At 67.0% G+C, this 57,671-nt stretch carries 51 protein-coding genes and 1 pseudogene (2 of these 52 cut by a window edge); 42 read left to right on the forward strand and 10 right to left on the reverse strand.

The window, feature by feature from the left end; genetic code table 11:
* Positions 1-79, reverse strand: the beginning of a protein-coding gene (gene treZ, locus AAFP35_RS21655) for a malto-oligosyltrehalose trehalohydrolase (RefSeq protein ID WP_419223790.1). Its footprint begins 1,736 nt before the window's first position; the window shows 79 of its 1,815 coding nt (coding positions 1-79); it begins with the start codon at positions 77-79; the stop codon falls past the left edge of the window.
* A gap of 298 nt (positions 80-377) precedes the next feature.
* Here treZ and AAFP35_RS21660 point away from each other — a divergent pair, with 298 nt between their 5' ends.
* The 9 genes from AAFP35_RS21660 to AAFP35_RS21700 are packed head-to-tail and all read left to right on the forward strand — an operon-like array spanning position 378 to position 9,751.
* Positions 378-1,232 carry an MlaE family ABC transporter permease gene (locus tag AAFP35_RS21660; protein ID WP_419223721.1) on the forward strand — a complete coding sequence of 285 codons (855 nt, stop codon included), beginning with the start codon at positions 378-380 and terminating at the stop codon, positions 1,230-1,232.
* Position 1,233: 1 nt separating this feature from the next.
* Complete coding sequence (locus tag AAFP35_RS21665; protein WP_419223722.1) at positions 1,234-2,100, forward strand: MlaE family ABC transporter permease; 867 nt, start codon at positions 1,234-1,236, stop codon at positions 2,098-2,100.
* A gap of 12 nt (positions 2,101-2,112) precedes the next feature.
* Positions 2,113-3,435: an MlaD family protein gene (locus AAFP35_RS21670; protein WP_419223723.1), complete on the forward strand. Its 1,323-nt coding sequence runs from the start codon at positions 2,113-2,115 to the stop codon at positions 3,433-3,435.
* Positions 3,432-4,466: an MCE family protein gene (locus AAFP35_RS21675; protein ID WP_419223724.1), complete on the forward strand. Its 1,035-nt coding sequence runs from the start codon at positions 3,432-3,434 to the stop codon at positions 4,464-4,466. The genes AAFP35_RS21670 and AAFP35_RS21675 overlap by 4 nt, the downstream gene beginning before the upstream one ends.
* Positions 4,463-5,452: an MCE family protein gene (locus AAFP35_RS21680; RefSeq protein ID WP_419223725.1), complete on the forward strand. Its 990-nt coding sequence runs from the start codon at positions 4,463-4,465 to the stop codon at positions 5,450-5,452. Before AAFP35_RS21675 ends, AAFP35_RS21680 begins: the two co-directional genes overlap by 4 nt.
* Positions 5,446-6,573, forward strand: a complete 1,128-nt coding sequence (locus AAFP35_RS21685) for an MCE family protein (RefSeq protein ID WP_419223726.1) — start codon at positions 5,446-5,448, stop codon at positions 6,571-6,573. Before AAFP35_RS21680 ends, AAFP35_RS21685 begins: the two co-directional genes overlap by 7 nt.
* Complete coding sequence (locus AAFP35_RS21690; protein ID WP_419223728.1) at positions 6,570-7,721, forward strand: MlaD family protein; 1,152 nt, start codon at positions 6,570-6,572, stop codon at positions 7,719-7,721. The genes AAFP35_RS21685 and AAFP35_RS21690 overlap by 4 nt, the downstream gene beginning before the upstream one ends.
* On the forward strand, positions 7,718-8,902 hold the full coding sequence (locus AAFP35_RS21695; RefSeq protein ID WP_419223729.1) for an MlaD family protein: 1,185 nt from the start codon (positions 7,718-7,720) through the stop codon (positions 8,900-8,902). The genes AAFP35_RS21690 and AAFP35_RS21695 overlap by 4 nt, the downstream gene beginning before the upstream one ends.
* 6 nt (positions 8,903-8,908) lie before the next feature.
* The gene (locus AAFP35_RS21700) at positions 8,909-9,751 is read left to right on the forward strand and encodes a hypothetical protein (RefSeq protein WP_419223730.1); all 843 of its coding nucleotides are present in this window, start codon (positions 8,909-8,911) and stop codon (positions 9,749-9,751) included.
* A 16-nt stretch (positions 9,752-9,767) separates the two neighbouring features.
* Here the strand turns inward: AAFP35_RS21700 and treY are convergent, their stop codons facing one another.
* From treY to AAFP35_RS21720, 4 genes are all read right to left on the reverse strand, one after another.
* Positions 9,768-12,089, reverse strand: a complete 2,322-nt coding sequence (gene treY / locus AAFP35_RS21705; RefSeq protein WP_419223731.1) for a malto-oligosyltrehalose synthase — start codon at positions 12,087-12,089, stop codon at positions 9,768-9,770.
* Positions 12,086-14,509: a glycogen debranching protein GlgX gene (gene glgX, locus AAFP35_RS21710; protein ID WP_419223732.1), complete on the reverse strand. Its 2,424-nt coding sequence runs from the start codon at positions 14,507-14,509 to the stop codon at positions 12,086-12,088. The genes treY and glgX overlap by 4 nt, the downstream gene beginning before the upstream one ends.
* A 63-nt stretch (positions 14,510-14,572) precedes the next feature.
* Positions 14,573-16,768 carry an acyltransferase family protein gene (locus AAFP35_RS21715; protein ID WP_419223733.1) on the reverse strand — a complete coding sequence of 732 codons (2,196 nt, stop codon included), beginning with the start codon at positions 16,766-16,768 and terminating at the stop codon, positions 14,573-14,575.
* Between the two features lie 185 nt (positions 16,769-16,953).
* Positions 16,954-17,526, reverse strand: a complete 573-nt coding sequence (locus tag AAFP35_RS21720; RefSeq protein ID WP_419223734.1) for a TetR/AcrR family transcriptional regulator — start codon at positions 17,524-17,526, stop codon at positions 16,954-16,956.
* A 103-nt stretch (positions 17,527-17,629) separates the two neighbouring features.
* On the opposite strand from AAFP35_RS21720, the gene AAFP35_RS21725 reads away from it, so the two are divergent.
* Genes AAFP35_RS21725 through AAFP35_RS21750 form a run of 6 tightly spaced genes read left to right on the forward strand, consistent with a single transcriptional unit; the run spans position 17,630 to position 22,885 of the window.
* Entirely contained in the window at positions 17,630-18,931 is a 1,302-nt protein-coding gene (locus AAFP35_RS21725) for an adenosylmethionine--8-amino-7-oxononanoate transaminase (protein ID WP_419223735.1), read from the forward strand.
* The gene (locus tag AAFP35_RS21730) at positions 18,928-20,127 is read left to right on the forward strand and encodes an 8-amino-7-oxononanoate synthase (protein WP_419223736.1); all 1,200 of its coding nucleotides are present in this window, start codon (positions 18,928-18,930) and stop codon (positions 20,125-20,127) included. The genes AAFP35_RS21725 and AAFP35_RS21730 overlap by 4 nt, the downstream gene beginning before the upstream one ends.
* The gene (gene bioD, locus AAFP35_RS21735; RefSeq protein ID WP_419223737.1) at positions 20,124-20,990 is read left to right on the forward strand and encodes a dethiobiotin synthase; all 867 of its coding nucleotides are present in this window, start codon (positions 20,124-20,126) and stop codon (positions 20,988-20,990) included. Before AAFP35_RS21730 ends, bioD begins: the two co-directional genes overlap by 4 nt.
* A complete protein-coding gene (bioB, locus tag AAFP35_RS21740; RefSeq protein ID WP_419223738.1) occupies positions 20,987-22,000 on the forward strand; it encodes a biotin synthase BioB in 1,014 nt (337 codons plus the stop codon). Before bioD ends, bioB begins: the two co-directional genes overlap by 4 nt.
* A gap of 22 nt (positions 22,001-22,022) precedes the next feature.
* Complete coding sequence (locus AAFP35_RS21745; RefSeq protein ID WP_419223739.1) at positions 22,023-22,277, forward strand: hypothetical protein; 255 nt, start codon at positions 22,023-22,025, stop codon at positions 22,275-22,277.
* On the forward strand, positions 22,274-22,885 hold the full coding sequence (locus AAFP35_RS21750) for a DUF2567 domain-containing protein (RefSeq protein WP_419223740.1): 612 nt from the start codon (positions 22,274-22,276) through the stop codon (positions 22,883-22,885). Before AAFP35_RS21745 ends, AAFP35_RS21750 begins: the two co-directional genes overlap by 4 nt.
* Positions 22,886-22,910: 25 nt before the next feature.
* On the opposite strand, the gene AAFP35_RS21755 is transcribed toward AAFP35_RS21750, so the two are convergent.
* Positions 22,911-23,624, reverse strand: coding sequence for an NUDIX hydrolase (locus tag AAFP35_RS21755; protein WP_419223741.1), 714 nt, complete (start codon positions 23,622-23,624; stop codon positions 22,911-22,913).
* Positions 23,625-23,684: 60 nt separating this feature from the next.
* Positions 23,685-24,254, reverse strand: a complete 570-nt coding sequence (locus AAFP35_RS21760) for a response regulator transcription factor (RefSeq protein ID WP_419223742.1) — start codon at positions 24,252-24,254, stop codon at positions 23,685-23,687.
* A 232-nt stretch (positions 24,255-24,486) separates the two neighbouring features.
* Here AAFP35_RS21760 and nadA point away from each other — a divergent pair, with 232 nt between their 5' ends.
* The 25 genes and pseudogenes from nadA to AAFP35_RS21885 all read left to right on the forward strand — a co-directional run bounded on the left by nadA (position 24,487) and on the right by AAFP35_RS21885 (position 53,858).
* Positions 24,487-25,539 carry a quinolinate synthase NadA gene (nadA, locus tag AAFP35_RS21765; protein WP_419223743.1) on the forward strand — a complete coding sequence of 351 codons (1,053 nt, stop codon included), beginning with the start codon at positions 24,487-24,489 and terminating at the stop codon, positions 25,537-25,539.
* The gene (gene nadC, locus AAFP35_RS21770) at positions 25,532-26,455 is read left to right on the forward strand and encodes a carboxylating nicotinate-nucleotide diphosphorylase (RefSeq protein WP_419223744.1); all 924 of its coding nucleotides are present in this window, start codon (positions 25,532-25,534) and stop codon (positions 26,453-26,455) included. Before nadA ends, nadC begins: the two co-directional genes overlap by 8 nt.
* Before the next feature lie 167 nt (positions 26,456-26,622).
* A complete protein-coding gene (gene hisD, locus AAFP35_RS21775) occupies positions 26,623-27,966 on the forward strand; it encodes a histidinol dehydrogenase (protein ID WP_419223745.1) in 1,344 nt (447 codons plus the stop codon).
* Positions 27,963-29,120, forward strand: coding sequence for a histidinol-phosphate transaminase (locus AAFP35_RS21780; RefSeq protein WP_419223746.1), 1,158 nt, complete (start codon positions 27,963-27,965; stop codon positions 29,118-29,120). Before hisD ends, AAFP35_RS21780 begins: the two co-directional genes overlap by 4 nt.
* Entirely contained in the window at positions 29,121-29,747 is a 627-nt protein-coding gene (gene hisB, locus AAFP35_RS21785) for an imidazoleglycerol-phosphate dehydratase HisB (RefSeq protein ID WP_419223747.1), read from the forward strand.
* The gene (gene hisH / locus AAFP35_RS21790) at positions 29,744-30,385 is read left to right on the forward strand and encodes an imidazole glycerol phosphate synthase subunit HisH (protein ID WP_419223748.1); all 642 of its coding nucleotides are present in this window, start codon (positions 29,744-29,746) and stop codon (positions 30,383-30,385) included. The genes hisB and hisH overlap by 4 nt, the downstream gene beginning before the upstream one ends.
* On the forward strand, positions 30,382-30,699 hold the full coding sequence (locus AAFP35_RS21795) for a hypothetical protein (protein WP_419223749.1): 318 nt from the start codon (positions 30,382-30,384) through the stop codon (positions 30,697-30,699). Before hisH ends, AAFP35_RS21795 begins: the two co-directional genes overlap by 4 nt.
* Positions 30,692-31,435, forward strand: coding sequence for a bifunctional 1-(5-phosphoribosyl)-5-((5-phosphoribosylamino)methylideneamino)imidazole-4-carboxamide isomerase/phosphoribosylanthranilate isomerase PriA (gene priA, locus AAFP35_RS21800; RefSeq protein WP_419223750.1), 744 nt, complete (start codon positions 30,692-30,694; stop codon positions 31,433-31,435). The genes AAFP35_RS21795 and priA overlap by 8 nt, the downstream gene beginning before the upstream one ends.
* Positions 31,432-32,283, forward strand: coding sequence for an inositol monophosphatase family protein (locus AAFP35_RS21805; RefSeq protein WP_419223751.1), 852 nt, complete (start codon positions 31,432-31,434; stop codon positions 32,281-32,283). The genes priA and AAFP35_RS21805 overlap by 4 nt, the downstream gene beginning before the upstream one ends.
* The gene (hisF, locus tag AAFP35_RS21810) at positions 32,280-33,053 is read left to right on the forward strand and encodes an imidazole glycerol phosphate synthase subunit HisF (RefSeq protein WP_419223752.1); all 774 of its coding nucleotides are present in this window, start codon (positions 32,280-32,282) and stop codon (positions 33,051-33,053) included. The genes AAFP35_RS21805 and hisF overlap by 4 nt, the downstream gene beginning before the upstream one ends.
* Positions 33,053-33,409 carry a phosphoribosyl-AMP cyclohydrolase gene (gene hisI / locus AAFP35_RS21815; RefSeq protein ID WP_419223753.1) on the forward strand — a complete coding sequence of 119 codons (357 nt, stop codon included), beginning with the start codon at positions 33,053-33,055 and terminating at the stop codon, positions 33,407-33,409. Before hisF ends, hisI begins: the two co-directional genes overlap by 1 nt.
* 37 nt (positions 33,410-33,446) lie before the next feature.
* Complete coding sequence (locus AAFP35_RS21820) at positions 33,447-33,626, forward strand: tautomerase family protein (RefSeq protein WP_419223754.1); 180 nt, start codon at positions 33,447-33,449, stop codon at positions 33,624-33,626.
* Positions 33,623-35,167 (forward strand): anthranilate synthase component I, encoded by a 1,545-nt coding sequence (locus AAFP35_RS21825; RefSeq protein WP_419223755.1) that lies wholly within the window; start codon positions 33,623-33,625, stop codon positions 35,165-35,167. Before AAFP35_RS21820 ends, AAFP35_RS21825 begins: the two co-directional genes overlap by 4 nt.
* Positions 35,164-35,994, forward strand: a complete 831-nt coding sequence (locus AAFP35_RS21830; RefSeq protein WP_419223756.1) for a TIGR02234 family membrane protein — start codon at positions 35,164-35,166, stop codon at positions 35,992-35,994. Before AAFP35_RS21825 ends, AAFP35_RS21830 begins: the two co-directional genes overlap by 4 nt.
* Positions 35,995-36,126: 132 nt before the next feature.
* Positions 36,127-36,945 carry an indole-3-glycerol phosphate synthase TrpC gene (gene trpC, locus AAFP35_RS21835; RefSeq protein WP_419223757.1) on the forward strand — a complete coding sequence of 273 codons (819 nt, stop codon included), beginning with the start codon at positions 36,127-36,129 and terminating at the stop codon, positions 36,943-36,945.
* Between the two features lie 61 nt (positions 36,946-37,006).
* Positions 37,007-38,320 carry a tryptophan synthase subunit beta gene (gene trpB, locus AAFP35_RS21840; RefSeq protein ID WP_419223758.1) on the forward strand — a complete coding sequence of 438 codons (1,314 nt, stop codon included), beginning with the start codon at positions 37,007-37,009 and terminating at the stop codon, positions 38,318-38,320.
* On the forward strand, positions 38,317-39,147 hold the full coding sequence (gene trpA, locus AAFP35_RS21845; protein ID WP_419223759.1) for a tryptophan synthase subunit alpha: 831 nt from the start codon (positions 38,317-38,319) through the stop codon (positions 39,145-39,147). The genes trpB and trpA overlap by 4 nt, the downstream gene beginning before the upstream one ends.
* 65 nt (positions 39,148-39,212) lie before the next feature.
* A pseudogene (gene lgt, locus AAFP35_RS21850) lies at positions 39,213-40,131 on the forward strand (prolipoprotein diacylglyceryl transferase); the annotation flags it as partial.
* Between the two features lie 509 nt (positions 40,132-40,640).
* The gene (gene gltB / locus AAFP35_RS21855) at positions 40,641-45,212 is read left to right on the forward strand and encodes a glutamate synthase large subunit (protein WP_419223760.1); all 4,572 of its coding nucleotides are present in this window, start codon (positions 40,641-40,643) and stop codon (positions 45,210-45,212) included.
* A complete protein-coding gene (locus tag AAFP35_RS21860; RefSeq protein ID WP_419223761.1) occupies positions 45,205-46,710 on the forward strand; it encodes a glutamate synthase subunit beta in 1,506 nt (501 codons plus the stop codon). The genes gltB and AAFP35_RS21860 overlap by 8 nt, the downstream gene beginning before the upstream one ends.
* A gap of 126 nt (positions 46,711-46,836) precedes the next feature.
* Positions 46,837-48,270, forward strand: a complete 1,434-nt coding sequence (pyk, locus tag AAFP35_RS21865) for a pyruvate kinase (RefSeq protein ID WP_419223762.1) — start codon at positions 46,837-46,839, stop codon at positions 48,268-48,270.
* Positions 48,271-48,367: 97 nt separating this feature from the next.
* Positions 48,368-49,243, forward strand: coding sequence for an acyl-CoA thioesterase (locus tag AAFP35_RS21870; RefSeq protein ID WP_419223763.1), 876 nt, complete (start codon positions 48,368-48,370; stop codon positions 49,241-49,243).
* A gap of 28 nt (positions 49,244-49,271) precedes the next feature.
* Positions 49,272-49,856 carry a hypothetical protein gene (locus AAFP35_RS21875; RefSeq protein ID WP_419223764.1) on the forward strand — a complete coding sequence of 195 codons (585 nt, stop codon included), beginning with the start codon at positions 49,272-49,274 and terminating at the stop codon, positions 49,854-49,856.
* 119 nt (positions 49,857-49,975) lie between these two features.
* The gene (locus tag AAFP35_RS21880; protein WP_419223765.1) at positions 49,976-51,883 is read left to right on the forward strand and encodes an ABC transporter ATP-binding protein/permease; all 1,908 of its coding nucleotides are present in this window, start codon (positions 49,976-49,978) and stop codon (positions 51,881-51,883) included.
* Positions 51,884-52,025: 142 nt separating this feature from the next.
* Positions 52,026-53,858 carry an AMP-dependent synthetase/ligase gene (locus AAFP35_RS21885; protein ID WP_419223766.1) on the forward strand — a complete coding sequence of 611 codons (1,833 nt, stop codon included), beginning with the start codon at positions 52,026-52,028 and terminating at the stop codon, positions 53,856-53,858.
* Here the strand turns inward: AAFP35_RS21885 and AAFP35_RS21890 are convergent.
* Entirely contained in the window at positions 53,845-54,546 is a 702-nt protein-coding gene (locus tag AAFP35_RS21890) for a DUF998 domain-containing protein (protein WP_419223767.1), read from the reverse strand. The genes AAFP35_RS21885 and AAFP35_RS21890 overlap by 14 nt on opposite strands.
* 178 nt (positions 54,547-54,724) lie before the next feature.
* On the opposite strand from AAFP35_RS21890, the gene AAFP35_RS21895 reads away from it, so the two are divergent.
* Together AAFP35_RS21895 and AAFP35_RS21900 are read left to right on the forward strand one after the other, a co-directional pair.
* On the forward strand, positions 54,725-55,153 hold the full coding sequence (locus AAFP35_RS21895; protein ID WP_419223768.1) for a DUF6325 family protein: 429 nt from the start codon (positions 54,725-54,727) through the stop codon (positions 55,151-55,153).
* A 14-nt stretch (positions 55,154-55,167) separates the two neighbouring features.
* Positions 55,168-55,485 (forward strand): SHOCT domain-containing protein, encoded by a 318-nt coding sequence (locus AAFP35_RS21900; protein WP_419223769.1) that lies wholly within the window; start codon positions 55,168-55,170, stop codon positions 55,483-55,485.
* 28 nt (positions 55,486-55,513) lie between these two features.
* Here AAFP35_RS21900 and AAFP35_RS21905 read toward each other — a convergent pair whose 3' ends face one another.
* Positions 55,514-57,148 (reverse strand): MFS transporter, encoded by a 1,635-nt coding sequence (locus AAFP35_RS21905; protein ID WP_419223770.1) that lies wholly within the window; start codon positions 57,146-57,148, stop codon positions 55,514-55,516.
* A gap of 92 nt (positions 57,149-57,240) precedes the next feature.
* Positions 57,241-57,671, reverse strand: the 3' end of a protein-coding gene (locus AAFP35_RS21910) for a glucose PTS transporter subunit IIA (protein ID WP_419223771.1). 1,684 nt of this gene lie beyond the right edge of the window; 431 of the gene's 2,115 nt are visible here — the last part of the coding sequence; its start codon lies off the right edge, out of view — the gene reads right to left on this strand; its stop codon occupies positions 57,241-57,243.

Consider the following 57,671-nt stretch of genomic DNA (forward strand, 5'->3'; position numbering starts at 1 on the left):
AGACAGTGGTCGCGAACGGTGCCCAGACACGTATCTCGGCGACCGTACCCGGAGGTATGAAAGGACTCGCCGGTGGCACAAAGGAGGGGTTTGCTCCCACTAGGTCGTCCGACCCAGTTATGGTGTGCGCAGCCCTCGACTGATCGGTCACGCAACACAAGGTATGTCGCACCGGGAGGACGCGCAGAAATCGGTAGTGTGACCTGTGGCACAGACGTCCAGGCGAAGTGAGGTATATTTCCGGCGGGGGTTCGGCACCAGGGGGTCTGCGTCAACATTTTTGCAGCGATGGTGGCCGAGTCGGCCGCTCGATCAACATATATGAGATATGACCGAGCCCGGGGGGACCGGGCCGCCGACGACGCGAGGGTAGGGGTTTGAGTACTGACGCGGTGACCTCCGACGAGAGGCCGACACGTGCGGGCTCGGGCGCGGTACGCAGATGGTTTCGTGACCATGTCATGGCCTCGTTCGACACGTTCGGCCGTCAGATGGGCATGTTCGTCGAGGTCTTCCGCGTGCTCATCGTCGACATCGTCAAGCGGCGCTTCCCGTTCGGGGAGTTCATCCGGCAGTGCGCGTTCATGTCCAGCACCTCGGTGTTCCCGACGCTGCTGGTCGCGATCCCCATCGGCGTGATCGTGTCCATCCAGGTGACCAACATCGCCGGACAGGTCGGTGCGACCTCGTTCTCCGGTGCGGCCACCGGTCTCGGCGTGATCCGCCAGGGTGCCCCGCTCGTCACGTCTCTGCTGCTCGCCGGCGCGGTCGGGTCGGCCATCGCCGCCGACCTCGGGTCGCGGACCATCCGCGACGAGATCGACGCCATGAAGGTCATGGGGGTCAACCCGATCCAACGGCTGATCTCGCCGCGGCTGCTGGCAACCATGGTGGTCAGTTTCCTGCTGTGTGGATTCGTCTGCTTCGTCGGTTTCATCACCGGTTACGTCTTCAACGTCTACTTCCAAGGCGGGACACCGGGCAGTTACACCGGCACGTTCGCGTCCTTCGCCTCCACCTCCGACCTCGCGTTCGCGATCCTCAAGGCGGTCATATTCGGTGCGATCGTCGCCGTCGTCGCGTGCGACCGGGGACTGACCACCAAGGGCGGGCCTGCCGGCGTGGCCAACTCGGTGAACGCCGCCGTGGTGAACTCTGTGCTCCTTCTGTTCACGGTGAACGTCATCTTGACCCAGCTGTTCGCGATGCTCGTGCCGACGAAGGTGGTGTGAGATGACGGCATCACGGTACGTCCCGCCCGCGCTACGGCCGCTCGCCGCGGCTCGCGGTCTGTATCGCGCCCCGCGCAACAGCCTCGCCGCGATGGGGCACCTCATCACCTTCCTGGTGAAGTCCATCGGTGCGGTGCCGATCGCATTCACGCACTACCGCAAGGAAGTCTGGCGTCTGCTCTCCGATGTCGCCTGGGGCAACGGGGCGATCGTCGTGGGCGGCGGCACCGTCGGGGTCATGGTGATCCTCGGCGTGATGGGCGGCGCCACGGTCGGCATCGAGGGCTACACCGCGCTGAACCTGCTGGGCATGTCCCCGGTGACGGGCGGTCTGTCGGCGTTCGCGACGACCCGTGAGATCGGACCGCTGTTGGCGGCGACCGCATTCACCGCACAGTCGGGTTGTCGGTTCACCGCTCAGCTCGGCTCGATGCGGATCAGCGAAGAGATCGACGCGCTCGAATCGATCGCCATCCGGCCCCTGCCGTATCTGGTCACCACCCGGATGTCGGCGGCCGTGTTGGCGATCGTGCCGCTCTATGCGGTGTCGCTGGCCGCCAACTATCTTGCCTGCCAGGTCATGTTCCAACTGCAGAGCGGTCAGGGCGCGGGCACCTATCTCTACTACTTCAACCAGTTCCTGGTCTCCTGGGACATGGTGCTGTCGTTCGTCAAGGTGATCGTGTTCGTCCTGCTGACCACGTTCATCCAGTGCTACTACGGTTACTTCGCCTCGGGCGGACCGGAGGGCGTCGGGGTGGCCGCCGGTCACGCGATCCGCATGGCGATCATCGTGATCGTCTTCGCCAATCTCATTCTCACGCTGGTGTTCTGGGGCACGTCGCCCGGAATCAAGATATCGGGTTAGGGGGATGCTCCGATGCAGATAGACACCGACGGGCGCAATCCCTCACTCGTGCAATACGTTCTGCGCGGCGTTGCGTTCCTCGTCGCACTGCTGATCCTGTTCGTGCTGCTGTTCCTGCGTTACCAGGGCACGTTCACCTCGACAGTCCCGGTGACCGCGGAGATGACCGACGTCGGTGACGGGCTCGTCGATGGGGCCGACGTCCGGTACAACGGCCTCATCGTGGGATCGGTGCAGGCCATCGACCTCAGCGACAAGGTCGGACCCGACAACCGGCAGTTCAAGAACGTCGAGATCGACATCGAGCCGGATCAGGCGTCGGGTATCCCGGCGAACATCACCGCCCGCACTGTTCCGTCGAACCTCTTCGGTGTGAACTCGGTGGAGTTCGTGACACCCGCGCAGCCCAGCAGCGACCACGTGTCGTCGGGGACGACCATCCCCGCCGACACGTCGCTGCCCACCATCCGTCTGCAAGACGCCCAGAACGAGCTGCGCACCCTGCTGCAGGCGGTTCCGCCGGAGGATCTGGCGTCGGTGCTGGGGACACTCGCCGATGCGTTGAAGGGTGGTGGCGCCGTCTTCGGTGCGTTCGTGCCGCTGCTGGACAACTACTGGCGCACCATCAACGCCCAGTTCCCGCCGGGCGCGCCCTCGGGATTCGACAATTTCAACAACGCGGTCCGGGGGCTCTCGCAGTCCACCCCGAAGCTGTTGGACACCTTGGGTCGCAGCGTGATCCCGGCCATGACGATCGCCGAGAAACAGCAGGAGCTGACCGCGGTGCTCTCGGCTGGCCAGGGGGTGCTCGACGAGACGCAGGCGCTGTTCGCCGCCAACGGGGACCGGGGCAAACGCGTCGTCGCCGACCTCAACCGCACCATCGGTGCGGCCGTGCTCGAACCCGAGGCGCTGCCGCAGGCCGTTGATGCGTTGAACAACCTCGCCGCCAAGGTGCTGACGGTGTTCACCGGGGTCAACGGCCACGCCCAGCTCAACATCGGCGTCGGGTTCGGGGCGTTCGAGCGCTATTCACGGCAGAACTGCCCGGTCTACAACGGCGGACCGTACGGCCAGTTGCGTGGGCCGGGATGCGTCGGACCGGGTACCGGTACCGGGCCCACCAGTTCGGGGCCGCTGATGATCTATCCGTCCGACGGAATGCGTCGTAACGCCGCTGCTTTCGGTGCGGTGACGACATCGTCGGACAAGAAGACCCTGGGGGAAGCGCTGAAACGGAAACCGAACGCCGCCGACACCTTGATGTTGGGCCCGCTGGTCCAGTCGTCGACGATCAAGCCGGGTGCGCCGAAACGGCAGGGAGGTGGACGATGAGTGAGGGTCAGTCCTCCATCCGCAAGCCGCTCATCGGCTTCTCGCTGTTCGCGGTGCTCGCGTTGCTGGTGACCTACATCATCTGGTCGACGCTGGAGCGCTCGGTGTCGGGCGACACCAATTCCTACACCACCTATTTCAACGACGCGTCCGGACTCCTGAAGGGTGACGACGTGCGGATGGCCGGCGTGCGCGTCGGTCGGGTGAGCGATGTGTCGCTGGACGACGGCCGTGCCAAGGTCGTCTTCGATGTGCAGACCGACCAGCCGATGTACAACACCACCAAGGGTGCGATCCGCTACCAGAACCTCATCGGCCAGCGCTATCTGTCGCTGACCGCCGTCGAGGCGCCCGATCGGCAGCCCTTGCCCGCAGGCGCTGCGCTGCAGCAACCGTCCGAGGACTCCTTCGACGTGACCCGGTTGCTCGCCGGGTTCCAGCCGGTGTTCGAGACGCTGAAACCCGAACAGGTCAACGCGTTGTCGGAGGGATTGGTACAGGCGTTCCAGGGCAACAAGGTCTCGCTGAGCAACACGGTCGCCGAGGTCGGCAACCTGGCCAACGACATGGCCAACCGCGACGAGGTGATCGGCGCCATCGTCGGCGACCTCAGCGCGGTCATGCGCGACCTGGCGCGCCAGGGCAACCAGGTGGGCACGGTGATCGACAGCATCTCCACGCTCATCGAGAACCTGAACGCCAATTCGGCGGCATTCGGCAAGTCGGTGAACCAGATCGGGCAGACCGCAGCAGGTTTCGCCGACGTGCTCGGGCGTAGTCGCAACGACCTGGAGGCCGCCGCCACCGACGCACGGTCGGCCACCAACACGTTGATCCGCAACGGCGCCAAGCTCGATCGGATGGCACAACAGCTGCCGATCTTCTTGGGGCACTTCCCGCTGGTCCTCGGTGAGGGGTCTTACCTGAACATCTACGCCTGCGATCTCGACATCGCGATCGGTGACGTCCTCTTCCCACCCGGCATCATCAACAAGATCGGTGGGACCAAGCATTCGGTGGTGTGCCAATGACACGCTGGCGCAATCATTTCGACGAGAACCGTCGATTCTGGTACGGCATCGCCGGTGCGGTGGTGATCGTGTTGCTCGTGCTCGCCGTGACCGGTCTGGCGCAGGCGCACATCGGCAAGAAGACCTACACCGGTGACTTCGCGCAGGCCGGTGGTATCCGTCCGGGCGACAAGGTGCGCGTGGCCGGCGTCGACGTGGGCGAGGTCAGCGCCACCGAGCTCGCCGGAAACCATGTGAAGGTGACCATGAAGGTCAACAGCGACGTCGATGTCACCTCGAACGGATCGGCGGCGATCAAGATGTCCACGCTACTCGGGCAACGCTACGTCGATGTGTCGCTGGGCGATTCGTCGTCGCCGGCGGCCGACGGTCGTATCCAGCAGACCAGCGTTCCCTACGATCTGCAGAAGACGATCGAGCAGGGTGCCCCCATCATCACCGGGATCGACGACGAGGACCTCGCCGACAGCATCCGGACCCTCAATCGGCAGCTGGCGGGCGCTCCGGCGATCACCAAACCCACTTTGGACTCGCTGACCGCCATGTCGAAGGTCGTGACCAACCGACGAGACCAGATCAACCAGCTCGTCAAGGACACCAAGAGTGTGACCGGGATCGTCGACGATTCGCAGGCGCAGCTGTCGGTGATCGTGGGGCAGGGGCGCCAGCTCGCCGAGAAGATCACCGCCCGTGAGGCGTTGGTGACCCGCATGCTCGACGGCATCGCCGAACTCACCGAGCAGGCGCGTGCGGTCGCCCGCGAGAACGGAAACCAGTTCGCGCCGATCATGGCCAACCTCAACACCATGTCCCAGGGGTTGGAGAAGAACCGCGCCAATCTGCGCAAGCTCCTGGAGATCCTGCCGGTCACCGCACGATTGACGAACAACGTGATCGGCGACGGTCCCTACGCGAACGGCTACCTGCCCTGGGGGATCTTCCCGGACAACTGGCTCTGCTTGGCACGGGTGGTAGACGGATGCTGACCTCAACGACCACCACCACGACCACGCGCCGAGGGGCGAAACGATCGCTGTCGCTGGTGGCGGTCTCCCTGTTCGCGATCCTCGGACTGTCAGGTTGCTCGCTCATCCCGGCGAGTTGGTCGGCGGCCTTCGGATCGGCCATCGAGGTGACCGCCTACTTCGACAACGTCGCGGGCCTCTACAAGAGCAATGACATCGCCGTGCTCGGCATGCCGGTCGGCCAGGTCACCGGCGTCGAGGAGCAGGGGAATCGGGTCAAGGTGACCTTCACCATCGACGGCGACGTGCCGGTACCCGCCGACGCGACCGCGGCGATCGTCAACACCTCGATCGTCACCACCCGCCACATCGAACTCACGCCGGCATACGGCGGTGGCCCCAAACTCACCGACGGCTCGGTGATCAAGCAGGCCAAGAGCCCGGTGGCCGTCGGAGATCTGTTCGACTCGATCGACAGCCTGGTGAAGTCCCTGTCCGGCGACGCTCCGGGCGAGGGGCCGGTCGCCGATCTGATCGACATCACCTCCGGCATCACCAGCGGTAACGGTGAGCGGATCCGTACGGCCCTCGACGAACTCGGCAAAGCGGCCCAGGTGGCGTCCGGCAACGGTGACGCCCTGGTCGACATCATCAGGACGGTGCAGTCGCTCACCACCACACTCGTGGAGAACTATCCCAAGATGACGGCGTTCTCCAACTCGATCAACGACGTCGCGCAGCTGCTGAACGGGCAGGCCCCGGGGTTGCAGGCGACGCTGGGCGACCTGAACACCGCACTGCAGAACACCACCGTCTTCCTGCAGAACAACGCGTCGACGATCGGCTCGTCGACCGGGAGACTGGCGGCATTGGCGGGCAACCTCAGTGACTTCTCCCGGCAGGTCGTCGAGGCGATCGACGTGGGGCCGTTGCTGTTCCAGAACCTGAGCAACTCGGTGTCTGCCGAACAGGGGGCGTGGCGAGCGCAGGTGCTGCTGGACAAGTCGCTGCTGGACTCCGAAGCGCTGTCGACGTTCTGTCAGGCCATCAACCTGCAGAAGAATGGTTGCCGCACCGGGCAGTTGAAGGACTTCGGACCCGATCTCGGTGTCTTCTCGGCGATGCTGGAGTTGACGAAATGACGCGAGAACCGCTCACGCCCTTCCGAATCCAACGAGACGGCACCGGCCGCAGCCGGCTGCGTCGGAGACTCGTCCCCGCATGTCTGGTCGCCGCCGTGCTGGCGATGTCGGGCTGCGGTGTCGTGCCCGGACTGACCGTCGAGCAGATCCCGCTGCCCGCTCCGGGCGGTATCGGCGACTCGATCAAGCTGACCGCCAAGTTCGACAACGCGCTCAATCTGCCCGGCCGGGCGAAGGTCAAGCTCAACGGCACCGACGTCGGTCAGGTCTCCGACATCGTGGCCAAGGACTACACCGCCGTCGTCACCATGGACGTCAGCAAATCGTCCCGCCTGCCCAACGGCACCGGGGCCGAGCTCCGGCAGGCAACGCCCCTCGGCGATGTGTTCGTCGCGCTACTACCGCCGGCCGGGGCGCCGACGGGCTATCTCGCAGACGGGGATTCGCTGAACGGGCCGACGTCTGCCGCGGCGACCGTGGAAGACCTGTTGGTCAGCACGGCCGGCCTGGTCGACAGCGGTTCGCTCAGCTCGTTCCAGGTCATCCTGACGGAGTTGAGCAACGCGGTGTCACCGAGTCCCGACGCGTTGTCGGGGTCGATCGAGGGGCTGACGACGGCGATCACGAAGTTCAACGAGAACTCCGCCGAGGTCGACAAGTCGTTCCGCAACACCCGCACCCTGACCGATCAGCTGGCTGCCGGACGTTCCCAGATCATGGCGTCGATCAACAAGCTGGCGCCTGCGGTCAACGCGGTGAACGGCCAGATCAGCCAGATCCTGACGACTCTGGACAAGACGAACCGGGTCACCGCGGCGACCAACGATTTCCTGCATGCCGACGGTGACAACCTGGTCGAGCTGATCGCACATCTCTCGACGGCCCTGAACGGTCTGCGTGACGCGGCCGGGACGCTCGGGCCGTTGGCCGACAACCTCGGGGAGTTGACCCCGAAGTGGGTCAAGTCGACGCCGGGTAGTGCGGCAGCGCTGTCGGCGAAGGTGTACTACATCAACCCGGGGGTCGGTTTCGACTCGGCGAGTCGTCTGCCCGAACTCGGAGATGTGGATGCGGGCTCGGAAGCGTTGCAGCAGACACTCACCCGCCTGCTCGCCCGACTGACCGGAACGAAGGGTTGCTGCGGATGAGCATGATCTCTGGCCCCTTCACGTGGGTGCGTAAGCATTCGGTCCTGGTCGGCAACATCGGCCTGATCCTGGTGATGCTCGTCGGTCTGGCCTATCTGTCGTTCGGCGCGCTGCGGTGGGATCCGTTCAAGGGGACATACGGTCTGACCGTGCATTTCCCGATTTCCGGTGGCCTGCAGGAGACCTCGGGTGTGACGTTGCGCGGTGCGCGCATCGGGGACGTGGAATCGATTCGGGTGCAACCGAAGTCGGTGGACGTCAAGGTGTCGGTGCACGACGACGTGAAGATCAACCGCAACTCCGTGGTCGCGGCGTTGGGCATGTCGGCGGCAGGTGAGCAGTATGTCGATTTCGAGCCCCCGACGGCCGACGGACCGTACTTCCGCGACGGTGATGTCATCGAGGTGAACCAGACCCGGGTGACCGCCCCGTTCCCGTCCATGCTGGAGTCGTCGCTCGATGTCGTCGAGCAGATCGACCCGGTGAAACTCCGGTCGGCCGTCGACAACCTGGAGGTGGCACTCGGCGGTGACAGCACGGGCCAGAACGATCTGCGCGCGCTGTTCATCTCCGGCGGCACCATCTTCGCCGATCTGGCGCGGGTGTTGCCACAGACCAAGAAACTGATCTCGGACACCGGAACGATTCTCAAGACGACCGCCGACATCCAGCCGGACCTCGGTACCACGGTCAACTCGCTCAGCACGATCGTGAACGCCGCGGTGGCCTCCGACAAGGAGATTCGGACATTGCTCGGCCGCGGCCCGTCGCAGCTGACCAGCCTCACCGGATCGTTGAATCAGATCCGTGACCCGATCACCGACGTGTTGCAGCAGTTCGTCGACGTCGCTCGGCAGGGCGCACTGCGCGCACCGGCCATCGCCAACTTGCTGCCGTCGATCCGGGACGCCTCGATCAAGAGCCTCACCATGTTCCACGACGGCGCATGGTGGGCGTTCGGGTCGATCTTCCCTCGGCCGAGCTGCAACTATGCCGTCACGCCGACCCGACCGACCAAGATCCTCCAGTTGACGGTGCCGACCAATCTGTACTGTGTGACCGAAGATCCCAAGCAGCAGATACGCGGGTCCGCGAACGCGCCTCGCCCGCCTGGTGACGACACCGCCGGCCCGCCCCCGAACTACGACCCGAACGCGCGGACCGTGCCGTTGGACAAGTGAGTAGGAATGACCGAGCAGGACAAGAACACCGACGAGGCAGCCGAGTCTCGCGAACCTGACAACAACAGCGCCGACAACAACAGCGCCGACAACACCGACAACACCGAGGGCACCGACCCCGCGCGGGAGGCCCGCAAGCCGCAGACGAAGTCGGCGAGGACGAGTGCCGCGCGGCGGGCTCGGCAGACGACGTCGGGCACCGCCGACGGTGCCGCACAGGAGAGTGCCGGTGCCGACGACGAGCCCGCCGCCGGGACCTCGCGCGGACGCGAGATCTCGCTGACCTTCACCACCGGGGGACTCGCCAAGGTCCTCGCCGCGGTGCTGGCGATCGCCGTCGTCGTAGGAGTGGTCGTCCTCGGGTGGGGCTACTACGACCAGCGTGCGCGGCTCGCCGCCTTCGACGACAGCAAGGCGGCGTCGCAGGAGTTCTCCATCAAGCTGGTCAGCACCATGAACACCGACAACGTCGGCAGCATGAAGGAACTCCTCGGGCCGCTGTCCACGGGGGAGTTCCGCAAGCACCTCGAGCAGGAACAGTCCGACGGTCAGAAGGCCGTCAAGGAACTCGACGTGAAGGCCACGCCGACGGTGAAGTCGGTGTCGGTGGAGAACTTCGACTCCGAGACCGCCAAGACCAGTGTGTTGATGGAGGTGACCGGCACCAGCACGCTCGCCCCCAAGGGCGGCAAGGAACTGATGCTCATCTGGCTGAACCTCCGCAACGTCGACGGCAAGTGGTTGGTCGAGAAGCTCGACGGTGCCCAGGCCGGTATCGGTGAGCCGCAGGGTCAGCAGGGGCAGCAGAACCAGTCCGCGCCCGCGCCGGCACCCGCTCCGGCAGGCTGACGGACGAGCCTCTCGGCTACCGAGTCGACAGGATCGCGACCGGACCGACTGCACGCAACTCGGCCAGAGTGGCTGTACCGCCGTGTGTTTCGCCGGTCGCGGCGTCGACCCAGCGGCCCGGCGGAAGGGTCAGTGAGGTGCGTGCCTGATCGGCGTCGGACAGACTGTAGGTGAATCGGGCGGTCACCACGACCACCTGCACGTCGTCGGCGACACCGCGGCCGAATGCGACCACGTGGTCGGCGCCGGGGCCGTCGCCGTGGATCGGAACGTAGGTGCCGCCCGGACCGAATGCGCCCGGATGATCGGAACGGACCCGTAATGCCGTCCGGATCAGTCGGGCCTTCGGATGATCCGTGTCCCGTCGATGGTCGACGGGCCGCCGGTTGTCGGGGTCGACGAGCGAGTCCTCCCACCACTGCGTGCCCTGATAGATGTCGCCGACGCCGGGGCCGAGCAGCGAGATGGCCTTGCGGGCCAACGATTCCGACCGCCATGCCGGCGTGATCGTCTCCACGAAGGACGCGATCGCGGCACCGGTCGGTCCGCTCGTCACGTCGTCGATCCAGATGGCGAGATCGCGTTCGAAGGCATCGTCGACGTCGGTCCAGGTGGTACGCAATCCGGCCTCGCGTGCAGCCTTTTGTGCGTACGCACGCAGTCGTGCACGTAGCGTCTCGTCGACCGGACGGTCGGTGGGCCACACCCCGATGATGTTCTGCAGCAAGAAATAGCCGGTGAGATCGTGTGGGGGTGGGGTGCGCGACCAGATCTGCTGGGCGAGCATCGACCATCGTTCGGGCACCTGCGCGAGGATCGCGATGCGGGCACGGACATCCTCCCCACGTTTGGTGTCGTGTGTGGACAGTGCGGTCATGGCGCGCGGCCAGTTCCGCGCGCGACGAACGTTGTGTTCGTGGAACTCGCGCACCGACAGCGACGGATGTGCCGGGTCGCCGCCGACCTCCTGGGCGCTGACGAGTCTGGCGGTCCGGTAGAACAGGCTGTCCTCGACGCTCTTGGCGGTCACCGCACCGCAGGTCTGCGCCAGTCGCGACGAGGCGGCGCCCGGCGTGGCCGTCGCCGCGACGACCCGATGCAGCGCAGGCGCGAGTTGCGGTGTGCGCTCAGCGATCTGGTCGGCGGTGTCGACCAGACGCCGCCGCAACGACGGATAGTCGGCGCGGTAGACGCCGAGGTCGGCGATCAGCTCGCCGACGGCGCTCGCGATCGCGCTGTCGTCGGCGTCCGGATCGGAGTGCGTGATGGCGTGCACCAGGCGTCGTGACTCGGCCGGGAACTGTTCACCGAGCACCGCGAGTTTGCGGTCCCGTTCGGCGGCCTGCAACCACGCGGAGTCACCGGACAGGCCGGTGAAACGGTCGTGGACCTCGTCGAGCTCGATGACCCCGGTGGCCGCGGTGAACACCGCGTCGATGACCCGCAGTTGGTCGTAGCCGGTCGTACCCTCCACGGGCAGAGACGGTTCCAGGTCTTCGTCGGGCGCCAGGATCTTCTCGATGTAGATGGGATGGTGATCGCCGACGTCGCCGCGCAGGCGTTGCAGATAGGCCTGCGGATCCCAGAGACCGTCGGGGTGGTCGACCCGCAGGCCGTCGATGACGTCGTCGTCGATCAGGTCGATCAGCCATCGGTGCGTGGCGGTGTAGACCTCGGGGTCCTCCTGACGCAGCCCCGCGAGTTCGTTCACGGTGAAGAATCGTCGATAGCCGATGAGGCCGCTGTTCCACGGCACGAGTCGATAATGCTGGCGTTCATGGATGTCGACCGGCGTGCCGGACGCGGAAGTGCCCGGCGCAGTGGGGAAGACGTGGTCGTGGTAGCGCAGGTGCCCGTCGTCGACGGCGAGGACCGACAGATCGCCGTCGGCGGCGAGGACGGGGAGGGCGATCTTGCCGTCGGCGCCGTTGTCGTCGGCGAAGTCGACGTCGAACCATGTTGCGTACCGCGAGGCAGAACCGTAGCGGAGCAGGTCGCCGAACCACGGATTCTGCAGCGCGTCCGCGACTCCGGTGTGGTTCGGCACGATGTCGACGATGATGCCGAGACCGCGCTCGGTGGCGGCACGGCGCAACGCCCGCAGGGCGTCGAGGCCGCCGAGTTCCGGTGCCACCCGCGGCGGTGGCACCCAGTCGTAGCCGTGCGTCGAACCGGCCATCGCCCGACCGATCGGCGACAGGTAGAGGTGGCTGACGCCGAGATCGGCGATCTCGTCGAGGACTTCGACGACCTCGGCGAAGCCGAACGCAGCGGTGAGTTGAATCCGATAGGTGGCCACCGGATCCCGCCGGTCGCCGGCGATGCGGTCGGCGCTCACGCCGTCTTGCGCAGGACGAGGACGGAACGGGCGCCCACGGTGACGGGCTCGTCGTGGGTTGCGGTGACGTCCGAGTGACCTGTCGGGTGGGTGGTGTCGAGGACTCCGACCCACTCGCCGGCCACCGACGACGGGGTGAGGAAGTCGATGTCCTCGAAGTGGGCGTTGAAGCAGATCAGGAAGCTGTCGTCGACCACCGTCTCGCCGCGCTCGTCCTTCTCGCCGATACCGTCCCCGTTGAGGAACACGGCCAACGATTTGCCGAAACCGCTGTCCCAGTCGGCACTGGTCATCTCTTCGCCGGACGGGGTCAACCACACGATGTCGAGCGCTTGATCTCCCCAGCGGATGGGCTTACCGGCAAAGAAGCGGCGCCGCCGGAAGACCGGATGCCGATTGCGCATCGTGATCACCGTGCGGGTGAACTCCAGGAGGTCGGCGTTCTTCTCGGCCAACGACCAATCCATCCAGGCGAGTTCGGAATCCTGGCAGTAGACGTTGTTGTTGCCCTGCTGGGTTCGTCCCATTTCGTCGCCGTGGGCGAGCATCGGGGTGCCCTGGGACAAGAACAGCGTGGCCAGGATGTTGCGTTGCTGTCGGCTGCGGAGCGCGAGGATCTCCGGATCGTCGGTCGGTCCTTCGACGCCACAGTTCCACGACCGATTGTGGCTCTCTCCGTCGCGGTTGTCCTCCCCGTTGGCCTCGTTGTGTTTCTCGTTGTAGGAGACCAGATCTCGCAGGGTGAAGCCGTCGTGCGCGGTGACGAAGTTGATGCTGGCCAGCGGTCGGCGACCGGTGGCCTCGTAGAGATCCGACGACCCGGTCAACCGGGACGCGAACTCGCCGAGGGTGGCCGGCTCGCCGCGCCAGTAATCGCGGACGGTGTCGCGGTATTTGCCGTTCCATTCCGTCCACAGCGGCGGGAAGTTGCCGACCTGGTATCCACCCTCGCCGATGTCCCATGGTTCGGCGATCAACTTGACCTGGCTGACCACCGGATCCTGTTGGACGAGATCGAAGAACGCCGAGAGTCGATCGACGTCGTGGAGTTCACGCGCGAGTGTTGAGGCGAGATCGAAGCGGAACCCGTCCACGTGCATCTCGAGTACCCAGTAGCGCAGCGAGTCCATGATCAACTGCAGGGTGTGCGGGTGGCGGCCGTTGAGGCTGTTGCCGGTCCCCGTGTAGTCCATGTACATCTCGGGGTCACCGTCGACCAGCCGGTAGTAGGCGCCGTTGTCGATTCCGCGGAACGAGATGGTCGGTCCCCGGTGGTTGCCCTCGGCGGTGTGGTTGTAGACCACGTCCAGTATGACCTCGATGTCGGCTTTGTGGAACGCCCGTACCATCGCCTTGAACTCGGTGACCGCGCCGGCCGGCTGTTCCGGATTGGATGCGTACTCGAGGTGCGGCGCGAGAAAGCCGAAGGTGTTGTAGCCCCAGTAGTTTCGCAGTCCTTGGTCGAGCAGCACGAAATCCTGCATGAACTGGTGGACCGGCATCAACTCGATCGCGGTGACGCCCAGCGACTTCAGATGGTCGATGATGGCCGGGTGTGCGAGCCCGGCATAGGTGCCGCGCAGATGCTCCGGGATGTCCGGATGTGTAGCGGTCATGCCCTTGACGTGTGCCTCGTAGATCACCGTCTGGTGGTAGGGCCGCCCAGGCGAACGGTCGTTCTGCCAGTCGAAGTACGGATTGATGACCACCGAGAGCATGGTGTGGCCCAGCGAGTCGAGCTGCGGCATGTCGTCGGGGTGGCGGGTGATGACCGGGAGCACCCGCCCCGAGTCGACGCCGGAGTTCTCGGCTGCTGTGTCCCCGGCAGTTGTGTCCCCGGCAGTCGTGACTCTGTCGGGGCTCGGGTCGTCTGCCGCCGTGTCGTCGGGTGCGGCCGTGTCGGTCGACGGTTCGGGCGCTTCGTCCGGTGCGTCGGACCCGGCGATGGGGTAGGAGAACAGCGACGGGTCCGAGTCGAAAGCGCCGTGGAATGCCTTGCCGTACGGGTCGAGCAGGAGCTTGCTGGGGTCACAGCGCAGGCCCTCGGCGGGCGCGTAGGGTCCGTGCACCCGGAACCCGTAGAACTGTCCGGGGCCGACGTTGGGCAGGTAGCAGTGCCAGCAGTAGCCGTCGACCTCTTCGAGGCGGATGCGTCGTTCGGTGCCGTCGTCGTCGATCAGACACAGGTCGACGGCACTGGCGACTTCGGAGAACAACGAAAAGTTCGTTCCCACACCGTCATACGTTGCGCCCAGGGGATAGGGCGTGCCGGGCCAGACGATGAACGGTGTGCGGTCGACCTCGGGTTCGGAGATGTCGGTCGGGGCAGGCACGTCGGTCACCCCTGCGGGCTCGGCGTGCTCCGGATCAACGGCATCGGAGACCGACGCGCCGGAAGCCGGTGTCTTCGGCGAATCCATGAGATGACACTAGCGGGCGGCCGCCTCTCGTACATCTCGGAGTGCGGTGCGGTGGATCTCGCCTCAGGGGACCGTCGGGCCGGTCCACGGCAATGCGAGTGCCAGCTGTCTGCCGAGTTCATCGGTGAGGCTGCGCACGTACGTCGCACTCAGGTGGTGCCAGTCCTTGTAGACGATGATGTTGCCGACCACCGCCGGACACAGGGTCTCGTTGCAGATTCCTGCGGTCATGTCGAGAGGGTGGAAATCCGGACGCGTCCGGGCCAGTTCGCGGGCCGGATCCTCGGGGGCCAGAGCCGCCGCCCGTCGGGTGCCACAGGATTCTGCGGTACCGCCGTCGGCCAGACAGGTCGGCGTGTCGATCGCACCCTGAGGTCCCTTCGGCCACGGGGTGTCGCGCATGCCGAGCACCGAGATACCCGCGCCGAGGAACTCGTCGAAGATCGGCGGGTACGACGGCGGCACCCAGTCGCCGGACTGGTAATCGCGCGGCCGGGTCGAATTGGTGAAGACCGCGTCGGGCTTGTCGGCCTTGACCTTCTTCATCACCCGCATGACCCAGTCGTGACACTGGGGATAGGGCACACCCTGCTGCTTGGGCACCAACTCGGTGGACATCGGGCAACCCATCTTCAGGTAGGTGGTCACCTTGAAGTGGTTGCGCATCCCGAGGGTGTTGAGTGCGCTGATCCAGAACTCCGCGTGTGAACCGCCGATGAGCGCGATCGTCTTCGTGGCGTTCGGATCACCGTAGACGCCGACGTGGATCTCCGGATCCTCGAAGCTGCTCATGTAGCCGTCTGTCGAGGTCTCCGGGAAGTCCTTGATCACCATCAGCGGTGACGGCTGCGGATCGAGTGCCGGGACCGGATAGCCGTTGAGCAGTGCTCGCGCTCCCGGATAGAGGCGCGGGTCGAGGTTCTTGGTGTCCACCTGGATGTTGCTGACATGGCGTTCCCACACCTTGATCCCGACACCGGTGGCCAGCGTCGCCACCACCAGGATCGAGGTGACCACCGAGGCGTATCCGAGCCAGCGGGGTCTGCCGTGTGTGGGGGCCTCGGTGAGTTTCGACCGGCCGCCGCCACGGAGCGGGTCCTCGATGTAGCGCTTGGTGAGCCATGCGAGGACGAGGGACAGCGCGATCAACACGACGCCCTCGAGCACCGATGCGTCGTTCTTGTCGCGCCAGGTGAGGTAGAAGATCAGCAGCGGCCAGTGCCACAGGTACAGCGAGTACGCGATGGTGCCGAGCCACACCGGCACTCGGGTGGCCAGCGCCCGGTTGACGGCGGGCAGCGACTGCGGGTCGTCGCGGCCGGGTCGCGGCTTCTCCAACGCGGTCGCGCCGGCCCAGATGATCACCAGCGTCGACAGGACCGGGACGAGGGCCTTCGGACCGGGGTAGGACTGCACGCCGTCGATCCACCAGCCGCAGGTGACGATGAGACCGAGGCCGATCAGCGCGAGCGAGTTGCGAATCCATCTCGGCACCCGCCAGCTGGGCAGCCAGATCGCCAGCAGACCACCCGCCAACGGCTCCCACAGGCGCGAGAACGTGTCGTAGTAGTTGAACTCCTGATTGACCGCCATCCGCATGTGCGCCCAGTAGAACGACACGGCGGCGAGCCCGATGACACCCGTCGCCACCAGGGCGCGGACGGCGCGCGGGTCGGAGAGTGCGGGAATCACGCGGGGGGCCAGTTTGACGATGCCGGCGAACACCAGCGCGATCAGCAGCATGCCGACGAAGAACTGACCCTGCACCGACATCGACCAGATGTGCTGCAACGGGCTGTTCGCCGAACTGGCGGCCAGGTAGTCCTGCGAGTTCAGGGCGAGGTGCCAGTTCTGGTAATACAGCGCGCTCGCCACCAACTCGTGCCCGATGTTCACCCATCGCGTCTGCGGCATCACCACCACGGTGAGGACGGCGACGGCGATCAGGACGGTGAACAGGGCGGGCAACAGCCGTCGGAGCAGGCGCTTGAGTCGCGGCCAGGGGTTCAATGTGTCCCGGAAGGTGACGTGCGCGGCCTGACTGTGGATCGCATGTCGCAACAGCGAACCGATGAAGAAGTAGCCCGACAGCGTCAGGAAGACGTCGACACCACCCGAGACCCGGCCGAACCAGATGTGGAAGCAGGCCACCAGGGTGATCGCGATACCGCGCAGACCGTCGAGGTCGGTGCGGTAGGCGGGCACGGTGCTGGTGGTGGCCGGCCGCTCGGCGTGGGCTGTCTGGGTGGGGGCTGCCACTGTCTCGGTGGGACTTCCTTGTCTCGGCTATGTGGATGTCTCGAGGGGTCCGCCGAAACGGCTCCGCGGGGCCGCTCGATGCTCCATCGGGCGGCTGTCGGGATGCAAATCTACATGCCCGGGCTGTGAAAACCGCATCGGGCGGGCCCCGACACACCCCGTCTGACCTTTACTTTCCCAACTCTTTACCCGCCTGGTCGGGTGTCGGCACGCGTCCGGGCGCCGTCCAGGATCACGCTGAGACCATCGGCGAACTCACCCGTGAAGTCCCGATCGGAGGGTCCGGTCACCTGCATCCGCTCCATCTGAGCGCGGGTCTGCTCTTCGATGGTCAGGCCGATCACCAGCTGACAGATCGCGGTCGCGACGGCATGTGCATCACGGTCGCTGAGACCGCCACCCGTGGCGGCCACGTCGGCCAGATCGTGCGCGATCGTCTTGGGAGACAGGCCGCTGGCCCAGCTCGACGACACCACTTCGGCGCTGTCGGGGACCGACAGCAAGGCCCCGCGCATCCCGGTGGCGAGAAAGGCCAGGCGCTCATCCCACGGCAGCGCGTCGGGTGGGGTGGCCACCTCGCCCAGGATGGCGTCGGAGAGGGCGGCGAGCAGCGTCTGCTTGTTGGGGAAATGCCAGTACAGCGCATTCGGCCGGACGCCGAGATCCGAGGCCAGGCGACGCATCGACAGGTCGGCCAGGCTGTGCTCGGTGAGGATGTCGCGGGCCGCGCGCAAGACGTCGGCTCGGTTGTTGCTCACGCGGTCAGGGTAGTCGAGTCTCCGACCGGTCCTGTACACCGTTCAGGAGAGGCCTGTACAGTGTCCAGGACCTGTCGCCCCGAGACCGAAGGACAGTTGCACCGTGGACGAGGCAACCATCAGCCGGATCGATGCCGAGCACATCTGGCATCCGTACGGCGCCATGCCTCCCGCGACCGACCCACTCGTCGTTCGGGCGGCACACGGCGTGCGCCTCGAACTCGCCGACGGGAGGTACCTCGTCGACGGGATGAGTTCGTGGTGGGCCGCGATCCACGGCTACGGACACCCTGTCCTCGACAACGCCGTCACCGAGCAGGTGCGAGCGATGTCACACGTGATGTTCGGCGGCCTCACCCACGAACCGGCCGCGCGACTCGCGGAACTACTGGTGTCGGTCACTCCGGTTCCGCTCCAGAAGGTGTTCTTCGCCGACTCCGGGTCCGTGTCGGTCGAGGTGGCCACGAAGATGGCCCTGCAGTACTGGCGCAGCCGTGGCGAACCCGGCCGCACCCGCCTGCTCACCTGGCGAGGTGGCTACCACGGGGACACCTTCACCCCCATGAGCGTCTGCGATCCCGACGGCGGCATGCACTCGATGTGGACCGACGTGCTCACCGAACAGGTCTTCGTGCCCGCGCCGCCGGTCGGGTTCGACCCCGACTACGTGTCGGTGCTGCAGGGCGCGGTCACCGAGCACCGTGACCGACTCGCCGCGGTGATCGTCGAACCCGTCGTGCAGGGCGCGGGCGGCATGCGATTTCACGACCCGCGCTATCTGAGCGAACTGCGCCGGATCTGCGACCACGCGGGCGTCCTGCTGATCTTCGACGAGATCGCCACCGGGTTCGGGCGCACCGGCGAGTTGTTCGCCGCCGACCACGCCGGTGTCAGTCCCGACATCATGTGTGTGGGCAAGGCGTTGACGGGTGGCTATCTGACGCTGGCCGCCACCTTGTGCACCACGGCCATCGCCGAGCAGATCAGTCGCGGCGAGGCCGGTGGTCTCGCGCACGGCCCCACCTTCATGGCCAATCCGCTGGCCTGCGCGGTCGCGGTGGCGGCCGTCGAGTTGCTGCTCGAGTCGCCGTGGCGTGCGCGGGTCTGCGCCATCGAGGACGGGCTGCGGCGAGGTCTGGACGGTCTCATCGACCTGCCGGGCGTCGCCGACGTACGTGTGCTCGGTGCCATCGGCGTCGTGCAACTCGACCGTCCGGTCGACATGGCGGCCGCCACCGCAGCCGCAGTCGACGCCGGGGTGTGGCTGCGCCCCTTCCGCGACCTGATCTATGTGATGCCACCTTTCGTGTGCACCGACGACGACATCGACGCGATCACCCGCGGCGTCCGCGCCGCGGTCGATGCCTGTCTGTCCCACGACCTGATCGCCGGAGCGAGACCATGACGACCACCGAGGTATCGGACGCCACCCCATCTCTCGTCGACAGGTGGCCGAGCGCCACCGGCGATCACGCGCTGGCCTGGCTCGCCGACGAAGCGGTCCGCCTGCGTGACGCCGGCCTGCACCGTGAACCGGTTGTCCGGCAGACCGATTCGACGATGATCAACCTCGCGTCCAACGACTACCTCGGACTGTCGACGCACCCGGCGGTGATCGCCGGGGCGCATGCCGCACTCGACTCGTGGGGTGCCGGTTCGACGGCCTCACGTCTGGTCGCGGGCACCACCGCGGCACACGTCGCGCTCGAGAACGAACTCGCCGACTTCCTCGGATTCCCTGCTGCACTGGCATTCTCGTCGGGGTACCTGGCCAACGTGGGTGCGATCACCGCGCTGGTCGGACGCGGTGACCTCATCGTCAGCGACACCGGCACACACGCGTCGCTGATCGACGGCTGCCGACTGTCACGGGCGCGCGTGGTGGTCGTGGAGCGCGGCGACCACGACGCGGTGCGGACCGCATTGCGCGACCGCACCGAATCGCGCGCCCTGGTGGTCACCGACTCGGTCTACAGCATCGACGGTGCGCCCGCACCGATCGCGGAACTCCATGCGGCAGCACGGGACTGCGGTGCGGCCCTGCTCGTCGACGAGGCCCACGCGCTCGGCGTGCGCGGGCCCGGTGGCCGCGGTCTCGTCGCCGAACTCGGCCTCTCCGGTGCGCCGGATCTGGTGGTCACCACGGTGTTGTCGAAGTCGCTTGGCGCGCAGGGCGGAGTCGTACTCGGTCCGGAACTGTTGCGCTCGCATCTCATCGACCGGGCCCGGACCTTCATCTTCGACACGGGGCTCAATCCGGCCGCCGTCGGCGCCGCCCGGGCCGCGCTGGAACTGCTGCGTGCCGATCCGTCGATGCCGGACCGGCTGCACGAGAACGCCTCTCGGCTCGCCCGTGCCGTGGGAGCCGACGATCCGGCCGCCGCCGTGATCTCTCTGATCATCGGTGAGCCGCAGCATGCAGTGGCCGCCGCCACGGCCTGCCGCGACCGAGGGGTCTTCGTCGGGTGCTTCCGGCCGCCGTCGGTGCCGGCCGGAACGTCGCGGCTGCGGCTGACCGTGCGCGCCGACCTCGATACATCCGTCGTCGACCACGTCGCACGCGTGGTCGTCGACGCCCTGCATCAGGTGGGTGCCCGATGATCCGCGCGGGCGGCCGGGTTCTGGCGGTCACCGGGACCTCCACCGACATCGGCAAGACCGTGGTGACCGCAGCCCTCGTCGCGGCCGTCGCCGACCGGGACGTCCGCACCGCGGTGTGCAAACCGGCGCAGACCGGTGTGGAGGCCGACGAACCCGGCGACCTCGCCACCGTCACCGCACTCGCGGGCCCCGTCACGACGGCCGAGTGTGTGCGCTATCCCGAGCCGCTGGCCCCCGACACCGCGGCGCGTCGTTCCGGTCTGCCCGCACTGGATCTCGGCACCGTGCGGACCACGGTGGCCGGCCTGTCCGGCGAGCACGACCTGACCATCGTCGAGGGTGCCGGTGGTGTGCTGGTCCGCCTGGCCGACGACCTCACCCTGCTCGACGTCGCGCAGGAGATCGACGCCGACGTCGTCGTGGTGGTGCCGGCCGGTCTGGGGGCGCTCAACCACGCCGAGCTCACCGTCGCGGCGATCACCGCCCGCGGACTGCGTCCGTCCGGTCTGGTCATCGGCTCCTGGCCTGCCGAGCCGGATCTCGCGATGACGTGTAATCGCGTCGACCTGCCGCGCGTGACAGGGGTGCCCATCGTCGGGGCCGTGCCGGCCGGCGCAGGCAATCTCGATCCTGCCGAGTTCCGACGTCGCGCGCCCTCCTGGTTCGACCCCACCTGGCTGCACACCGAACTGATCGCCCCCGCGACAGCAACCACAACCCCCGCGACAGCAACCGAAAATCCCGCGACAGCAACCGAAAATCCCGCGACAGCAACCGGATTTCCCGCGACAGCAACCGGATTTCCTCCGCGGACCACCCGTTCCGACCACATCGACCAGCCCACCGAAGGAGTTCTCTCGTGACCCAGGCACCCGCCACGACCGACATTCTCGATCTCGCCCGCACCCAGGTCCTCGACCGCGGCGAGCCGCTCGATCGCGACCAGGTCCTCGAGGTCTTGCGCCTGCCCGACGAACGGCTCACCGAACTGCTCCAGCTCGCCCACGACGTCCGGATGACGTGGTGTGGCCCCGAGGTCGAGGTGGAGGGAATCATCTCGTTGAAGACCGGCGGTTGCCCCGAGGACTGCCATTTCTGCTCGCAGTCGGGTCTGTTCGCATCTCCGGTGCGTAGCGCCTGGATCGACATCCCGTCGCTGGTCGAAGCGGCCAAGCAGACGGCCAAGACCGGGGCCACCGAGTTCTGCATCGTCGCGGCGGTGCGCGGCCCCGACAAGCGGTTGCTCAGCCAGGTGGCCGCCGGGATCGAGGCGATCCGCAACGAGGTCGACATCCAGATCGCCTGCAGCCTCGGCATGCTCACCCAGGAGCAGGTCGACCAGCTCAAGGACATGGGCGTCCACCGCTACAACCACAACCTGGAAACCGCCCGCAGCCACTTCCCGAATGTCGTCACCACCCACTCGTGGGAAGAACGGTGGGACACGCTGCGTATGGTGCGCGACGCCGGCATGGAGGTCTGCTGCGGCGGAATCCTCGGTATGGGCGAGAGTCTCGAGCAGCGCGCCGAGTTCGCGGCCGACCTCGCCGCCCTCGAACCCGACGAGGTTCCGCTGAACTTCCTCAACCCGCGTCCGGGGACTCCCTTCGGGGAGCTGGATGTCTTGCCCGCTTCGGAGGCGCTCAAGGCGGTCGCCGCATTCCGCCTGGCCCTGCCGCGCACCATCCTGCGTTTCGCCGGTGGCCGTGAGATCACCCTCGGCGACCTCGGCGCCAAACAGGGCATCCTCGGTGGTATCAACGCCGTCATCGTCGGCAACTACCTGACCACCCTGGGACGACCCGCCGAGGACGACCTCGATCTGCTGACGGATCTGTCGATGCCGATCAAAGCTCTCAACGACAGCATCTAGGCTCGATGAGGTGACTTCTCCGATGACAGCCCCGGGCACGTCGCTGCCGGTGCCCGGACCGCTTGCCGAACCGTGCCGGTTCGGCGTCTACACCGGGACCGAACTCGAACTCGAGTCCCCGGACACGATCCCCGCCGCCGCGCGCCTGGGCCTCGAGCCGCCCCGCTTCTGCGGGCAGTGTGGTCGGCGGATGGTGGTGCAGGTCCGTCCCGACGGGTGGGGCGCGCGTTGTTCGCGTCACGGCACCGTCGACTCGACCGAGCTGGGGCAGCGGTGACGAACGCCGACTACACGCGACGGTCCGCACCGCAGCGCCCGGTCGGTCCGCTGGTGGCCGTCGTCGTGTCGGTCATCCTGCTCGGGGCCGTCGCGGGGGCACTCTGGGCGATGATCACCCCGGCGATGACGGGCCGCGTCGTCGGCGACGACTCGGCGATCATCCCGGCCGAACAGTTCCCGGACGAGTTCGCCGGCGTGGCCACCTTCGCGGTGGTGCTCTTCGGGTACGGCGTGATCGCGGTCGTGGTCGCGTGGCTGACGAGTCGGCAGTGGCGCGGCCCGCTGGGCGCTCTGGTGGTGGCGGCGTCGACCTTCGTCGGCGCAGCGATCGCCGCGCTCGTCGGCACGTGGGTCGCCGACGTGCGCTTCGACGACCCGCGCTCGCTTCCGGCGGGGGCGGCCTTCGATGTGGTCCCCGACCTCTGGCTCGACGGAGCGGTCCGCGGCGGCGCGGGTGGCCCGTGGGCGATCTTCGTGTGCGCTCCGCTGGCGGCGGCCCTGGTCTATCTCGGGCTCGCCCTGGCCTCGCGCCACGCCGACCTCGGGGTCGGCGACCTGTACGAGGTCTCGGCCGGGCCGTCGGAGCCGACCGGTCAGCCCGCCTGATCGTCGACGACGAGGACGGACGCACTCACATCGGCGGGCGCAGGGTCGCGAACTCGTCGGTGACCCGAAGCCGCGAATCGGCGAACTGATACAACGCGGGCGGCCGCCCGCCCGACCGGCCGGTCTTACCCACCGTTCCGGTGGCGACCACCACCGCCCGACGACTCAGGATGCGCAGCAGATTGGTCGTGTCGACCGGGTAACCAAGTGCGGCGCAATAGATCTCGGACAGCTCCGACATCGGGAATCGCGCCGGCGCCAAGGCGAACGCGATGTTGGTGTAGGACAACTTGGCCGCCAGCCGATGGCGCGCGGCCACCACGATCTGCCGGTGGTCGAACGCCAACTCTGGCAGATCGTCGACCGGGTGCCATGTGGCGGTGCCGGTCGCCGACTCGTCGGTCGGGATGAGCCCGAGGTAGGTCGAGGCGATGGTGCGCGCATCGGGCACACGATCCGGTGCGGAGAACACCGCGAGCTGCTCCAGATGGGCGATGGTGCCGATGTCGAGAGCCGCGACGAGCCGTCGGGCGCTGGTCTCCAGCGTTTCGTCGGGGGTGACGTCCCCACCGGGCAGCGACCATTCGTCGGAGGCCTCGGCGCGAGCGAGCAGCACGCAGAGCACGGGTGCGCTGGCGGGATCGACCACGCGGACCTGGAACACCGCGGTCAGGACCTCCACGCGGACATCCGACGACACCCCGTCGGTGCTCGATGACGAGGGCAGGGGTGTCGGCATGGCGTCGATTGTATGGTGCGTCGACGCCATCGCCGCGCGACGCGACCGCGCGGGCGACGGTCAGAGTTCGTCCAGCGACAACAACCCGTCCTGAATCGCACGTGCGGCCAGCGAGGCCTTCGTCCGGGCGGTGCGGCCCACTCCGGCGTATTTGGCCCGGATACGGGTCAGATGCGTGTTCACGGTGCCGACCGAGATGTTCAATTCCTGTGCGACAAGGATTTTGGAATCGGTGAGCAACCAGGTCCGGATCACCTGGACCTCGCGCTGGGTCAGTTCGGGGCGAGGACGATCCTCCTGTCCCGGCGGCGGCGTGAGCGGCGGGGGCGGCGGAACCGGACGCGGGGTGGTGGGCGCCGGCTCGTCGACGACGAGGTGCATGTGCGCATGGGTGCGGTCGGGCTGCCGACCACGCCGGGGGTCACGGGCTTCGGTGCTCGATCCGACCGGCGGCAACGGCATGCGTCGGGCGGCCAGCCGTGCGAGTGCCATTTCGCGTCGTCGGGTTCGTGCGTCGGCCGAAGGAGTGGCCCTCGTCGATTGGAGGGGGGTCGATGGGACGGGGGTCGACTGGATGGGGGACTGCACGAAACCAGGGGCGGGTGAGAAGGTCGTGGGGGAGACGGTCATCGTGCTGCTCACAATCGGGTCAGCGTCGGCGGGGTCGGCGCGGTCGGTTATTCACATGGCTGACGCTAGGTCGGCGATTTCCGCGCGTAACGCGTAGTGGACTACTCGAATCGCCCACGGGAATGCCGCGAGTGTGACCGGTGTTACGATGGCAGTGTTTTCGATCATGAGTCGAAAACCTGCCTCGACGCACAGCCCGTGACTCGAGGACGACCGCCAGAGGGAGTGGCAGATGAGCATCACCAGCGATCGGCCGGCAACATCGGCCGAATCGGAGTCGACGGTGTGGATCGATGGTCCGGGTGGGTATTCCGGTGTCGAGCCCACCGAGGAATGGGCCGACGAGGTCCGTCGCCTGGCGCGGGCCCGCAACGCGACGCTGCTCGCGCACAACTACGAACTTCCGGCGATCCAGGACGTCGCCGACCACGTGGGCGACTCGTTGGCGCTGTCCCGTATCGCCGCGGAGGTCGATTCCGACGAGATCGTCTTCTGTGGCGTGCACTTCATGGCCGAGACCGCCAAGATCCTCAGCCCCGAGAAGAGGGTGCTGATCCCGGATGCGCGGGCAGGCTGTTCGCTCGCCGACTCGATCACCGCCGACGATCTGCGTGCGTGGAAAGCCGATTTCCCCGATGCGGTCGTCGTCTCGTATGTGAACACCACGGCCGAGGTCAAGGGACTCACCGACATCTGCTGCACGTCGTCGAACGCCGTCGACGTGGTCGCCTCCATCGACGCCGACCGCGACGTGCTGTTCCTGCCGGACCAGTTCCTCGGTGCGCATGTGAAGCGCGAGACCGGCCGCGACAACATCCACATCTGGGCAGGCGAGTGCCACGTGCACGCGGGGATCAACGGTGACGAGCTGACCGAGCAGGCGCAGTCGCACCCCGATGCCGACCTGTTCATCCACCCCGAGTGCGGATGTGCCACCTCGGCCCTCTACCTCGCCGGTGAGGGCGCCGTGCCCGACGGCCGGGTGAAGATCCTCTCCACGGGCGGCATGATCGACGCCGCGCGCGAGACCGGGGCCACCCAGGTCTTGGTCGCGACCGAGGTCGGCATGCTGCACCAGCTTCGCAAGGCCGCGCCGGGTATCGACTTCCAGCCTGTCAATGATCGTGCCTCGTGCCCGTACATGAAGATGATCACCCCGGCCGCGCTGCTGCGTGCTCTGCGCGAGGGTCGCGACGAAGTCCATGTCGCACCCGAGGTCGCCGAGCGTGCTCGGCAGAGCGTGGAACGGATGATCGCGATCGGGAACCCGGGCTCCGGTGAGTAGCGGCGTGGCCGATCAGGGCTTCGTCGGTCAGGCGACAGCCGACGACGAGCTGAGCGCTGTCGTCGACGACGAAGTCCGGGCGTTGATCCGCACAGCGCTCGACGAGGACCTGCGCTACGGTCCCGACGTCACCACCGGTGCGACCGTGCCCGGCGGTGCGGTCACCGACGCGGCGATCGTCAGTCGCGCCGACGGCGTCGTGGCCGGGGTGCCGGTCGTGTTGGCCGTCTTCGACGAGGTCATCGGCGTCGACGCCTATCAGGTCGTCGAGTCCGTGACCGACGGCACGCATGTGGCGGCAGGGGACGTGGTGCTGCGCGTGAGCGCGCCGACGGCGTCGTTGCTGACCGCGGAACGGACCGCGTTGAACCTGATCTGCCATCTGTCCGGGATCGCCACCGCGACCGCCTGCTGGGTGGATGCGGTCGACGGCACCCGTGCACGTATTCGGGACTCGCGAAAGACGCTGCCCGGCATGCGGTCCCTGCAGAAGTACGCAGTCCGCGCCGGTGGCGGTGTCAACCACCGGATGGGCCTCGGCGACGCCGCGCTGATCAAGGACAACCACGTGGCCGCCGCTGGTTCGGTGCGCGCCGCCTATGAGGCGATCCGCTCCGCCGCTCCGGATCTGCCGGTCGAGGTGGAGGTGGATTCGCTGGCCCAGCTCGACGAGGTGTTGCCGTTGCAGCCGCAACTCGTGCTCCTCGACAACTTCGAGCTCTGGGCGACGCAGACCGCGGTGCAGCGTCGCAACACCCGGTCGCCGGAGACCAAGCTCGAGAGCTCGGGAGGACTGAGTCTTGACCAGGCCGCCGATTACGCCGGCACGGGAGTCGACTACCTGGCCGTCGGCGCACTGACGCATTCGGTCACCGCGCTCGACCTGGGATTGGACATCCCGGCTCCCGGGCACTGACGCGACTTCGTAGTGACAACCCGCATCAGAGGCGCATAACTACTACGAATCCGGATTCAGTTCCGCGTTCGAAGCCCCGTGGCGCGGCCGTGAAACAGGCGGATTCGAAACCAGGTGGCGCGACCCCATATCCTGGACGGGAACCCCCAGCCCACACAGGAGAGATCATGCTCGCCCGAACCGACCTGCGCGGTAGCACCCCGACGCTCGCCGAACTGCGTCGCGCTCTGCCCCGCGGGGGCACCGACGTCAACGCCGTTCTCGACACGGTGGCGCCGGTGGTCCATGCGGTCGCGGATCGGGGTGCCGAGGCAGCCCTGGAGTACGGGGAGCGGTTCGACGGTGCCCGACCCGCATCGGTGCGGGTGCCCGCGAAGGCCATCGCCGATGCCCTCGAGGCGCTGGACCCGTCGATCGCCGACGCCTTGCGTGAGTCCATCACCCGGGCGCGCACGGTGCACGCCGACCAGCGTCGCACCACCACGAAGACCCAGGTCGTCGACGGTGGCACGGTCAGTGAGAAGTGGATCCCGGTGCGTCGCGTCGGCCTGTACGTGCCGGGCGGCAACGCGGTCTATCCGTCGAGCGTGATCATGAACGTGGTGCCCGCACAAGAGGCAGGCGTCGGGTCGCTGGTGGTCACCTCGCCCCCGCAGAAGGACTTCGGCGGACAGCCGCACCCGACGATCCTGGCCGCGTGCGCATTGCTCGGCGTCGACGAGGTCTGGGCGGTCGGTGGGGCGCAGGCCGTCGCGCTGCTCGCCTACGGCGGGCAGGACACCGATGAGGCCGACGAGCCGAATTCGGTTCTCGACCCCGTCGACCTCATCACCGGCCCCGGCAACATCTACGTGACCGCCGCCAAGCGGCTGTGTCGCGGAACCGTCGGCATCGACTCCGAGGCCGGCCCCACCGAGATCGCCATCCTCGCCGACGACTCGGCCGATGCGGGCATCCTCGCCTCCGACCTGATCAGCCAGGCCGAACACGACGTCCTCGCGGCGTCGGTACTCGTCACCGACAGCGCCGACCTGGCCGATGCCGTCGACGCGGCGTTGGATCAGCAGGTCGCGACGACGAAGCACCGCGAGCGGGTGACCACCGCCCTGAGCGGCGAGCAGTCGGGCATCGTGCTCGTCGACGACCTCGAGGCCGGGATCGCGGTGGTCGACGCCTACGCGGCCGAGCACCTCGAGATCCAGACCCGTGATGCCGCGGCGGTGGCCGACCGGATCACCAATGCGGGTGCGATCTTCGTCGGGCCGTACGCACCGGTGAGTCTCGGCGACTACTGCGCCGGTTCCAATCACGTTCTGCCGACGTCGGGTTCGGCTCGATTCGCATCCGGGTTGTCGGTGCAGACGTTCCTCAAGGGAGTGCACGTCATCGACTACGACGAGGCCGCATTGCGCGACGTCGCCGACCGGGTCGTCACCCTCGCCGACGCCGAAGACCTTCCCGGACATGGGGATGCGGTCAAGCAGCGCTTCGTGAACGGCGGGGCATCGTGACCGCGACCGACCGGGTGGTCCCCGACGACACGGCGGCCGTGCCCGGCTCGGCCATCACGGTCGACGACCTGCCGTTGCGTGACAACCTGCGCGGCAAGAGTGCTTATGGCGCACCGCAACTCAAGGTGCCGGTGGTGCTCAACACCAACGAGAACCCGCACCCGCCGACGCCCGCGCTGATCGACGACGTCGCCGAGTCCGCGCGTGCGGCCGCGGCCGCACTGCATCGCTATCCGGACCGGGACGCGGTGGCCCTGCGTACCGATCTCGCCGCCTACCTGAGTCGCGCGACCGGTGTGGCGCTCACGGTCGAGAACCTGTGGGCGGCCAACGGTTCCAACGAGATCCTGCAGCAGCTCCTGCAGGCGTTCGGCGGACCGGGCCGCAGCGCCCTGGGATTCGTGCCGTCCTACTCGATGCACCCGATCATCTCCGACGGCACCGACACCACGTGGGTGGAGGCCAAGCGAACCGACGACTTCGGCGTCGACGTCGACTACGCGGTGGGCGAGGTGGAGGCGCGCCGTCCCGACGTGGTGTTCGTGACGTCACCCAACAATCCGACCGGCGGCTCGATCGCGCTCGATGATCTGCGCCGCATCGTCGAGGCGGCGCCGGGCATCGTGATCGTCGACGAGGCGTACGGCGAGTTCTCCGCACAGCCGAGTGCCGCCGTGCTCATCGACGAGTATCCGGCCAAGGTCGTCGTGAGCCGCACCATGAGCAAGGCGTTCGCGTTCGCCGGCGGCCGCCTCGGCTATCTGGCCGCGGCACCGGCCATCGTCGAGGCCCTGCTGCTGGTGCGTCTTCCGTATCACCTGTCGGTGTTGACCCAGGCCGCCGCGCGCGCGGCCTTGCGGCACAGCGACGAGACCCTCGCCGGGGTGGCCGCGATCATCGCCGAACGCACACGCGTCGTCGCCGAGCTCGCCGCCGCCGGGTTCCGGGTCATCGACTCCGACGCCAACTTCGTCTTGTTCGGCCACTTCACCGATGCGTCGGCGTCCTGGCAGCGCTACCTCGACCGTGGTGTGCTGATCCGTGACGTCGGTATCCCCGGATACCTGCGCGTCACCATCGGTCTCGCAGCCGAGAACGACGCCTTCCTCGATGTCAGCAGAACCCTCGCGTCCACAGATCTGGAGAATGGGTAAGTGACCACACCCGCAACCCCGCGCACCGCCCGCGTCGAACGTGCGACCAAGGAGTCGTCGATCATCGTCGAGCTGAACCTCGATGGCACCGGCGTCACCAACATCTCCACCGGGATCGCGTTCTTCGACCACATGCTCACCGCCTTCGGTCAGCACGGCAGTTTCGACCTCACCGTCGAGGCGAACGGCGACGTCGAGGTCGAGGGGCACCACACGATCGAGGACACCGCCATCGTGTTGGGCCAGGCGCTCGGCGAGGCGCTCGGTGACAAGAAGGGCATCCGCCGCTTCGGCGACTGCTACATACCGATGGACGAGACTCTCGCGCACGCCGTCGTCGACGTCTCCGGCCGGCCGTACTGCGTGCACACCGGTGAGCCCGAGCACCTGCTGACCGCGGTGATCGGCGGCTACCCGGGCGTGCCCTACTCGACGGTGATCAATCGGCACGTGTTCGAGTCGATCGCGCTCAACGCGCGAATCGCCCTGCACGTACGTGTCCTCTACGGGCGCGACCAGCACCACATCACCGAGGCCGAGTTCAAGGCGGTGGCCCGTGCGCTGCGTGCGGCGACCGAGCGCGACCCGCGGGTGAGCGGTGTGCCGTCGACGAAGGGCGCGCTGTGACCAACCCGAACGTCACCATCCTCGATTACGGCTCGGGCAACCTGCGTTCGGCGCAGCGTGCGCTCGAACGGGCAGGCGCCACGGTGACCGTGACCCACGACCGCGCGGCCGCGACCGACTGCGACGGTCTCGTGGTCCCCGGCGTGGGCGCCTTCGCGGCGTGCATGGAGGGGCTCAAGGCCGTGCAGGGAGACCGCATCATCGGACAGCGCCTCGCCGGTGGACGGCCGGTGCTCGGCATCTGCGTGGGTATGCAGATCCTGTTCGAACGCGGTGTCGAGTTCGGTGTGGAAGCCGACGGGTGCGGGGAATGGCCCGGCACGGTCAGTCAGTTGCCGGCAAAAGTGTTGCCGCACATGGGCTGGAACACCGTCGAGGCACCCGGCGGCTCGGTGCTCTTCGACGGTCTCGACGACGACACCCGGTTCTACTTCGTGCACTCCTACGCGGCGCAGACCTGGGAGTTGGACAACGAGGGCACGGCGCTGGCCGCACCGAAGCTGACGTGGGCAACCCATGGTGGGCGGTTTCTCGCGGCCATCGAGAACGGTGCCCTGTGTGCCACCCAGTTCCATCCGGAGAAGTCCGGCGACGCCGGGGCGCATCTGCTCCGCAACTGGGTGCGGTCCCTGGCGTGAGCACCGACGATCAGCGGCCGACCACGTCGTTCTCCTTCGGCAGGTTCGTCCTGTTCTCCCTCGGAGCGGGCGTGGTGGTACTGATCGTGGCCGTCCCGATCATCTTGCTGCTCGCGCAGTGGTCGCCGATCGCCGGACTCGTCGGTGCCTTCGTCGCAGTGGTGACGATGATCGCCGTGATCGGGACCGTGTCGCGCCGGATGGTCGACACGGCCGAACGTGACCTGCGTGCCGCACGAGATGCACAGCGCCTACCGAATCTGCCGACGAACACCGAACCCCCGACAGACAGGAACACCTCCACCGATGGGTAACTCGCTTGAACTCCTGCCCGCCGTCGACGTCGCCGACGGTCAGGCCGTCCGCCTCGTCCAGGGCGCGGCGGGGACCGAGACCTCCTACGGCTCGCCCCGTGAGGCCGCTCTGGCCTGGCAGACCGATGGCGCCGAATGGATTCACCTCGTCGACCTCGACGCGGCATTCGGCCGAGGCAACAACCGCGAGTTGCTCGCGGACGTGGTCGGCGAACTCGACGTGAAGGTCGAACTCTCCGGTGGCATCCGCGACGACGACTCGCTCGCGGCCGCGCTGGGCACCGGCTGCACACGCGTCAATCTCGGTACCGCAGCGCTGGAGAACCCGCAGTGGTGTGCCCGCGCGATCGAGCGGTATGGCGATCGCATCGCGGTCGGTCTCGACGTCATCCGGGAAGGCGATTCCTACCGGCTGCGTGGTCGCGGATGGGTGACCGACGGTGGTGACCTATGGGAGGTGCTCGAACGTCTCGACGGCGACGGATGCGCCCGCTACGTGGTCACCGACGTCTCGAAGGACGGCACCCTGGCCGGACCGAACCTCGAGCTGCTGGCCGAGGTGGCCGCGGCCACCTCGGCGCCGATCGTCGCGTCGGGCGGCGTCTCCGCGCTCGACGATCTGGTCGCCATTGCCGGGCTCGTCGAGAAGGGGGTCGAGGGGGCGATCGTCGGCAAGGCGCTCTACGCCGGTCGGTTCACCCTGCCCGAGGCACTCTCGGCCGTCTCAGGGACATGACCACACACGTCCCGGACCTGGACTACCCGCGACTGCTCGACGTCGCGGGGTCGGTGCTGGACGCGGTGAGCGATGACTTCGTCTCCGGTGTCGGCGCATCGAGTGTGATCGCCAAGAGCCCCACCGATTTCGCCACCCAGGTCGACCTCGATCTCGAACGACGCATCACCGCGGAACTCACCGACCGCACCCAGTTGCCGGTGCACGGTGAGGAGTACGGCGGTCCGGAGGTCACCGACGGTGCGGTGTGGGTCCTCGACCCGGTCGACGGAACCTACAACTATTCGACGGGCATGCCGTTGACCGGCATCCTGCTCGGCCTGCTGGTCGACGGCGAACCCGTCCTCGGCCTCACCTGGCTGCCGTTGCAGGGCAAGCGTTTCGCCGGTCACGTCGACGGCCCGCTGATGATCGACGGCGCTCCGGCCGAGCAACTCGGCCACGCCGACCTCGGTTCGGCCGCAGTGGCCTACGGACCGTTCACGGTCGGCCATGCCGGGCGGTATCCGGGTGCGGTGCGCGCCGAGGTGATGGCGGCTCTGAGCAGCCGGGTGGCCCGGCTGCGGATGACCGGCAGCACGGGCATCGATCTGGCATTCACCGCGGCCGGGATCTTCGGCGGTGCAGTCGTGTTCGGGCGGCATGCCTGGGACAACGCGGCCGGTGCGGCTCTCGTGCGGGCGGCCGGGGGCGTCGTCACCGACCTCGGTGGGACGCCGTGGTCGGCGCGCTCGACCTCGATCGTCGCCGGTGCGCCCGGTGTGCACGAGGAGCTCATGGCCGTGATCGGATCGGTTGCCGGTGACGAATGGGCAACGCGGCCAGAAGAATTCGGAGGACACTCATGACCGTCGCGATTCGCGTCATCCCCTGCCTCGATGTGGACGACGGCCGGGTGGTGAAGGGCGTCAACTTCCAGAACCTGCGTGACGCAGGTGATCCGGTGGAACTGGCCTCGCGCTACGACGGCGAGGGTGCGGACGAACTCACCTTCCTCGACGTCACTGCGTCGAGTTCCGGTCGCGCGACGATGATCGAGGTCGTCAAACGCACCGCCGACCAGATCTTCATCCCGCTGACCGTGGGTGGCGGCATCCGGACCGTCGACGACGTCGACGCGATGCTGCGGGCCGGGGCCGACAAGGTGAGCGTCAACACCGCCGCCATCGCCCGTCCGGAGGTCCTCGGCGAGATGAGCAGGCGTTTCGGCTCCCAGTGCATCGTGTTGTCGGTCGATGCGCGGACCGTGCCCGAGGGGTCGGAACCGACGCCGTCGGGGTGGGAGGTCACCACCCACGGAGGACGCCGTGGCACCGGTATCGACGCCGTCGAATGGGCAAGGCGTGGACAAGAACTCGGGGTCGGTGAGATCCTGCTCAACTCGATGGACGCCGACGGCACCAAGCGCGGTTTCGACCTGCGGATGTTGGCCGCGGTTCGTGCCGAGGTGCACGTCCCGGTGATCGCCAGCGGAGGTGCGGGCGCGGTCGGCGATTTCGCGCCGGCGGTGCACGCCGGTGCCGACGCCGTGCTCGCCGCGTCGGTCTTCCACTTCGGCGAGTTGACCATCCCGGAGGTCAAGTCGGCGATGGCAACCGAGGGAATCGAGGTTCGCTGATGGCTCTGGACCCGGATCTGGCCGCGCGCCTCAAGCGCAACGCCGACGGACTGTTCACCGCGGTCGCGCAAGAACGCGACACCGGCACCGTGCTCATGGTGGCGTGGATGGACGACACGGCCCTCGAACGCACCCTGGCCACCCGGCGCGCCACGTACTACTCGCGCTCCCGGCAGCAGTACTGGGTGAAAGGCGAGACCAGCGGGCACACGCAGTACGTGCACGACGCTCGGCTCGACTGCGACGGCGACACCGTGCTGCTCGTCGTCGACCAGGTCGGTGCGGCTTGCCACACGGGCAATCACAGCTGCTTCGACACCCCGACGCTGCGGTTCGCATCGGTCGACGGAGAATGAATGCCGACCAGTCGACAAGGAAGGTGGTGACGGCGTCGTGCCGTTGATCCAGATCTCGCAGACCCCCGGACTCAGCGACCGGATCAAGCGGGAGACCATCGCGGCGGTGACCGAGGCCTACGCCAAGGCCACCGGGAAGAATCCGGACTCGGTGTGGGTGACGATCACCGAGGTACCCCGCCACCAGTGGGGCGTCGGCGGCGAGCCGCTCGGATGAGTGCCCCCGGCGTGAACTCCTCCGGCACGACCCTCGCCGAGTTCCTCGACCTGGCAGCCGACCATCGCGTCGTCCCGGTGACCCGCAAGGTGCTCGCCGACTCGGAGACCCCACTGTCGGCCTACCGCAAACTCGCCGGTGACCGACCGGGAACCTTCCTGCTCGAGTCGGCCGAGAACGGGCGGTCCTGGTCTCGCTGGTCGTTCATCGGTGCCCACTCACCGTCGGCGCTCACCGTGGTCGACGGGGAGGCGCGCTGGTGGGGCGAGGTGCCCAACGGCGCTCCCGACGGCGGAGACCCGCTCGAGGCGCTCGCCGAGTCGCTGCGTCTGCTGGCCACCGATCCGCTGCCCGACATGCCTCCGTTGACCGGAGGATTCGTCGGGTTCTTCGCCTACGACATGGTGCGTCGCATCGAACGTCTCCCGGAGACGACGGTCGACGACCTCGGGCTGCCCGACATGATGATGCTGCTGGCCACCGACCTGGCCGCCGTCGACCATCACGAGGGCACCATCACGCTCATCGCCAACGCGGTCAACTGGGACGGTTCCTCCGAACGCGCCGAAGAGGCGTACGCCGATGCGGTCGCACGTCTGGACCGGATGGCCGATGCGCTGGCCGCGCCCGCCCCGTCGACCGTGTCGTCGTTCGACCGACCCGCCCCCGACTACCGGTCCCAGCGCACGCTGGCCGAGTACAGCGACATCGTCGTCGACCTCGTCGGCGAGATCGAGGCCGGTGAGGCGTTCCAGGTGGTCCCGTCCCAGCGTTTCGAGATGGACAGCGACGCCGACCCGATCGACGTGTATCGCGTGCTGCGGGCATCGAATCCGAGCCCGTACATGTATCTGCTCCGGATGCCCGCCGTGGGTGAGCGCACCCCGTTCACGATCGTCGGCAGCAGCCCGGAAGCACTGGTCACGGTGACCGACCGGGTCGCGACCACCCACCCCATCGCCGGTACGCGTTGGCGTGGCAAGACCGAGGAAGAGGACCAGCTCCTCGCCAAGGGACTCGTCGAGGACGAGAAGGAGAACGCCGAGCACCTGATGCTCGTCGATCTCGGACGCAACGACCTGGGACGGGTGTGCACTCCGGGCACGGTCAAGGTCAGCGACTACCGCCATGTGGAGCGGTACAGCCATGTGATGCATCTGGTGTCGACGGTGTCGGGCACCCTGCGTGACGACCGGCACGCGCTCGACGCTGTCACCGCCTGCTTCCCGGCCGGGACCCTGACCGGCGCGCCGAAGGTCCGGGCGATGGAACTCATCGACGAGCACGAGCTGACCCGTCGCGGCCTGTACGGCGGAATCGTCGGCTACCTCGATTTCGCCGGTGACGCCGACACGGCGATCGCAATCCGCACGGCGTTGATGGCCGACGGCAAGGCCTACGTCCAGGCGGGAGGTGGTGTGGTCGCCGACAGCGAGCCGGAGTACGAGTACAACGAGGCGCGCAACAAGGCCACCGCCGTCCTCAATGCCATCGCCGCGGCCGCGACGATGCGTCGAGTGGGGGAGCGGGCGAACCGATGAGCTCTTCGACACCGTCGGGAACCGACGTCACCGCGGCCACCAAGACGTATCTGCGTCGACGCCAGATGCTCGCCGCGGTGCTGCTCGCGCTCGCGGCGCTCGCGTTCTGGTCGGCGTCGCGCCTGGTGTGGGCGCACGTGCTCGCGGCCGACGGACTCGCCCCGCCGCGGACCTTCGACGTCAAGGGTTCCGATTGGAGCCCGTGGCTCACCCCACTGGCGTTGGTTCTGCTGGCAGCCATCCTCGCGGCGTTCTCGGTGCGTGGATGGGGATTGCGGGTGATCGCGATCCTGGTCGCGGCCGCCGGTGTGATCGCTGCGGTCCCGGCCATCTCACTGGTCACCGAGGGCGCCGACACCGACTACGCGTCGAAGGCCGCCGACATCCCGGGGCGGTTCGAGGTCCTGTTGATCACCACGAACAAGTGGGTGGCGGTACTGGTCCTGGTCGGCACGATCTGCGCGGTGGCGGCCGGCGTCCTCCTACTGCGTGTGGCCGGTGGTGTGGCGATGTCGTCGAAGTATCAGACGCCGGGTGCGCGCCGCGACGAACTGGAACGGCAGATCTTTGCCGAGCACGAACAACGCAAGGCCGAGGGCGCCGACGAAGCATCGCAACGCAGTCCCGACCAGAGCGCGGCCCCGGGTCCTGCGGCCAACGAACGCATGATGTGGGACGCCCTCGACACGGGCATCGACCCCACCGATGTGCCCGATGACGATGACCCCGCGAACGGCGATGCCCCAGGAAACGGTGATGACCTCGGAAGAGGCGATGACCTCGAGAAAGGCGATGACCTCGGGAAAGGTGACGCGCCGCGCCGCTGACACCCGCCCGGTACGCGGCTTCGCCGACGGCAGGTCCGGGCCCTGGGGTGTTGCGGGCCACCCGGAATCGGCGGCCGGGGGACCGCGGGCTACCCTGAGAGCACACTGACATCGAAAGGGGGCTCTCCGGTTGTGAGTACGCCGACTGTCCTCGACTCCATTCTCGACGGAGTGAAAGCTGACGTCGCCGCGCGTGAAGCCGTGGTCGACTACGCGGCGATCAAGGCGGCGTCCCAGCGGGCCCCGGAGCCCAAGGATGCGATGGCTGCCTTCCAGCAGCCCGGCATCGGGGTGATCGCCGAGGTGAAGCGCGCCAGTCCGTCCAAGGGCGATCTGGCGGCCATCTCCGACCCTGCCGAGCTCGCCGGTGCCTACGAAGCGGGCGGCGCGCGCATCATCAGCGTGCTGACCGAGCAGCGCCGGTTCCGCGGATCCCTCGCCGATCTGGATGCGGTCCGCGCGGCCGTCGACATCCCGGTCCTGCGCAAGGACTTCATCGTCGGCCCGTATCAGATCCACGAGGCCCGCGCGCATGGCGCCGACGTGATCCTGTTGATCGTGGCCGCGCTCGAACAGAACGTGCTGGCCTCTCTGCTCGACCGCACGGAGAGCCTCGGGATGACCGCCCTCGTGGAGGTGCACACCGAGGAAGAGGCCAACCGGGCGCTGGAAGCCGGTGCCTCGGTTGTCGGCGTCAACAACCGCAACCTCAAGACGCTCGAGGTGGATCGCGACAACTTCGCCCGCATCGCGCCGGGACTGCCCACCAAGGTGATCCGGGTGGCCGAATCCGGCGTCCGTGGCACCGCCGACCTGTTGGCGTTCGCCGGCGCGGGCGCCGATGCGGTACTCGTCGGTGAGGGCCTCGTGACCAGCGGCGACCCGCGTGCCGCGGTATCCGAACTGGTCACCGCCGGTACCCACCCGTCCTGCCCGAAACCTGTTCGCTGACAAGGTCTCCCGCCGCGTCGCGATCGCACATCAATTCCGACACGAGACAGACGAAGAGACCGTGACCGCCAAGACGCACACCCCAGACGTTCATTACCCGCAGGCGAGCGCCGGGCTCACCACCCGTACCACCGTCGAACCCGACGAGAGCGGGCATTTCGGCGTCTACGGCGGGCGGCATGTCCCGGAAGCGCTGATGGCGGTCATCGACGAGGTGACCACCACCTATCAGAAGCTTCGGCGCGACGACGACTATCTCGCCGAACTCGACCGGCTGCAGCGCGATTACACCGGACGTCCGTCACCGTTGTACGAGGCGACCCGCCTGCGTGAACTCGCCGGTGGCGCAAGGATTTTCCTCAAACGTGAGGATCTCAACCACACCGGTTCGCACAAGATCAACAACGTCCTCGGTCAGGCGCTGCTCGCACAGCGCATGGGCAAGACCCGCATCATCGCCGAGACCGGTGCCGGTCAGCACGGCGTCGCCACGGCCACCGCTTGTGCGCTGCTCGGTCTCGAGTGCATCGTCTACATGGGGCGTGTCGACACCGATCGCCAGGCACTCAACGTCGCCCGCATGCGTCTGCTCGGTGCCGAGGTGATCGCCGTCGACAACGGATCGGCGACCTTGAAGGACGCCATCAACGAGGCCATGCGCGACTGGGTCACCAACGCGCACAACACCTATTACTGCTTCGGCACCGCGGCCGGACCGCACCCGTTCCCGGCGATGGTGCGTGATTTCCAGCGGATCATCGGTCTCGAGGCACGCGCACAGATCCAGGAGAAGGCCGGCAGGCTGCCCGACGCGGTGGTCGCCTGCGTCGGCGGTGGTTCCAATGCGATCGGCATCTTCCACCCGTTCATCGACGACGAAGGCGTCCGCCTCGTCGGCTACGAGGCCGCGGGCGACGGTGTGGAAACCGGGAGGCATGCCGCCACCTTCACCGGTGGGACGCCGGGTGCGTTCCAGGGTGCCTACTCGTACCTGTTGCAGGACGAAGACGGGCAGACCATCGAGTCACATTCGATCTCGGCCGGATTGGACTATCCGGGCGTCGGACCCGAACACGCCTACCTCAAGGACGTCGGGCGCGCCGAGTACCGACCGATCACCGACACCGAGGCGATGGACGCGCTGTCGGTGCTCAGTCGACGTGAGGGCATCATCCCGGCCATCGAATCCGCGCACGCGGTGGCAGGTGCCCTGAAGCTCGGCCCGGAACTCGGCGACGGCGCCATCATCGTCGTCAATCTGTCCGGGCGCGGCGACAAGGACGTCGACACCGCCGCACACTGGTTCGGACTCTTCGATCCGCCGCCGTCGCAGGACGACGCGAGCGAACCGGCATCGACAGGAGAGCCCGCATGACCGACACGTCGCCCGCGGTGGTGCACACCGCACCGTCGAAACTCGGCCCCACGTTCGCCCGATGCCGCGCAGAGGGCCGCAGCGCGTTGATCGGATATCTGCCGGTCGGTTATCCCACCGTGGAGAAGTCCCTGGAGTATTTCCGGACGATGGTGGCCGCGGGATGCGACATCATCGAGATCGGCGTGCCGTATTCGGATCCGGTCATGGACGGACCGACGATCCAGGAGGCCGCCGACACGGCGCTGGCCAACGGCGTGCGGGTGCGTGACGTGTTCGCCGCGGTCGAGACGATCGCCGACGCCGGTGGACAGTCGGTGGTGATGTCCTACTGGAACCCGGTCCTGAAATACGGCGTCGACCGATTCGCCTCTGATCTCGTGAACGCCGGAGGCGCCGGACTCATCACCCCGAATCTGATCCCCGAAGAAGGCGCGGCATGGCACGCCGCCTCCGACGAGTTCGGTCTCGACCGGATCTATCTGGTGGCACCGTCGTCCACCAACGAGCGGTTGGCGATGACCGTGGATGCATCGCGCGGCTTCGTCTACGCGGCCTCGACGATGGGCGTGACCGGTGCCCGCGACGCGGTGTCGAGCGCGGCACCGGAGTTGTGTGCCCGGGTACGCGCGCATTCGGACATCCCGATCGGAGTGGGGCTCGGCGTGCGCAGCGGCGCTCAGGCCGCCGAGATCGCCGCCTATGCCGACGGCGTCATCGTCGGCTCCGCCCTCGTGAGTGCCGCGAAGACCGGTACGGATGCGCTGGGCGCGCTGGTCGGTGAACTCGCCGAGGGTGTCCGCGCCGCTGCGCCTGCGACACGGTAGATCAGGCAGAATCCTGCGGTGCGCGTGTCGGTTAGGGTGACAGCGTGACGCCGACCGCATCGACGATCCTGGCCTACATACCGAGTCCGCCGGAGGGCGTGTGGTACCTCGGTCCCGTCCCGATCCGTGCCTACGCACTGTGCATCATCGTCGGCATCGTCGTCGCCGTCTGGTGGGGGAACCGTCGTTGGATCGCCCGCGGCGGCCAGGATGGTGAGGTTCTCGACATCGCCATCTGGGCGGTGCCCTTCGGCCTGGTCGGCGGGCGTCTCTATCACCTGGCAACCGACTGGCGTACCTACTTCGGCGACGGCCCCAAGGAACCGATCGACGCCTTGAAGATCTGGGACGGTGGACTCGGCATCTGGGGTGCTGTCCTGCTCGGGGCGCTCGGCGCGTGGATCGGGGCCCGACGGCACGGCGTCAAATTGCCGCCGTTCGGCGACGCCCTGGCCCCGGCGATCCTGCTCGCCCAGGCGATCGGCCGCTTGGGCAACTACTTCAACCAGGAACTCTACGGTCGCGAGACCACGGTGCCCTGGGGGCTGAAGATCTACGAACGCGTGGACGCCGACGGATTCACCGACCCGGGACTCATCTCCGGCACCTCGAACGGGCATGTCGTCGCCATCGTGCACCCGACCTTCCTGTACGAGCTGGTGTGGAACGTTCTCGTGGTCATCGCGCTGGTGCTCATCGACCGCCGATTCCGCATCGGGCACGGCCGTCTGTTCGCGCTGTACGTCGCGGGCTATTGCGTCGGCCGGTTCGGTGTCGAACTGATGCGATCGGACCCCGCCACACACATCTTCGGGGTGCGTATCAACGTGTTCACCGCCGTCGTGGTGTTCGCCTGTGCTGCGGCCTACTTCATGCTCGCCCCGCGAGGTCGTGAGATGGGGCTGTCGATGTACCACCCGGAGCGGGCCGAAGAACTCGCCGAACTCGGGGCCGTCGGGTACGTCGACGACCGCTACGAGGACGCCGTCTACGACGACGAATGGTACGACGACGACGCGTACGAGCGGCCTTACGACGACGTGTACGCAGACGAAGACGACGCACACGAGGGCGAGCCACAAGACGCTGACCCAGAAGACGCTGAGTCACACGAGGACCAGCCACACGACGAGACCGAACCGTTCGTCCCCGTCCAGGATGCCGGAGAAGTGTCGGACCCGGACACCGACGCCGACGAGGACGACCAGCCTTCTCGCTGACCGTATGTCGAGGTGGGCGGCCCTCACGGTTCTTCCCCCTGGTTTGTCACCTTCCCCCGCAAACTCGCGGGGGAAGGTGACAAACCAGGGGGAAGAACGCGGCGAGGCCGTCACTCGTGAACGGCACGGCGTCGGACCTGACGGTCGGCTAGAGTGGTCTTTCACGGTGCCGCGATCAGCCGACTGACGGTCACCAGCGCTCCACGGGCCAACGCTGTCCCGCCAGGGACATCGATCATTGCGATTCAGCAGCGAATCGAGTGGAGGTTCGAGATGTTGTTTTCTGCGCTCCCCGCCAAGCAGGGGCTCTACGATCCCCGGCACGAGGTCGACTCGTGCGGTGTTGCGATGGTGGCCGACGTGCACGGACGTCGTTCCCATTCGATCGTCGCCGACGGATTGTTGGCGTTGGAGAACCTCGAACATCGCGGGGCCGCCGGCGCAGAGGCCAACAGCGGTGACGGCGCCGGCATCCTGATCCAGCTTCCCGACGAGTTGTTGAGAGCCGTCACCGATTTCGATCTGCCGGCACCGACCGCAGACGGGGCCAACACCTACGCTTCCGGCATCTGCTTCCTGCCGACCGACGTCGCGCAGCGGGAACGGGCCATCGCTCGTGTCACCGAACTCGCCGACAACGAGGGGATCACCATCCTGGGCTGGCGCGAACTGCCCGTGGACCCGGAACGGGCCGACATCGGCGAGACGGCGCTGCGCTGCATGCCCTACATGGCGCAATTGTTCGTCACCGTGGAGCCGGTCGACGGCGCCGAGAGAATCGGCGGTGTGGATCTCGACCGTCACATCTACCCGTTCCGCAAGCAGGCCGAACGAGTGACACCGGAGATCGAGGCCGACGGTACCGGCCTGTACTTCCCGTCTCTGTCGAGTCGCACCATCGTCTACAAGGGCATGCTCACGACGATGCAGTTACCGCTCTACTACGACGATCTGACCGATGACCGGTGCCACAGCGCCATCGCCATCGTGCACTCCCGCTTCTCCACCAACACCTTCCCGTCGTGGCCGCTGGCCCATCCCTTCCGGTTCGTCGCGCACAACGGCGAGATCAACACCGTGCGAGGCAACCGCAATCGGATGCGGGCTCGCGAGGCCCTGCTCGCCACCGATCTGATCCCGGGCGACCTCGCGCGGGCCTTCCCGATCTGCACGCCGGCGGCATCGGACTCCGCGTCACTCGACGAGGTTCTCGAACTGCTGCATCTCGGCGGGCGCAGCGTGCCGCACGCGGTGATGCTGATGGTTCCCGAGGCATGGGAGAACGTGCCGGACATGGATCCCAAGAGGCGAGCCTTCTTGCAGTTCAACGCCTCGCTGATGGAGCCGTGGGACGGCCCGGCCTGCGTGACCTTCACCGACGGCACCGTGGTCGGCGCGGTCCTCGACCGCAACGGCCTGCGACCCGGACGGTGGTGGCAGACCCGAGACGGCCGGGTGATCCTCGCCTCGGAGGCCGGGGTCCTCGATGTGCCGGTCGACGATGTGGTCGCCAAGGGCCGACTCGAACCGGGCCGGATGTTCCTCGTGGACACCGCCGAGGGGCGAGTCGTCCCGGACGAGGAGATCAAGGGTGATCTCCTCGGCGCCGAACCCTACGACGAATGGCTGCACGCGGGCCTGCTCGACATCGCTTATCTGCCGAACCGTCCGGTCTACAAGCCGAATCACGACACCGTCGTCCGCCGTCAGATCTCGTTCGGTTACACCGAGGAGGATCTGCGGGTGCTGCTCACTCCGATGGCCGCCTCCGGGTACGAGCCACTCGGATCGATGGGCACGGACACCCCGATCGCCGTGCTGTCCAAGCGGTCTCGACTTCTTTACGACTATTTCGTGGAACTCTTCGCGCAGGTGACCAACCCGCCGCTCGACGCGATCCGCGAGGAGATCGTGACATCGATGGCCCGCGTGATGGGTCCGGAACAGAACCTCTTGAACCCGACGGCGGCGTCGTGCCGTCAGATCCTGTTGCACTGGCCGGTCATCGACAACGACGACCTCGCCAAACTCGTGCACATCAACGACGACGGCGACAACCCCGGACTGTCGGCCAAGGTGCTGCACGGGTTGTATCCGGTCGTCGACGGTGGTCCCGGTTTGGCTGCGGCACTGGAGGATCTACGTACCCGGGCGAGTCAGGCGATCGCCGAAGGGCACACCACCTTGGTGATCTCCGACCGGCACACCGACCGCGATCGTGCGCCGATTCCGTCGTTGCTGGCGATCTCGGCGGTTCATCACCATCTGGTGCGCACCAGGGAACGCACCAAGGTGGCACTCGTCGTGGAGTCCGGCGACGCACGCGAGGTACACCACATCGCGTTGCTGATCGGTTTCGGTGCGGCAGCGGTCAATCCGTACCTGGCGCTGGAATCCATCGACGATCTGATCGCCGAGGGCGAGCTGACCGGGGTGTCCGGGCCGAAGGCCTGCCGCAACTACATCGAGGCGCTGGGCAAGGGCGTGCTCAAGGTGATGAGCAAGATGGGCATCTCCACGATCGGGTCGTACACCGCGTCACAGGCATTCGAGGCGGTCGGACTCTCGTCGGCGGTGGTCAAGGAGTATTTCACCCGGACCGTTTCGCGGATCGAGGGTGTCGGCCTGGACGAACTCGCCGAAGAGGTGCGCGTCCGGCATCATCGGGCGTTCCCCGACAACCCGACCGAGCAGGTCTATCGGCGGCTCGAGGTCGGCGGTGAGTATCAGTATCGCCGGGAGGGCGAACTGCACCTGTTCACACCCGAGACGATCTTCCTCCTGCAGCACGCGACCCGCACCGGTCAGGACGAGGTGTTCGCGAAGTACTCGGCCGAGGTGGACGCCCTGTCCCGCGACGGTGGGACGATCCGCGGACTGTTCGACTTCGACCTCGCCGATCGCGACCCGGTCCCACTCGACGAGGTGGAACCCGTCGAGGCGATCATGAAGCGGTTCAACACCGGTGCGATGAGTTATGGGTCGATCTCCGCGGAGGCGCACGAGACGATCGCGATCGCCATGAACCGCATCGGCGGGCGCTCGAACTCCGGTGAGGGTGGTGAGGATGTCGACCGCCTCTACGACCCGGAGCGTCGCAGCGCCGTCAAACAGGTCGCCTCCGGTCGCTTCGGCGTCACCAGCGACTATCTGATCAATGCCACCGACATCCAGATCAAGATGGCGCAGGGGGCCAAACCCGGTGAGGGCGGGCAACTCCCGGCGTACAAGGTGTACCCGTGGATCGCCAAGACACGACATTCCACGCCGGGCGTGGCGCTGATCTCGCCGCCACCGCACCACGACATCTACTCGATCGAGGATCTCGCCCAACTGATCCACGACCTCAAGAACGCCAACTCAGACGCGCGCATCCACGTCAAGCTGGTCAGTGCCGTGGGTGTGGGCACGGTGGCCACCGGTGTCTCCAAGGCACACGCCGACGTCGTGCTCATCTCCGGACACGACGGTGGCACCGGGGCGTCGCCGCTCACCTCGCTCAAGCATGCCGGCACACCCTGGGAGATCGGGCTCGCCGACGCCCAGCAGACGTTGATGCTCAACGGTTTACGAGACCGGATCACCGTGCAGTGTGACGGTGCACTGCGCACCGGACGCGACGTCATCATGGCGGCGCTGCTCGGTGCCGAGGAGTACGGCTTCTCCACGGCGCCACTCATCGTGGCGGGCTGCATCATGATGCGGGTCTGTCATCTCGACACCTGCCCGGTCGGGGTGGCCACGCAGAATCCCCAGTTGCGGGCCCGGTTCACCGGGCAGGCCGAGCATCTGGTCAACTTCTTCCGGTTCATCGCCGAAGATGTGCGCAAATACCTGGCGCAGTTGGGGTATCGGACCCTCGACGAGGCCATCGGACAATCCCAGCGGCTCCACACCGATGCCGCGGTGGCCCATTGGAAGAGCAAGGGGCTGGACCTGTCGCCGATCTTCCGCAGACACGAGGACAAGGGGCCGACCCGCCGGATGCGCGGCCAGGAACACGGTCTCGAGCGGGCCCTGGACCAGACCATGATCCAGCTCGCCGAGGGGGCCCTCGAAGACGCACACCCGGTGACGCTGGAACTGCCGGTGCGCAACGTCAACCGGACCGTCGGCACACTCCTGGGCTCGGAGGTGACGCGACGCTATGGCGCCGAGGGGCTCGCCGAGGACACCATCGTCGTCGAACTGACCGGGTCGGCGGGCCAGTCGCTCGGCGCGTTCCTGCCGCCTGGTGTCACCCTGCGTCTGCACGGTGACACCAACGACTATGTCGGAAAAGGGTTGTGCGGCGGCAAGATTGTCGTGGCGCCCGATACCGACGCGCGGTTCGTCGCCGAGGACCAGGTGATCGCGGGCAACACCATTCTCTACGGCGCCACCTCGGGCGAGGTGTATCTGCGCGGACGGGTCGGCGAGCGGTTCTCGGTGCGCAACTCCGGCGCGACGGCGGTCGTCGAGGGGGTCGGCGACCATGCCTGCGAGTACATGACCGGCGGACGGGTGGTGATCCTCGGACCCACCGGTCGCAACCTCGCGGCCGGGATGTCGGGAGGTATCGCCTATGTCCGCGATCTGGATCCGGCAAAGGTCAACGGCGCCTTGGTGGAACTGCTCCGACCCGACCCCGACGATCTGCGGTTCCTGTACGACATCATCTCGTCACACACCGAGCTCACCGGGTCGGCGATCGGTGCTTCGCTGCTCGCCGACTGGCCGCGACGATGCGTGGCCTTCACCAAGGTGATGCCGACCGATTACCGGCGAGTGCTCGATGCCGCCCAGATGGCCGAAGCCGAGGGACGCGACGTCGATTCAGCGATCATGGAGGCGGCTCGTGGCTGACCCACGCGGATTCCTGGACATCTCCAAGCGAGAGGCTCGCTATCGCCCGGTCGCGGAGCGGGTGCAGGACTGGGACGATGTCTACGCACACGACGAAAACCCGCTGCGCGAACTGGCGGAGGTCTCCGAACAGGCTCGCCGCTGTATGGATTGCGGTATCCCGTTCTGTCATTCCGGCACCGCGGGATGCCCGCTGGGCAATCTCATCCCGGAATGGAACGACCTGGTCCGTCGCGGGCGCTGGGATGCCGCGAGCAGTCGGCTGCATGCGACCAACAACTTCCCGGAGTTCACCGGCACGATCTGTCCTGCGCCGTGCGAATCCGCGTGCGTGCTGTCCATCTCGGAGCGCTCCACCGGCGGCAGCGTCACCATCAAGCGGATCGAGAAGACGATTGCCCACGAATCGTGGGCCGAGGGCATCATCGGACCGGAACCGCCCGCTTCCCGGTCGGGGAGATCGGTCGGTGTGGTCGGGTCGGGGCCGGCGGGTCTGGCGGCCGCACAGCAACTGACCCGGGCGGGCCACGACGTCACGGTCTACGAGCGCGACGACCGTCTCGGCGGGCTGCTGCGCTACGGCATCCCCGAGTACAAACTGCAGAAATCCGACATCGATCGCCGTATCGCCCAGATGCGCGCGGAGGGAACAGACTTCGTCGTCAACTGCGATGTCGGCACCGACCTCGCGGTGGCCGAACTGCGGGCGCGCCACGATGCCGTGGTCCTCGCCATCGGCGCGATGGAGGGGCGCGACAACCGGGTACCCGGACGCGAACTCGCAGGTGTGCACCTCGCCATGGAGCATCTCGTGCCGGCGAACAAGGAATGCGAGGGTGACGGACCGTCGCCGATCTCCGCAGCGGGCAAGCACGTCGTCATCATCGGTGGCGGCGACACCGGCGCGGACTGTCTCGGGACGGCGCACCGGCAGGGTGCGGCGTCGGTGGTGCAACTCGACTACAACCCGGAACTGCCCACCGACCGCGACGACACCCGCTCACCGTGGCCCACCTGGCCGCTGGTGATGCGGACGTCGTCGGCGCACGCCGAGGGCGGAGAACGCCGATTCCAGGTCGCCGTGCAGCGTTTCGTCGGCGACTCGGCGGGCAACGTCACCACGATGGTGCTCGCCGAGGTCGAGGTGACCCGCGAGGCTGATGGCCGCCGGGTGGTCACCCCGGTCGGCGAGGAGTTCGAGATCCCTTGCGACATGGCGTTGTTCGCGATCGGATTCGCCGGCGTACGGCGAGGTCCGCTGCTCGACGATCTGCAACTCGAGCCTGATCGGCGGGGTAACCTCTCCTGTGGCAGCGACTGGCAGACCGACGCACCCGGCGTGTACGTGTGCGGGGATGCGCATCGGGGTGCATCCCTGGTGGTGTGGGCGATCGCCGAGGGGCGTTCGACCGCTCGGGCCGTCGACGAGTTCCTGATGGGCGCGTCGGATCTGCCGTCGCCGGTACGTCCGCGGACGCTGCCACTGTCGGTGCGCTGACCTTCGGTGTATCGACCAAACCGGCGAAAAGTCCGGCCGGGTCGGGGAAAGTGACGTGCAGGTGACGTTGGGGGCCGCCACCTGCCGCGATAGAGATGGCGTACCAACCCGACTAAGGTGAGCACAGTGACACGTCGAACCAAGATTGTCTGCACCCTGGGACCTGCGACGAGCTCGGACGAGAAGCTCAAAGAGCTTGTCGAGGCCGGCATGGATGTGGCCCGTATGAACATGAGCCACGGCACCCACGATGACCATCGTGGGGTCTATGCGCGAGTGCGCAAGGCCGGTGATGCCGCGGAGAAGGCGGTCGGCATACTCGCCGACCTGCAGGGCCCCAAGATTCGCCTGGGGAAATTCGAGGACACCGGTGCGCCCAACGGTGAGGTTCTGTGGGCCACCGGCGAAGAGGTGCGCGTGACCGTCGACGACATCGTCGGCACACACGACCGGGTGTCGACCACGTACGCGCATCTCGCCGACGACGCCAAGCCGGGCGATCGTCTGCTTGTCGACGACGGCAAGGTCGGCCTGGTGGTCACCGCCGTCGACGGCAACGATGTGGTGTGCCGGGTCACCGAGGGTGGTCCGGTGAGCAACAACAAGGGGTTGTCGCTCCCGGGTGTGAACGTCTCGGTGCCCGCGCTCTCGGAGAAGGACATCGCCGATCTGGAGTTCGCCCTCGACCTGGGCGTGGACATGATCGCGCTGTCGTTCGTGCGCAGCCCGGCCGACATCGAACTCGTCCACGAGGTCATGGACCGCAAGGACCGTCGGGTCCCGGTCATCGCCAAGCTGGAGAAGCCGGAGGCGATCGAGAACCTGGAGTCGATCGTGCTGGCGTTCGACGCCATCATGGTGGCGCGCGGTGATCTCGGTGTCGAGCTGCCGCTCGAAGAGGTGCCGTTGGTGCAGAAGCGGGCGATCCAGATGGCCCGGGAGAACGCCAAACCGGTCATCGTCGCGACGCAGATGCTGGATTCGATGATCGAGAACAGTCGCCCGACCCGCGCCGAGGCCTCCGACGTCGCCAACGCCGTGCTCGACGGTGCGGACGCGGTCATGCTGTCGGGTGAGACCTCGGTCGGCAAGTACCCGATCGAGGCGGTGCAGACGATGGATCGCATCGCCGAGACCGTCGAGAGCGGGTCGCGTGAGGTGCCGCCGCTGTCGCACGTCCCGCGCACCAAGCGCGGCATCATCTCGTTGGCGGCGCGCGACATCGGCGAACGTCTCGAGGTGAAGGCGTTGGTCGCATTCACCCAGTCCGGCGACACGGTGCGACGGCTCGCACGCCTGCACTCACGGCTGCCGTTGCTCGCCTTCACGCCGACCCAGGAAGTGCGCAGTCAGCTCGCATTGAGTTGGGGCACCGAGACTTTCATCGTCGACCACGTGGACACCACCGACCACATGATCGACCAGGTCGATCACCAGCTGCTGCGTATCGGGCGGCTCAAAGAGGGCGACGTGGTGGTCATCGTCGCCGGGGCGCCCCCGGGAACCGTGGGGTCCACCAACATGATTCACGTGCACCGGATCGGCGAACAGGATCACTGACCGCGGAACCTGCAGGCACGCGCGGAAGAAGCTTCACACAGTTCTGCCTGCAGGGTCCGCGGATGGCGTGTCGGCCGACCGCATAGGGTGAGCTCTCATGACCGACCAATCCGAAGACCTCGCCAAGCTGCTCTGGTTGCTCGACGTCGAGCGGCAGTCCGACGATCTGTTCATCGGCCAGCATCCGGAGCAGAAGACCGCCCGTACCTTCGGCGGGCAGTTGCTTGGTCAGGGTGTGGTCGCGGCCGGCCGCACCCTGACACGCGGGAACCCGCCGGTGCACGCGTTGCACGCCCACTTCATCCGCGGTGGGGACGTGAGCAAGCCGATGGAGTACCACGTCGCCCGATTCCGCGACGGCAAGTCGTTCGCGAACCGGCAGGTCACCGCCGTGCAGGACGACACCGAGATCTTCACCATGTTGGTCGCGTTCCAAGACAACACCGCGGGACTCGAACATGCCGTCGAGATCCCGCAGGTGCCCTATCCGGAGGAGTTGCCGCCACTCGGCGAGCACTTCAAGGGATACGAGGAACAGATCGCCACGTTCGTCAACGCGCTGCACCCGATCGACATCCGGTTCGCCAACGACCCGACCTGGAAGGTCCGTGAGGCCGGGGAGAAGCTCAAGGACAACCGTGTGTGGATGAAGACCGACGGCGCGATGCCCGACGAGCCGCTCCTGCACGTGGCGGCGATGTGCTACGCGTCGGACACCACGGTTCTCGACTCGATCATCACCACCCACGGTCTGTCCTGGGGTATCGATCGTCTGTTCGCGGCCACGGTGAACCACTCCATGTGGTTCCACCGAGAATTTCGTTTCGACGACTGGCTCCTCTACGCCACCCGGTCGCCGGTCGCCACCGGGTCGCGTGGGATGGGATCGGGCCGGTTCTGGAAGCGTGACGGCACGCTGGCCACGTCGGTCGTCCAGGAGGCACTGATCAAGTACTTCCCGCCCAAGGCCTGACCGCAGGCGGCGATGGCAGACTGGCCCCATGACTTTCGGTCACCCGTCCGGTCCGCAGACTCCGGGAGAACAGACACCTCCCGGCACCGACCATGTGTGGGCCCCGTCGTCCGAGCCGACTCAGCCCGCCGGGATCGTGCCCGCCGCGGCCGGCGCTCCGCCCGCACCCCGGCCGCAGCTCTGGCTCCGGTCGGGTCCGATGCTGCCGCAACGAACCTGGCAGCGCAGCACCCGATCGCCGATCATCGTGATCACTGCCGTCGCGGCACTGTTGTTGGCGACCATCGCCGTGCTGGCGCTGGTGGTGGGAGCGGTCAACAGGGCGTCGTTCACCGCGAGCGGTGTGGTGGTGTGCCCCACCGATCCGGCCCTGGCACTGCGGATCGGACCCGGTGCGCCGGTGACCGTGTTCGACGAAACAGGCACCGAACTGGCTGAGACGACTCTCGGACAACGCCGCCCGGTGGGTGCCGGTGGCTGCGAGATGCCGTTCACCGCAGACTCGGTCACTTCCGGACGCCCCGGTTACGTGGTGCGCATCGCCGATGTCTTCCAGGAGACCGTTTCACAATCCGCGCTCATCGAGGGGGCCGTGCTGCGTCCGGTGGGTTGAACCCGAGACGTCATCAGGTGTGCAGTCACGCGCCGGGTTAGACTGCGGCGATCCGCGGGAGAACCGGATGTCGCGAGACACCGTTGGGCAATGCCATTTTCACGTGAATGGGGGAGAGCTTGACCGAGAGCATGGACTGGGGCAACGAGACGCTGAGCTCGCTTCGCTGGATCGGTATCGCGTTCGTGATCGCTTTGGTCGGTCTGCTCGTGGTGGGTTTCCTGCTGGTGAGATTCACGCGTTGGGGTCGTCAGTACTGGCGGGTCACCGGCGGGTTCTTCACCGAGGCCCCGACTCGGGTCTTCGCCTGGGGACTCGTGGCCGTGCTGCTGTTCCTCGCTGTGTTCGGTGTGCGGGTCACCGTGTTGTTCTCGTACCAGGGAAACGACATGTTCACCGCGTTGCAGAACGCGGCAGAAGGGCTCGCGAGCGGTAACCAGGAGCTGCTGGACAAGGGCAAGTCCGGCTTCTGGAGTGCCATGTCGGTGTTCGGCTTCCTCGCGGTCATCCACGTGGTCCGCACCTTGGTCGAGCTGTACCTCGGCAGTGCCTTCGAGATCCGTCTCCGTCAATACATGACCACCCGCAACACCACCGACTGGCTGGGCGGAAAGGCCTTCTACCGGAACAGATTCGTCGAGACGAGTCAACACGGACCAGACGTCGCGATCCAGCCCGGGGTCGACAACCCGGACCAACGTATCGAAACCGACATCACCACCGTTGCGACGTCGAGTCGTCAACTCGTCTTCGGCTACAACGGATCCTCGACCAACGGTGTGATCCCCGCGATCATCACGATCGTCTCGTTCACCAAGATCCTGTGGGATCTGGCCGGTCCCATGTCGGTGTTCGGCACCGAGGTGCCCAGGGCGATGGTCTGGTTTGTCTACATGTTCGTGTTGATCACCACGGTCATCGCGTTCTGGATCGGCCGTCCGCTGATCCGTCTGTACTTCCTGCGTGAACGGCTCACGGCGAACTTCCGCTACGCACTCGTCCGTGTGCGCGACGGCGCCGAGAACGTCGCGCTCTATCACGGTGAGGGCGTGGAACGGTCCGGACTGCTCGAACGATTCGGCGCGGTGGTCGCCAACTTCTGGCAGATCGTGTTCCGGACGCTGAAGTTCACCGGATGGAACTTCGTCGTCAACCAGCTGTCGGTCGTGTTCGCCTACATCATCCAGGCGCCGCGATTCTTTGCAGGCACCATCACCCTCGGCGACATGAACCAGACGGCATCGGCCTTCGCCAATGTGCACGACTCGTTGTCGTTCTTCCGCGAGGCCTACGATTCGTTCGCCGATTTCCGGGCCTCCCTGATCCGACTCAACGGACTCGAGGACGCCAACCACGATTCGCGTGAGTTGCCGGTGATGGACACTGTCGACCGCGATCGTGCAGTGCGGCTGACCGATGTCTCCATCACCACTCCCGACGGGAATGACCTGATCCGCGATCTGAACCTGTCCCTGGACCCCGGCGACGCACTCGTGGTGAAGGGACGGTCGGGCAGCGGTAAGACGACGCTGCTGCGCGGTCTGGCCGGTTTGTGGCCGTTCGTCGAGGGCGAGTTCGCCCGTCCGGCGGGTGACCGCACCCTGTTCCTGTCGCAGATCCCGTACATCCCGTTGGGAGATCTGCGTACGGCCGTCGCCTATCCCGCACTCCCGGATGTGGTCGGCGACGACGCGATCAAGGCGGCGTTGCGGCAGGTCTTCTTGCCGCACTTGACCGAACGTCTCGACGAAGAGGAAGACTGGGCCAAGGTCCTGTCGCCGGGGGAGCAGCAGCGGGTGGCGTTCGCGCGCATCCTGCTGACGCGACCCGAGGCGGTGTTCATGGACGAGGCGACCTCCGCCGTCGACGAGGGACTCGAGTACTCGCTGTATTCGCTGATCCGCAGCGAACTGCCCGAGACGATCTTGATCTCGGTGAGTCACCGCAGCACCACCGATCAACACCACACCGAGGTCCTCGAACTCACCGGCGGCGGAGCATGGGAGACCCGCGCCGTCGCCACCTGACGAAAGCCGTCTCCGCGCTGAAACCGGGCGCTGACGTCCCGGTTTTACTGTTTGATTACCAATCTGCCCGAAGCCTGTCCGCCGCCCGGAACCGCCGGTACTGTGAGCTGCATCACGACCCGGCTACATGAGGACGGCGGCCATGGCACACCCCACCGAGATCTCGTACACGCACGAAAGTGGCGTCGCGGTGACGACCCTCCCCGAGGCGTTTGCGCAGACGGCCCGGATACATCCCGATGCGGTGGCCCTGCGCACCGTCGGTGGGATCGCCGAGATCACCTGGCGTCAGTATGCGAGCCGGGTCGAAGCAATTGCGAAAGGTCTTGCGGCGCTTGGGGTGCGCCACGGTGACACGGTTGGCATCATGCTGACCAACAGGCCCGAGTTCAACCTGGTGGACACCGCCGCCCTGCACCTCGGGGCGGTTCCGTTCTCGGTCTACAACACGAGCTCTCCCGATCAGATCGAGTACCTCTTCGACAACGCCGAGAACGCGGTCGTGGTGACCGAGCAGGTGTTCCTCCCGGTGATCCGCGCCGCCCGGACGGGAGTGACGACGACCGTCGTCGTCGACGGCGCCGCCTCGGACGCCACGAGTCTGGCCGAACTGGAAGCGATGGCGGCCCCCGACGGGTTTGATTTCGAGGCGTCGTGGCGCGCGGTGCAACCGGAAGATCTGGCCACCATCATCTACACCTCCGGCACCACCGGCCCGCCGAAGGGTGTGGAGATCTGCCACCGCAACATGGTGGCCGCCGCGGCCGCGAACCACGAGCATTTCCCGGTGGGCTTCGACGACCGGACCATTTCCTATCTGCCGGCCGCGCACATCGCCGACCGGGTGTGCTGCCACGCCGCCAACCTGATTCTGGGTATCCAGGTCACCACGGTGCCCGACCCTCGCGAGATCGCCGCGGCGCTGCCCGATGCGCGGCCGACGTTGTTCTTCGGCGTCCCGCGGGTCTGGCAGAAGATCCGCGCCGGCATCGAGGCGAAACTGGCCGAGGAGACCAGCGGGGTCAAGAAGAACCTCACCGGCTGGGCGTTCGGGGTGGGTGCGGCAACGGCGCGGGCACGTATCCGGGGCACCGGACTCGGCGTGATCGGCGAAACCCAGCACGCTCTCGCCGACCGCCTGGTCTTGCACAAGGTGCGCGCCGCGATCGGGATGGACGAGCTGAAATACGCCGCGTCCGGTGCGGCGGCCATCCCCGCGGAGGTGCTGGAGTTCTTCCTCGGCCTCGGCATCCCGGTCCTCGAGGTGTGGGGCATGTCGGAGACGACGGGAGCGGCGACGATCACCGACACCGAGACTCTGCGGTTCGGCACCGTCGGCACGGCGATGACCGGTGCCGAGCTCCGACTCGCCGATGACGGAGAACTCCTCGTGCGCGGACCACTCGTGATGCGCGGGTATCGCAAGGACCCGGAGAAGACGGCGGCGACGATCGACGCCGACGGATGGTTGTCGTCCGGCGACATCGCCACGATCGATGCCGACGGCACCGTCACGATCGTCGATCGCAAGAAGGAACTGATCATCAACGAGGCCGGGAAGAACATGTCGCCGACCAACATCGAGAATGCGATGAAGGCGGCATCGTCGTTGCTCGGCCAGGTGGTGGCGATCGGTGACGCCCGACCGTACGTCTCGGCACTCGTCGTGCTCGACCCGGATGGTGCGGCGGCGCGCGCGAAGATGCTCAACATCCCCGATGCCGACATGGCGACATTGGCGGGTCACGACTCCGTCGTCGAGGAGGTCGCCGCCGCGATCCGAGCCGGTAACGGGAGACTCTCGAGGGTCGAACAGATCAAGCGATTCACCATCGTCCCGACTGCGTGGGACCCGGGCGGGGACGAGCTCACGCCGACGATGAAGCTGAGGCGTAAGCCGATCGCCGCGAAGTACGCCGCGAGTATCGACCTGCTCTACACCGAACAGGTCGGTGGCGGGGTCATCGACCTGTAGCCGCGCGGTCGCGGGGCTCGCCGGCGATCGCCACACCCCAGAGGATCAGCCACAGCGTCATCCCGCCGACCTGGATGCGTTGGGCGAGTCCGAGTACGTAGTCGCCCGACAGGCCGTCGGCAACGAGCATCCACACCGTCGCCAGAGCGACGATCACCAGCACCGAGGCGCCTGCCGTGCGCATCATCGGCCACACCCCGGTCAGGTATGCGGCAAGGCAGGCGGAGACCATCGTGGTGAAGATCGCGAACACCGCGACGGTACTGGTCAGTGCGTGAAGGTGATGTAGTTGCGGCAGCAGTCCATTCGGTTGGTCCGGACACCCCGGATCGACGTGCGGAATGCACTCGATCGGCGACAACACGTCCGCCAGCGTCGCGGCGCCGAAGACACCGAGCGAGATCACCGCGGTGAGGCCGGGGACACCGCGTGTGACCGGACGCGGGATCACGAGGAGTGCGCAGGCGATCAGCGCGAACACCGCGGTGAGCACGTCGCCGACCACATAGATCTCGCGGTGCGGTCGGTGTGCGGCGTCTAGTTCGCTCAGAAATGTCCTGAGCGGATCGAGTGGTGTGGGAAAAAGGAACGCGAGAACCCACGACGAATAGCAGATCCCGGCCAGCGCCACGAGGATCCCCGCACCGACGACGCGGCCCGATGACCACCCCGTTCGCACTGACGACATCGGGTAAGCCTACTCACGCAGCGCACCGGGTTCGGTTGCGCTGTCTCACCCGTCGGAGGTGAGAATGACGTGAACCCGGACCCGCACGGCTCGGCCGAACTACGATCGAGGCGGGCGATCGTCGCGTTGTGTGTCGATCGGCCCGCACCTGTACAGCGCCCGACGCAGCGAGGTTCACATGACCGAAGAAGCCGTCCCCGAACTCGGACCCATCGATTACGTGGTGGTGGAGTGGGCAGACCGACAACCCAGTGGTGAGGCCATCCCGCACCTGGTCGACCTCGTCGATCGCGGCATCATCCGCATCCTTGATCTGGTCTTCGTGACCAAGGACGCCGACGGTACCGTGGCCGAGATCGCCATCGACCAACTCGGTGCACAGTTCGCCGTGCTCGAAGGGGCCAACGCGGACCTCGTCGGGCCCGACGACGTCGCCGAGGCCGCGAGCGTTCTCGAGCCGGGAACGTCCGCAGCGATCCTTGTCTACGAGAACTCGTGGGCGGGCCCCTTCGCCGCGGCATTGCGGCGCAATGGTGCGCAGATGGTGGCCTCCGGCCGCATCCCGATCGATGCACTCGTGGAAACCCTTGACGCCGTAGGCGCTTGAGACAGGAGACGATCATGCCAGGACTCATCCGCGCCGCGGCACGCACCGCGGTCATCGCCGGAACCGCAACGTCGGTCAGCAACAGGGTTTCTCGCCGCCAGGCCAATCGTTGGGCGCAGCAGGAGTACGACAACCAGCAGCGCTACGCCCAGCCTCAGTACCAGGCACCCCCGCCGCCTCCGCCGCCGCCGGCACCCGCAGCTCCTGCCGCCTCGGGGGCCTCGACGCAGGACACCATCGAGCAGCTCAAGGAACTCGGAGCCCTCTACCAGCAGGGCGTGCTCACCGAGCAGGAGTTCGCCGCGCAGAAGGCGAAGATCCTCGGAACCTGAGATCTCGACTCGGCGCCGGCGTCGCCGGTCAGGGCTGCGGTGGACCCGCACCGACCGGCGGCGGCGCGCCCAGCTCGGCGGCTGGGACCCGCGGCAGACGCTGCGCGATCACCAGTCCCAACGCACCGAGGAACACGGCCAGCAGGATGGCCTTCTTGATCGACGCGAGCTGTTCGGTTTCGTAGTGGTCGATCAGTGAGTCGACCTCGTCGGCCGGAATGCCGTTGGCGGCGGCGATCTCGTCGAGCTGATCGCGTCCGAGGATCTCGACGCCGTCGGCCGATGCCTCGGCGATCCGGCTCTTGGTGGCCGCCGATATCGACGGATCAGCCTGCGCGGCCTCATTGAATCCGGCGCTGAGTGAGGCGATCAGCAGCGCACCGAGCATCGCGACCCCCACCGAGGTGCCGATGTTCTGGGCGGTGCCCTGCAGTCCGCCTGCCTCACCGCGTTCCGAATCGCCGGCCGACGACATGATCACATTGCCCAATTGCGAAGCGATCAAACCGAATCCGGCTCCGAACACCGCCATCCCGATCGCGAACAGCACGCTTCGCATCTGCGCATCGATGGTGGTGACCAACAGCAGAGAGCCGATGATCACCAGGACCAGACCGATGCGCACCATGCGCCGAGGTGACTGTGTCGCAGCGAATCCCGGGCTGGCGAATGCCGCGATGAGCATGGCCAGCGACATCGGCGCCAGGGCCAGGCCGGTCTGGAATGCATCCTTGAGCAGGACGTACTGCAGGTAGATCGGGATGACGAAGAACATCCCGCCGATGATCGTCTGCTGCGCAACCAACATGGCCAGTCCGTTGCGTAGCTGCAGCTTTCGGAGCAGGTCGGGGTGCATCAGCGGGGTGGCGCCGTGCTCGACGACACGTCGCTCCCACGCGAAGAAGCCGATCAGGACGAAGATGCCCGCCGCGATCATGAACGGCACCACGGAGAAACCGAACGGGGTGATCTCGGTGTCGCCGATGGTCAGTGCACCGGACGGCCGGACGAATCCCCATGTGCCTGCTTTGAGCAGCGCGAGCACGATCAATCCGAGACCCAGCGCCGACAACACGGTGCCGCCCCAGTCCATGCGCCGCGACCCCGACCGACCCGTATCGGCGATCACCCGCACACAGGCGATGATCACCACGCACACCACGGTTTCCGCCGCGAACACCACACGCCAGGTGAGGGCCTCGGTGACCCAGCCGCCGATGAGCGGACCGGCCGCAGCGCCTGCGGCGGCGATGCCGCCGAGTGCGCTGTAGGCGGTGGCCCGACGTGCCCCGTCGTAGTTGGCCGCGGTCAGCGAGATGATCGCCGGCATCACCAACACCGCACCGGCGCCTTCGACGAAAGACCAGCCGAACAAGAGCACACCGATGTTCGGACTCAGAGCGGTGATCAGGGAACCGGCGCCGTACACGAGCAATCCCACCGCGAACACCCGTCGGCGGCCGAACATGTCGCCCAACCGTCCACCGAACAGCATGAACGAGCCCATGACGAGGGTGTAGAGGGTGATGGCCAGCTGGACCTGGGTGATGGTCGTGTCCAGGTCGGCCACGACGGCCGATACCGACACGTTCATCACGGTCGTGTCGAGCACCATGATGAACTGAGCCGCGCACAGGATGATCAGGACGCCCCAGCGTTTCACTCACAAAGGCTAAGCCCGAACCTGGTGTGCGGAGCGGCCTCGCGGCGTACCCCGCAGTGGAATCATCCGGATCGGATGAGACCTGTCGACGATCAGGCTGTCGTCGCCGCTGCCTTCGCCTCGACGGAGAGCACCGGCGTACCGACCGTCACGCTCTCGCCTTCCATCAGCGGGACGACGGCAGCGAACTTCTTCGTGTTCATCACCACGACGGGCGTGATCATCGGAAAGCCGGCGGCCTCGATCGCCTTCGGATCGAAGGTGACCAGTGGTGTGCCCGCCTCCACCTTCTGGCCAGCCTTGACCTTGACGTCGAAGCCCTCACCCTTCATCTGAACGGTGTCGATCCCGACGTGGATCAACAACTCGATCCCGCCGTCGAGGACGAGGCCGAAGGCGTGGCCGGTCGGTTGCGCGGCGACCACAGTGGCGTTGGCCGGGGCATAGACCGTGTTGCCGGTCGGTTGGATCGCGACGCCTCCGCCCATGGTGCCCTTGGCGAACACCGGATCCGGAACCTCAC

Source organism: Gordonia sp. CPCC 206044, from assembly GCF_048537895.1.
In the GTDB taxonomy this organism is placed as follows: domain Bacteria; phylum Actinomycetota; class Actinomycetes; order Mycobacteriales; family Mycobacteriaceae; genus Gordonia.

Bases quoted from the DNA above. Each gene is read 5' to 3' on its own strand.
- AAFP35_RS21755 (WP_419223741.1), bottom strand. From the start codon at position 23,624: ATGCCGACACCCCTGCCCTCGTCATCGAGCACCGACGGGGTGTCGTCG.
- AAFP35_RS21805 (WP_419223751.1), top strand. From the start codon at position 31,432: ATGACCACACACGTCCCGGACCTGGACTACCCGCGACTGCTCGACGTC.
- bioD (WP_419223737.1), top strand. From the start codon at position 20,124: ATGATCCGCGCGGGCGGCCGGGTTCTGGCGGTCACCGGGACCTCCACC.
- AAFP35_RS21685 (WP_419223726.1), top strand. From the start codon at position 5,446: ATGCTGACCTCAACGACCACCACCACGACCACGCGCCGAGGGGCGAAA.
- AAFP35_RS21700 (WP_419223730.1), top strand. From the start codon at position 8,909: ATGACCGAGCAGGACAAGAACACCGACGAGGCAGCCGAGTCTCGCGAA.
- AAFP35_RS21870 (WP_419223763.1), top strand. From the start codon at position 48,368: ATGACCGACCAATCCGAAGACCTCGCCAAGCTGCTCTGGTTGCTCGAC.
- trpA (WP_419223759.1), top strand. From the start codon at position 38,317: ATGACCGACACGTCGCCCGCGGTGGTGCACACCGCACCGTCGAAACTC.
- AAFP35_RS21825 (WP_419223755.1), top strand. From the start codon at position 33,623: ATGAGTGCCCCCGGCGTGAACTCCTCCGGCACGACCCTCGCCGAGTTC.
- AAFP35_RS21695 (WP_419223729.1), top strand. From the start codon at position 7,718: ATGAGCATGATCTCTGGCCCCTTCACGTGGGTGCGTAAGCATTCGGTC.
- hisI (WP_419223753.1), top strand. From the start codon at position 33,053: ATGGCTCTGGACCCGGATCTGGCCGCGCGCCTCAAGCGCAACGCCGAC.
- AAFP35_RS21745 (WP_419223739.1), top strand. From the start codon at position 22,023: ATGACAGCCCCGGGCACGTCGCTGCCGGTGCCCGGACCGCTTGCCGAA.
- AAFP35_RS21885 (WP_419223766.1), top strand. From the start codon at position 52,026: ATGGCACACCCCACCGAGATCTCGTACACGCACGAAAGTGGCGTCGCG.
- hisF (WP_419223752.1), top strand. From the start codon at position 32,280: ATGACCGTCGCGATTCGCGTCATCCCCTGCCTCGATGTGGACGACGGC.
- glgX (WP_419223732.1), bottom strand. From the start codon at position 14,509: ATGGATTCGCCGAAGACACCGGCTTCCGGCGCGTCGGTCTCCGATGCC.
- AAFP35_RS21900 (WP_419223769.1), top strand. From the start codon at position 55,168: ATGCCAGGACTCATCCGCGCCGCGGCACGCACCGCGGTCATCGCCGGA.
- AAFP35_RS21875 (WP_419223764.1), top strand. From the start codon at position 49,272: ATGACTTTCGGTCACCCGTCCGGTCCGCAGACTCCGGGAGAACAGACA.
- AAFP35_RS21830 (WP_419223756.1), top strand. From the start codon at position 35,164: ATGAGCTCTTCGACACCGTCGGGAACCGACGTCACCGCGGCCACCAAG.
- priA (WP_419223750.1), top strand. From the start codon at position 30,692: ATGGGTAACTCGCTTGAACTCCTGCCCGCCGTCGACGTCGCCGACGGT.
- AAFP35_RS21680 (WP_419223725.1), top strand. From the start codon at position 4,463: ATGACACGCTGGCGCAATCATTTCGACGAGAACCGTCGATTCTGGTAC.
- AAFP35_RS21675 (WP_419223724.1), top strand. From the start codon at position 3,432: ATGAGTGAGGGTCAGTCCTCCATCCGCAAGCCGCTCATCGGCTTCTCG.
- AAFP35_RS21670 (WP_419223723.1), top strand. From the start codon at position 2,113: ATGCAGATAGACACCGACGGGCGCAATCCCTCACTCGTGCAATACGTT.
- gltB (WP_419223760.1), top strand. From the start codon at position 40,641: ATGTTGTTTTCTGCGCTCCCCGCCAAGCAGGGGCTCTACGATCCCCGG.
- AAFP35_RS21760 (WP_419223742.1), bottom strand. From the start codon at position 24,254: ATGACCGTCTCCCCCACGACCTTCTCACCCGCCCCTGGTTTCGTGCAG.
- AAFP35_RS21895 (WP_419223768.1), top strand. From the start codon at position 54,725: ATGACCGAAGAAGCCGTCCCCGAACTCGGACCCATCGATTACGTGGTG.
- AAFP35_RS21690 (WP_419223728.1), top strand. From the start codon at position 6,570: ATGACGCGAGAACCGCTCACGCCCTTCCGAATCCAACGAGACGGCACC.
- nadA (WP_419223743.1), top strand. From the start codon at position 24,487: ATGAGCATCACCAGCGATCGGCCGGCAACATCGGCCGAATCGGAGTCG.
- AAFP35_RS21665 (WP_419223722.1), top strand. From the start codon at position 1,234: ATGACGGCATCACGGTACGTCCCGCCCGCGCTACGGCCGCTCGCCGCG.
- AAFP35_RS21730 (WP_419223736.1), top strand. From the start codon at position 18,928: ATGACGACCACCGAGGTATCGGACGCCACCCCATCTCTCGTCGACAGG.
- AAFP35_RS21890 (WP_419223767.1), bottom strand. From the start codon at position 54,546: ATGTCGTCAGTGCGAACGGGGTGGTCATCGGGCCGCGTCGTCGGTGCG.
- hisD (WP_419223745.1), top strand. From the start codon at position 26,623: ATGCTCGCCCGAACCGACCTGCGCGGTAGCACCCCGACGCTCGCCGAA.